This window comes from Candidatus Hecatella orcuttiae (assembly GCF_002009985.1).
Lineage (GTDB): Archaea > Thermoproteota > Bathyarchaeia > Hecatellales > Hecatellaceae > Hecatella > Hecatella orcuttiae.
Window position 1 is genome coordinate 387926 of sequence record NZ_MTLX02000005.1, and the last position, 57671, is coordinate 445596.

The following is a 57671-nucleotide window of genomic DNA, read 5'->3' on the forward strand; positions in this document are numbered from 1 at the left end:
GGTAGCCCTTAGACTTCATCTTCCTCACCGCCGATATCTATCACGGAAAGCCTCAGGCATTTAACCTTTTTTCCCAGCACCTCGGCGATGCTGGGAGTCGTTCTACCCTCATCCCCGTCCACCAGTTCTTTTACATAGAGGCCGCCTTGACATTTTAGGGTTACTTCAAACCTGCTGTCTGAAAGCTTTTCAGCTTTCAAACTGTAGACCCGCCGCTCTCGCTCCTTGTCTGCTCTCCGGTGGAGCACCCTCCTGGGTGTGAGCTGTCGGATAACCCTATCTGTGAAGGCTTTTTCCACAGCGTCCAGGTCTTCCTCCGTCAGCCTCTCTGTTGACTCTACTAGGAAGCGGTAGACTTTAGGGCTTGCCTCTGCCGCTTTGACCCTTCTGACAGCGTCTTTGCCTGCGAGCTTGAGGTCTAGAACCTCCACCCTGCCCCCTGCGTTCACCTCCCTCCTAACTCTTTCAAGGTCGATGAAGCGTCTTCGAGGGTTTTTCACCTCCACGACGAAGGGTCTTCCGCTGCCTAAAACCTGAGCGTCGATGTCTTCGCGGCCTCCTGCGTGGAATTCAGCGCCCTCTCCCTCCGTCAGCTTCAAGATGGGAGCTTCTAGGATTTCTTGAACTGATTCAGGGTATTTTTTACCTGTGCCCCCGCAGAAGCTACAGCCCTTGCCTCCGCATCTTCGGCAAAGCCAACGGGACTGAGGGATCCCCGTGACCAGTTTCCGGTATCGACCTTCAACGAAAAGGGGGTTAGCCTTCAAGGTGAACTCGTTTTTGAAGGGGGAGACTGTGACCACGAGCTCCGGGTTGGCGAAGTCCGCCTGTTTACCTGTGAGCTTCGACAGGGTCTTCCCGATTTCCCGGGTGAATTCGCTTTTCATGCTTTCCCCCCACTCCGCCCCGCACCGCGCCCTTACCGAGTCCTCCGCCTCCAGAAGCTGAGCGGGAATCTTGGCTCCCACCAGAAAGGTGTTGAATTCAAACTCCTTGGCTTTTTCAGCAATCTCCGCTGCGAGCTGGGGGATTTCTTGAATTTTTCCCCTGCAGAGCTGACATTTCTCTTTTTTCCCCTTTCCTGCTTCAACCCCCAGCCTCCGAAGGGTCTGCGCGGCGGCTTCAAACATGCCGTGAGCGGCCAGTTTTCTGAGAAGCCTCACCCCGGCTTTATCCTCTGCCTGAATCATGCTGTGGGCCTCTAGGAGGAGGGTGTTTTTCAGCGACCGGCCTCTCTCCGCATTGTCCATCCCATGGCCTAAGGTGGCGAACTGTCTTCCGAGGCAGTTGTCGCAGAGGCGGTATTCTTCCAGCAGTCTCTGAGCCGCGTCCAGTATTCCGCCCACTTCATGTCCCCCGTGAGGGTTTATCCTTCCAGTAGGTTTAGGTGGTGGAGAAATTTAAAGGGTAAAAGAGAAACCCCTCCACCAAGCCGGCTGGTTTGCTGTTTACTGGGAGAAGAGACCTCGAAGGTCCTCTATTTGGCTTAGGAATTCCGCCAAAGACTCCTTGTGAGACTTGTCCAGGTAGCTTCCATGCTTGCTGAGAGCGGCTCCGAGTTCGTAGAGAAGCCTGCTAAGCCTGCCGATGCCTATGCCGTTTAAGATTAAATCCTGCAGCCGTGCTCCCGTGTCTATATCCCCGCCCATCCAGCTTTTTTTCCACTTTTTTTCATACTTCTCCAAGGCCTCAGCCGAGCAGTCGCCTTCGCCTAAAGCCTCCGCCGCCACCTCCGCAGCCAGTTTACCGGAGAAGACAGCTGCCTCGTAGCCTGCTCCATCCATAGGGCAGACGAAACCCGCTGCGTCTCCGACGAGGAGCACGCCGTGAGCGTAGGTTTTCCCCTGAGGACCGTAAACGGGGACGGTGTGAACAGAGTGCTGGAACACGGTAGCGCCTTGGGTCAGCTTCCTTACTAGGGGGAAGTCCAAGAAGTTTGAAAGACGGTTTTCAATGCTTTCTTCGAGCACGTCGAGAGCGGAGCCTACTCCCACGCAGAAATCTTCTTTGGACGGGAAAATCCACCCGTAGCCTTTTGGTGAGATTTTCTCACTGAGGAATATCTTCAACTCTCCGCCATCGTTCTCGTCGCAAAACCTCCGAGTAATCTCCTCCTCAGACAGGAGGTAGGTGTGCTTGACGCAGAGGGCGAGGGCGTTAAGCGGCCACCTAGACCTGAGGCTTGCTTTCAATGCGACGGTGGAGTTGGAGCCGTCGGCTCCGATGACCACTGAGGAATAGAATTTCTCTCCCCCCTCAGCCGCCACGCCTACTACGTGGTTCTGTTTGTCGAAGAGCAGGTTCTCGACGAGGGTGGAGGTCTTCAGCGTAGCTCCTGCAGCCTCCGCAAAGCCTGAAGTCCACCTATCCCAGCTGGGTCTGTGCACGGTGAAGCCGTATTCCCCGTTTCGGCGGCTGAACTTGAGCTCAGTGAGCTTATCTTCGTGGAGAAAATGGAAGCCCCACTTGGTCATGGCTCTCTCCACCGGGCCTTCCTTCATCCAAGGGAACCTCTGGAATATGCTGATGGGGAGAAACTCGCCTCCCACGCTTTTGTCGCCGGGCTGCCTCCCCCGCTCTAGGAGGAGAACCTTCAACCCCTTTTCCGCGGCTGTTTTTGCCGCTAGGATTCCAGAAGGCCCGGCTCCCACCACCACAATGTCGTATTTTTCAGCCAAGGTTATGGCTCCGCGAAGGTGAAATTTTTTCGCTTAGAACTAGGATAAGTTTCGAATATTAAAACTTAACAGCAACCTCAAAATCTCTGCCTACCAATTAAGTATAGGCAGCCACAGCGGAGGAGCAGCTGCCTTCTAGGAGTTTGACCGACCTCGAAGGGAAGGCTGAAGGCGATGAAACTTGAGTTTCCCACCATGTGGGCGGAGGAAGGGAAAGCCAGATTCATGGTTCCCGCGTCCAAGCCTAAACCTCAAGGCCCGGGGTCCGCTGAGGCTCCTGTTTTCTACAACCCCGTCATGGAGTTGAACAGAGACTTCGCGGTGCTCTTCCTCCAAGCCTTCGGAACTTCAGCTTCCAGAGAGCTGGAAGTATGCGAGCCCTTAACTGGCTGCGGGGTGAGAGGCATCAGATTCGCCCTCGAAGTGGATAGGGTGAAAAAAGTGTGGGTGAACGACCTAAACCCCCAAGCCGCAGCCCTAGCTCAACTTAACGTAAGGGAGGCTGGAGTTGAAGCTAAGGTCGAAGTATCCCGAGAGGACGCCAATGTCTTCCTCAGCAGCCATGGGAAACCCGGCAGCCGTTTTGACTACATCGACGTGGACCCCTACGGTTCACCCGTACCCTACTTGGACTCGAGTTTGAGAGCCCTCAAGGCGGGAGGGGTTCTAGCCCTTACCGCCACCGATATGGCTCCCCTCTGCGGAGTTCACCCAAAAGCCTGCCTGAGGCGTTACGGGGCGAAACCCCTCCGAACCGAATACTGCCATGAGTTGGCGGCCAGAATCCTTGTGGGCTCCGCAGTCCTCACGGCAGCCAGGGTGGACATCGCGCTTAAGCCTTTGTTCACCCATTCCAGCGACCACTACGTCCGAGCCTACTTGGCGATGGAAAGAGGAGCCGGTAAAGCGGACCGGAGCCTCAGCCAGCTGGGCTATTTTCACCACTGCTTTCGATGTCTGAGCCGCCGGCAGGCTCCGGGTCTTTTCCCAAAGCTGGAGGCTCGATGCAAAAACTGCGGAAGCCCCCTAGACTACGCGGGGCCTCTGTGGATAGGGAAACTCTGGAGCCGAGAAATCTTGGAGACGATGTTCAAAGCTCTTGGAAAGATGAGGCTGAGGCAGATGCACCGTTTGAAGGGGGTTCTCCGAAAAATCGGAGAAGAAGCCGATAGGGGTCCCGGCTACTACGTGGTAAGCCGGCTCTGCGAGCTGTGGAAATGCCCTCCTCCTCCCTTCGCTAAACTGCTTCAGAGGCTCCGAACCCTAGGCTTCCCAGCTGCGGGAACCCATTTCCACCCCCTAGGCTTGAAAACGGAGGCCCCCCTAGACCTGCTGAGAAGAGTCCTCACGGAAGCCTAGGCCTAGGAAGTAGAGCTCAGAGCTTCTAGCCCGGCTGGCTTGGGGTTTGAAAACCCTCACCACCTCGAAGGCCTGCTTAAGCTCCCTTTGAAACTCTTTGGTCAGAGGGCCTTCGAAAACCTTGACCATGCAAACGCCCCCTTTCCGGAGGACTGCCTTAGCCAAGGTGAAGGCAGCCTGAGCCAGCTCTATCTGCCGGGCGTGGTCGACTTCCCAGACTCCTGAAATGTTGGGGGAAGCGTCGGATAGGACCACATCCACCTTGGTCTTGAAAGCTTCAAGAATCTTGGAGGGAAGACTCGGGTCTAAGACATCGCCCACCATAAACCGGATGTTAGTCGCCTTCAGGGGGGCGACGGGTTTCACGTCTACGCCCAGCACCTCGCCTTTATCTCCGACCAGCCGGCCGGCTGCCTGAAGCCAGCCGCCTGGGGCGCTACCGAGGTCTACAACCCTATCCCCCGGCTTGATGAACCTGTATTTTCCGTTGGCTTGAAGAAGCTTGTAGGCCGCTCGGCTACGGTAGCCTTCCGCTTTGGCTTTCTTGTAGTAAAAATCCCTCTTTCTCTCCTGCTTCCAGTTTCTACCCATCCTGTTTTCTCCCAGCCTCCCTTTCCACCCACTGGTTCAGCCTTGGACATGTGCAGGGGGAAAGGGGGTTTCCGGCGCCGCATTTTTCTTGGAGATAGCAGAAGCCGCAGGGCAGCTCTATGAGGGTGTCCACGGTGATGGCTTTCTTCTTGGCCACCAGCTTGTAGGTCCATTTGCCTTCGTGGAGGATGCGCTGCCTCTCAACAAGCCCCGCTCTCTCCAGTCTCATGGAAATCCGAGAGCCTTCCCTGCTGGTGGCCTTTATCAGCTTCCAAAGCTGGCTTTGGAGGATCCCCTCTTGGCCTTTCTCCTTGATCATCCGAAGGATCTCGTATTCGAGATTCTCATGCCTCTTGCCGGACAAGGGAAAGCTCCTGCTTCCAGCCGATGTTTCCCGAAATCCTAGGAAACATCACTCTTAAGATTTAATTGGAGGGCACGGTGTAAAAAGCTTTAGCCTAACAAACAGCAAACGCCACCCAACGCTTTAGACTTTTAGGAAAAAATCTCCCCTAACCCTCCCCTGGGGTTAAAATTCAGCTGAGCTTTGCTGTGGGAGGTAGGTCGAAGGCGATGGTGAGGAGGGATTTGAGTTTACCGAGAAGCTCGAAGACTTGAAGCCTATAAAGGTAGAGGTCTTTCTCCCCTTCATCCAAGTTTAAAAGTCTGCTGACCAAGGCTTTCTCAGCTCTGCCCCCTAGGATGAAGTATACGCCCTTCCCCAGTTCCAGTCTTCTCACAACCACGATGGGGAGAAAGAGGGAGCCGTGAAGCTCGGCAGGCATCACCTTAGCCACAGTTTCGATGTCCTGCCGTCGGAAGCAGATTTTGCTTCCGTCCACAGCCTCCACTGAGGGTTCCTCCTCCCGGAGAAGCTGACCTAAGGTTTTACGGGTCTTGGGCAGATGCTTGTTAAGCCTCTCCACCATGTGCTCCACTTGGGAGAGGTAGCGTTCATACCGTTGGTTCAGCCACACAGCTTCCACCCCCTTCCCAGGGGGGCGCAGTCAAGATCTCCGTCCCCTTGGGAAGCTAAAGGTTTTACCCCGCCGGCTTTCAGCTGGGAACTTCTCCATAAATGTTTATGAGCATCTGTGGATATGAAAACTCTTGGAGGCGGTTAACTTGTCGTGGGATGAGTTTTCTGAATGGTGGAAGCGCAGAAGGTTTCCCTTCCCAGGGTTCGGGCGATGGTTCTATGAAGGCTTCGAAGACATGATGAAGGAAATAGACCGCATGATGGAAGACCTGTTCAAAGGCTTCAAAAACATCCCCGAAGACATGATAAGGGAACGCAAGCTTCCCGATGGAAGAACCATCCGAGAAATAGGCCCCATGGTCTACGGGTACTCCGTAACCATAGGCCCGGATGGAAAGCCTGTGATCAGAGAGTTCGGCAACATCAAGCCGTCCGCAAGGCCTAAGCTGGGCGGTCTAGGCCCGGGGTTAGACATAAAGACTGAGCGAGAGCCCTTGGTCGACGTGATCTCCGACGACGGGAACATCAAGGTCATAGCCGAGCTTCCCGGAGTGGAGAAAACCGACATCAAGCTTCACGCAACCTCAAACACGCTGACAATCCACGTGGATAACCCTCAAAGGAAATACTTTAAGGAGCTGGAGTTGCCTGAGGAGGTAGATCCGAAAACAGCTAAAAGCACCTACAGAAACGGTGTGCTCGAGGTAACGTTGGCGAAGAAGGAGAAAAAGAAACCGAAAGGGGAGCCCATCGCCATCGAATAAACGGTCTCCGGGTAGAAGGCTCAAAGAACGGCTGCCAGCCAAAACCACAACAGCTTCTTTTCAACCCAGCGAAAAAGGTGGAAAGTTTGAATGCTGGAATAACCTCCACGGAGAAATATCTTGAAATGCTGGAAAAAGACTTGGGGAAGCTGGAATACGACCTCCGAACCCTCAGGAAATGGGTTTACTTGGATAAGAAAATCTTCTTCGACTGCGAAACCTCAGACTTGGAAGGTCAGCTTAAACAACTTCTTGAAAGACGAGACCTGAGCAGGCATGTGGTTTTGGCTGTGGTTAAAAACCAGGCTCAAAGTCTCTCCCTGAGGAGCATCACTTACACTAACATCGGCAACAAGACCATTGAAGACTTCATAAAACACTTCACTTTAATCCTCAAGACTCCCATGACCTTAGAGCTTCAGCTTGAGGGCTTGGAGCTTGTGGACTGCGTAGGCTACAGCTACGTAACATCGGAAGAAGCTGAATCCTTGGGAAGCTGAAAACCGGGTTTAACCCTACTGGGCAGCCTCTGCCAAGTAGGCTGTGGCTACACCCTTCCTGTCCTTGGTCACTCTGACCCTTATTTTTCTGGGAGGCTTTTCGATGCTTCGCCCCCAGATGAATTGGTTTAGCTTACCGTCAACCCGCACCCGGTCAACTTTCATGTGTTTTTTGATGAAGTCTTTCAAGGCCTTTACAGCTTTAGGAGTGCGGTAAGGTCGGGGGGCATTCCACACTCTGCCAAACGGCACCACGTAGAGCCTTTCTTCTTCAACCTCTTCTCCAGCTTCTTCCTCTTCCTCCTCCCGCTCCTCGGCTTCATCTTCGCTGGGTTTAGAAGAATCTTCAGCCATAGACAACGCCCGCTGATTAGATTTTTATCTTCGTCCTCCGCCAATGTCTTCGAGCAGGGCTTCTCCTGACTTTTCCTTTGGTTTTAGCCATAATCCAAGCTGGCACAGGCTTCGCTGCCTTCAACTCTTTGGACAGTCTCAGTTTTTTGGGGAAAACCTTGCGGCTTGTCAAAGGCTATTCAACCTTCTAGATTCTCCTGATGGTTATATCTTTTCGGGTGGAGGTAAGTCTTCTTAGAAGCTCCTTCAGCTGCTGGTCTGTCAAGGGAGCCGGAACCCGCCCGGACTGAGCCAGCTGAATCAGCTGCCTCTCCAGCTGCTCGGCGAATTCAGGCCTAACCATCTTAATGTTGCTGAGCCTCAGCCTCGCCTCAGGAGTTAATATAACCCTGAGGAGGGCTTGCTTTTCACTTTCAGCGCGAACCTTCGCCTCTTCAGCCGCTGCCTGTCTTCGCAGCTCCACCATCCTCTGCTGCTTCAATCTTTCAAGCTCCTCATCGTCGACGGACAAGACTTCCATCTCACCTCTCAGGACTTTTCATCTCCTCCTTAATCTCCGCAGCCAGCCTGTCCAGGAGGCTTCTCCCTTTCCCGCTTAGCGCTCTTCCCTTCGAAGACTCTTTTCTAACTAGGCCGGCTTTCTCCAGCTGCTGGAAGATTTTTCTCAGAATGTTTCCGCTTCCCTTCTTGAAATGCTCAGGCCTCCTTTTACCTGTTTTTCTTCCGCCATATTCCAGCCTAAGCCGGGAAACCCCTACAGGGCCTCTCACGTAAAGCTTTCGGAGAACAGAGGCGGAGCGAACGTACCACCAGTCATCCCTGTCCGGCGGCCTCTGTCTGGGGGCTCCAGTCTTTACGTATTCAGCCCAAGGGGGCGGACTGACTTCTTCCACATTCTCCATCAGATATTTGGAGAGCTTCTCTATCAAGAGCTCTGGAGGAACATCGTACACCGACGGCAAGCCTGACCCTTCCCGAGTATGTATGGATGTAAAGTATTACGGTAAACGTTTCAAGTTAAACTTTTTGTCTGCCCGCCGCCCCCCGCTTTTAAAGGGAAGACGTTTGATGCGGCCACATTGCAGGCAAGTTATGGTCAGATGAGGCTCCCTCCGCTCCTGAATTCGCACCCTAGAGGTCAGGCCTGGAATGAGCAGCCTGTTACACGTCCGGCAGACCATGGTTCTCCAACGGGCGGGCAGACGGACCTTGTGCTTCATGGCTATCTTCCGAGCTAGGTGAACATAACGCTGGGCTAGATTTGGATGTTGGCGGTGTGTCTCTAACGCCAAGTTTAGCAAGATGTTGACTCTTTCCCGGGCAATCTGCTTGGTTTCGCCTTTAGGAGTCTTCGTCAAGCCACCCCCTTGGAAGCCAGCGGAGTTATTTTATAGAAGAAAACATCTGTTCCATTATAGGTTATCTGCTTGTTAACTTTTCTGCTGGCTGAAGCAGCCTTGGAGGTTATCCCGCCGGAGATAAGGAGACATCGCCAAGTTGTTGCTCTTTCCCGTAGGCTGGGGAAAAAAGCCGAAGTCCAGCTGCTGGATAAATCCTACCACTACAGAGCCATGGGAAGCTTGAAGGATAAGGAAAAAAGAGGGCGCCCTGACATCGTGCACCTAACTCTCCTAGAAGCCTTGGGCTCCCCCCTCAACCTCGCAGGCCTTCTTCGAACCTACGTCCACACCTACGACGACCGCGTCATTTTCGTTAACCCTCAGCTGAGGCTTCCTAGGAACTACAATCGATTCCTAGGGCTGATGGAGCAACTCTTTCAGGCGGGGAGGGTTCCCCCCGAAGAAGATACCTTGCTAAAACTTGAAAACCTCTCCTTCCCGGAGCTTGTCGCCCACGTGAAGCCCACTCTCTTGGTTGCTTTAACCCGGAAAGGAAATCCGAAGACTCCCCTGGAGGTCGCGGAGGAACTCTCAGCCTCACCCCGCCCGGCTGTCGTGGTAGGTGGCTTCCCCCACGGCTGCTTCTCCAAGGCTGTTCTAGAAACAGCCGACTGGTCGGCTTGCATCGACCCGCAGAGTCTGGAGGCGTGGGTGGCTGCTTCGAGGATCATTTCCGCCTACGAAACAGCCATAGGGCTTCCGGAGAAAAGGCTGGAAACTTTGAGAAAATCGAAGACGCATAAGTAGGCTGAGGACGGCTGGGCAGCGTAGCTCTATCTTTCCCAGCCTCTCTACTTCTCAAGCATCTCCTGCCTAAGCATGTCCCATCGGCCGTCTAAGACAGCGGAGACAACCCAGCCTTTCTCCACGGTGATGTGCGCTGTGTGGGGAGTTACAACCGGAAGAAGCACTTGACCGGTTCGGTCCCCATAGCCGGCATGTCGGCTGTGGAAGGAGAACACAAACTCCCAACGGCCGGGGGCATCGGAGCGCACGATCTCTACAAGCTTGAGAGTCTCCTCCATGCCATCAAATCGAAAGGTGGGACTGTTCAGCAAAAACTCCCGGGCTATTTCCAGGCTTTGTTCTTCATCCACCGCTCCGCCAGTGTAGGATAGTGCTGCGTAGACGCCGAGTAGCAGGGCGACAGCTGCGAACGCTACGGTCAATGTGAGGCTTTTCAAGGGAAAGCTTCCCCCGGCATTCCGGCGGGGTTTCTGGTGTTCTTTTGACTCATACGGACGTGGGCCTAAAACTTTATGTATTTTTTAAAAAATATAAAGAGCCTGAAGGTGCGTCGGGTAATGCCTCCCTCCAAAACGGGAATAGACGTTCTGCTGAAAGAAGAGAGAATTTTTCACCCACCAAAAGACTTGGTGGAGCAGACCCATGTCAAAAAGTGGATGGACGCTCACGGCATAAAGACCTACGAGGAACTGCTGGAAAAGGCCAAAGACCTAGAGTGGTTTTGGGGTGAAATCTCAAAGGAGCTGGTAGGTTGGTCTAAGCCCTACACCAAGGTTTTGGAGTGGAACCCCCCCTGGGTTAAGTGGTTCTTGGGCGCAGAGTACAACATCGTCTGCGATGCTTTAGACAGGCATGTGAAGAGTTGGAGAAAGAACAAAGTCGCCTACATCTGGGAGGGCGAGCCTGGAGACAGGGAAAAGCTGACCTACGCTGAACTGCATGGGAAAGTCTGCCAGGCTGCTAACGCCCTGAAAAGCTTGGGGGTGAAGAAAGGCGACAGGGTGGGAATATATCTGCCCATGATCCCCGAGCTTCCCATAGCCATGCTGGCATGCGCGAAGATAGGAGCTTTGCACAGCGTTGTTTTCTCCGGTTTCAGCGCCCACGCCTTGAGAGACAGGGTTAACGACTCGGAGGCGAAGGTTGTCATCACCTGCGACGGCTTCTACAGGAGGGGGAAGACCGTTCCCTTGAAGAAGCAGACGGATGAGGCTCTTCAACAGGCGCCCAGCGTGGAGCATGTCATCGTCTACAAGCGGACAGGCGGCGAGGTTTCTTGGAATGAGAAAAGGGACCTCTGGTGGCATGAGGTGGTAGACGGCCAGAAGAAAACATGTGAGACGGAGATCTTGGACGCCAACGACTTCCTCTACATCCTCTATACTTCCGGAACCACGGGAAAGCCCAAGGGGGTGGTTCATGCCCACGGAGGCTACGCCGTGGGGACAGCCTTCACCCTCAAATGGGTTTTCGACTTGAAGGATGAGGATGTTTGGTGGTGTGCGGCGGACATCGGCTGGGTCACAGGGCACAGCTACATAGTCTACGCGCCTCTGATTTTGGGGGTTACCTCAGTGCTTTACGAGGGCGCGCCGGACTACCCGAAGCCTGACAGGTGGTGGTCCATCGTGGAGCGGTATGGGGTGACTGTGCTCTACACTTCGCCCACCAGCATCAGGCTTTTCATGCGCTATGGGGAAGAGTGGCCTGCGAAACATGACCTGAGCTCCCTGAGGTTGCTGGGCACGGTGGGGGAGCCCATCAACCCCGAGGCTTGGATGTGGTACTACAAGCACATCGGAGGGGAACGCTGCCCCATCATGGACACCTGGTGGCAGACGGAGACGGGTAGCTTCTGCATCTCACCTCTCCCCATCACCCCCCTGAAGCCCGGCTCGGCTACAAGGCCTCTGCCCGGGTGGACGGCTGATGTCTACGATGAGGAGGGAAAACCCTTGGTGAACCAAGGAGGCAACCTCGTCCTCCTCACCCCTTGGCCCGCTATGTTCCGCGGCCTCTACAAGGACCCTGAAAGATACAGGGAAGTCTACTGGAGCAAGTACCCCAACGTCTACCTGGCGGGGGATGTAGCCCGCATCGACAGGGACGGCTACTTCTGGATCCAAGGGCGAGCCGACGACGTCCTCAATGTGGCAGGCCACCGGATAGGCAACTCCGAGGTGGAGTCAGCCCTCGTCAGCCACGAGGCTGTGGCTGAGGCCGCTGTGATCGGGAAACCCCACGAGGTGAAGGGAGAAGCCATCGTCGCCTACGTGGTCTTGAAGAGAGGCGTGGAGCCCACGGAGAAGCTGCGGGAAGAGCTGAGGGGGCATGTGGCCCGGGAGATAGGGAAGCTGGCGAGGCCTGAGGAAGTGTGGTTCGTCTCCGACCTCCCCAAAACCCGAAGCGGCAAAATCATGCGGCGGGTGGTGAAGGCGGTGGTCTTGGGGAAGCCGGCGGGGGACATATCCACCCTCAGCAACCCCGAGGCTGTGGAGGAGATAGGCAAAGCCCGGTGAAGGCTGGGCCAAATCTTCAACAGTTTTAAATCAGGTTCCACCATAATCCTAGAAGGAGCCGGGCGGCCGTAGTCTAGCTTGGTTAGGACATCAGCCTGCCAACCTTGGGAGGCAGAACGCTGAGGACCCGGGTTCAAATCCCGGCGGCCGCACCATTCTAGAGCTGAATAGGTACTTTTTTCATCGGTCTACTAGCGGCACCCATTTTAACGTCTCCTTCAGGGCTTGGCTGAGGGCTTTCAGTTGGTGGTCTTCCAGTTCTTGAGGGTTGATGTATACTCTGGCCGGCTGGGATAGGGCTTCTCCCGCGAGGATTTTCTTCAGCAATCATGCTTCTCATAGGCTCGGAGCCATTAAGGTGGTTGAAGACTGATCATGTTCACTCTAAACCAACTGCCTACATTAGGTATCTGTGGACTCTGCGGACTTGAATTCATCGCAAGGTTAATACTATCATGTGGACTAACTTGTGCAGGTTCTTTACCATACCAAGTTAGCCGGGACGAACGAAACCGTTGCCGAATGGTGGATGGTTTTTTTAAATTCCAGCAGCTATTTTGGCTTCTGTCCATGCTTCAAAGTATTTGTCCCATATCGGTGGATCTGGGTGTTCCCAGTTGTAGAAGATTCCTTTCTCCAACAGGTCTTCAGGTTTATCCAATCCCAACAGTTTTATTATTTCGGGGTCCGCCAGTTCCCATCCTTTTACATTCGTGGATGCGTAATAGTAAACGTTGGTCAGAAATTGGCCTGTTCGAGGATCTAAGAAGGCATTTATGTAGTCATGGGCAAGCTCGTAGGTTCCTCTTTCTGGAGAGCCTTCTCCCACATTCATAGCGTAAGGCCAGATGAACAGAGCCTCTCCCGTCCTGTAATTGGCTCCAGGTGTAAGCCCCAGATAGACCACGTCCAAACCTTCAGCCAACCCTGCAGCGTACAATTCCGTCCACATGGTTGCAATGGCTACTTCGCCTTCTTTAAGACTTGCAAAAAGCTCATACTGGTCATCGTAGATAATTTTTGCTTGCTTAAACGCTTTCATCACCGCATCTTTCCAAGCTTCTATCTGGTCATCAGTAGGATTTTTGAACTCTTCCACTGTAAACAATGCGTCGAACATAGGCCCAGCAATTTCAGAAGGAGCATCGTACATGGCCGTTCCTACCTCTGCATATTTTGGATCCCACAAGCACGACCAACTGTCAGGCTCTGGTAATCCCGCATCCCGGATTAGGTCTCTTCTGTAAATAATCGAAGTCATTCCCATATCCGTCACCAGCATATAGAGTTGGCCGTTGTGTCTGCCGTATTTTTCAACTAGTGCTTTAAAGAAAGGATGTACATCTTGGTAGTTAGGTATCAAATCTAAGTCTATCGGCTCTAGCGCATCAAACTCCAAATATCTCTTGAAATGAGTCCAATAGCCGCCGAAGTTGGAGGCGTCAAACCTATCTCCAATCGCTATCCTTGCCAACGCTGAATCTTCATCAGGAAAAATGACGTGCGATACCTTTACATCCGGATGTTTTTCCCTAAACGCAAGCCACAGTTCTTCAACATCATACCCAGCCCACGTCCAAACTATTATCTCATTAGCTTTCGGTGGTGGTACTGGAGTTGGCGTAGGAGTTGGTGCGGGTGTCGGGGTTGGGGCTGGAGCGGGCCTTGTGGCCTGCCAAGCGGCGTAGCCGCCCACACCGGCCACCACCGCCGCAACCACGGCGGCGATGCCGTATTTCAGGGCCTTTCTTCGAGATTCATTACTCATTTTTATATATCTCTCCTAAAAGCGGCTGTTTATTATTCCGGTTCAGATTATATATAAATATTACGGTTTACTGAACGATGTTGCTAAGATTTTTTGTTGGGCCGGATTTGCAAGCGTAATTTGCGGACTGCAGGGGTCAAGCTGATTGCTTCATGATTTAGGATCCTATTTATAAGTCTCTCTGTCACTGTAGAAACCCGGAAAACTCTCGACTAGGTTTTTCTGATTTTTCTAACTAAAGTCAACTTCTCAAATGCCTAGCTTTGAGTTGGCGTCTTCAGGCTGATATTCTTTCGATCATCCTCATCAAAAACGCAAGTCCGATGGCAAAAGACAATATGATGGAGGACATAGCCGTTAAGATTGGCACGAATTTTGGCAGTTTCATCAGCAAAGAGTAAATATACACAGGCGCTGTTTGCTCTGTCCCGGCAAGGAAAACCGCGAGGGCAACATCTTCCCACGAGATGATAAAGGCTAAAATGGCGGCCACCGCCACTCCTGGCATTATAAGAGGCAACGTTACTTTCCGAAAAGTGGTGAATTTACCCGCGCCCAAATCCATGGCAGCCTCTTCAAGACTTATGTCAAGAGCTATGAATCTGGAGGTTAAGACCAAGGTAGTGTAGGGTATGGTGATTAGAATATGACCTATAATGATGACTATTAACGATGGGTTTACCCCCATTTTTAATAAAAAGGACATCAAACTGAAACCCATGATGATGTAAGGTGTCACCATGGGCATCAGCAAGAGCCCTGTGAAAATTTTTTTCCCAGCGAAGTTTGTGCGCGCTAGTGCATACCCTCCGCAGATTCCGAAGATTACAGCGGCTCCCGTGGTAACGGAAGCGACCATGAGGGAGTATTTAACGGCATTTATAGCGGCTGGAAATCGGAGAAGTTCGATGTACCATTTGAGGGTGGGGAAGTTTCTTAAGGGCAGAGTAGAAGTTTCGTTGAGGGATAGCAGTAACAGTATGGCGATGGGGAAAAATGTGAGTATCAACAAGAATCCAAGTACGACAATGAACATTATACTCGATTTCGTCATTTTAGAGACTCTCCATCAGCTTCCTGAAGCCGATTCTCCGATAAAGTAGGAAGACCGCTATGAAAGTTATAATCAGCAGATAAACAGTGAAAGCCGCGGCTACATCCCACCTAAACCCCTTGAGGAAGAAATCGTAGATCAGGTTTCCAAACAATATTCCGGTTCTGCCTCCCACTACTGCTGGAGCTATGAATTCTCCCATCGTCGGAATAAACACGAACAAAACTGCTACGAAAACTCCGGGTAGACTCAGGGGAAAAGTAACTTTTAGGAATGTTGTAATGGGCGAAGCGCCCAGATCGTCTGAAGCCTCCAGCAAAACTCTGTCTATTTTTTCCAGCGACACGAATATCGGCAGAATCAACCAGGGAAACCATGTGGCAGTTAAAACCAGCCAAACAGAAAATAGGTTGTACCCCAATAGTTTGATGGGCTCGCTTATTAAGCCGAAATATAGGAGCAATGAATTTATTACTCCTGTGCTGCCTAACATCAACCGCCAAGCCAGCAATATCAGCATATAGGTGGCAAAATAAGGCGCTTGAAACAGGAATAGAACAGTATACTTATTTTTTAAAACTCTAAAGGCTATAAAATAGGCTACAACATACGCGAACAAAACGGATGAAGCTGTAACGGTAACCGCTATAAAAAACGTTCGAAGTAGAAGTCTGGCATAATCCGTTCGGATGAATAGTTTTGCATAATTGCTGAGTACGGGAAAATTAACAACAGTTCTTGTCACAGGACTTAATTCAGCGAAGCTCAAGATTAACACTGAAAAAACAGGAATGAAAAATACGATGATAATCCATAAGTAAGTGGGTAGAACTAGCAAAAGATCTTTTAACCTTGAGTTGGTCTGTGCCGTGAAAAAATTCCGGAAAGATTTCTTTATACTCATATTACCACTTCCGTTCGACAATGGCCTCCAATGGATTTAGCCTAGGTTATCAACTTGGAGTCTTTCTTATTCCAACCGATTTTTACCTTCTCCCCAATTCCAAAAATGCCTTCCATGCCGGGACTGGGCGCTACAACTGAAATGGAGGAACCATTTTCCAGCAAAACTCTGTAGGTGACGACTCGGCCCTGATAATAGGCCTCTTTAACTTCTCCAGCGAATATATTATCCAACGCGTTTAACTTTCTTCCGATGAAAATTTTCTCCGGCTTGATGGAGACTAAGACTGATCCTTTGGATAGCTGACACTCAGGTGTGACGGTGATTTTCCCCAGATTATCGACTTCCACTGCCCCATTCTCATACCTCCCTTTGAAAACGTTAGTTCCCCCAATAAAATTAGCCACAAACTCAGAGTTAGGCTGTTCATAAATCTCGATAGGCGAGCCGATCTGCATGATCTTTCCGGCTTTCATTACGGCTATTTTGTCGGACATCGTTAGAGCTTCTCCTTGGTCGTGAGTGACGTAGATGAAGGTAGTGCCGACTTCACGTTTAATTCTCTTCAGCTCGACAATCATTTCCTCCCTAAGTTTTAGATCTAATGGTCCCAAAGGTTCGTCTAGAAGCAATACAGTTGGTTTATTAACCAAAGCCCTTACAATGGCAATTCTTTGTTTTTCGCCGCCGCTCAATTGGCTTATTTTCCTCTTTTCATAGCCTGGAAGTCTAACGAGGTCTAACATTTCTTTAACTCTTGCTTTGATTTCGTTTTCCGGTATTTTTTTTATTTTTAATCCGAATGCTATATTTTCATAAACGTTGAGGTGAGGGAATAGAGCTAAGCTCTGAAAGACTAGGTTTGTAGGCCTCTTAAAGGGGGGTACATCCGCCATAGGTTCTCCTTCGATGAGTATCTCCCCTTCGGTTGGCTTCTCAAAGCCGCTGATCATTCTGAGTATAGTAGTCTTTCCACATCCGGAGGGCCCTAAGAGAGAAAAAAATTGTCCCTTTTCCACTTGAAAGGAAACATCGCTAACTGCAACAACATCTCCGAATTTCTTAGTTACGTTTTTCAGTTCAACATCGATCTTCATCTTATCGGACCATTACTGATATATACAGGAAGAAGAATATAAAAATAATCGGTCAAGAAAAAGGCCAAAACATGGAAAGATTAAAACAAACTATGTTCCATTAGTGTTTATGAAAAGTGGAGGATACGCCTCATATGATTCTTTCGTTAGATGAAATTTATAGGAGGACTGAAGATGGTCCGATAGTGGAGGAGGAATATTTCGACAAAAAGCTTTTGCCCAGAAAACTTCGAGAACTAGCAAAGGAATATGATATTAATTACAATCCGGAAGAGCCCGTTCCAACTGACGACAAGTTAGCTGACGACGTTTTTGAGGCGGGGAAAAAGTTACTGTGTGATGTAGGTATTCTGTGTGTGGACACAGGTAGGTTGATAAAGTTCTCTGAGGATGAAATTAAAGAAGGACTTAAAGCAGCTCCAAATAAAATAACCATCGGGCAAGGTGAGAGATCCCGAGAAATAACTGAGAGAAAAGCAGAAGACAAAAAGATACCTTGGCTTGTTCCCGGCCCCAGCGGAATGCCTATATCAGAGGACTTGGCTAGCGTGATAGCTCAATCCATCGTTCAAGAACCGTTAGCAGAAGGTTACTGGACTCCAACTATTACGAAATATGGAGGGATGGAGGTAAAACTGCATTCTCCGTTGGAAGTTCTTGCATCAAGATATGAAATTATATCGGCCAAGGAGGGAGTCAGAAAGGCTGGTAAAGAAGGGCTTCCCATTGTTGGAGGAATGACAGGGTTAAGTCCAGCTGGATTCATCGCTTCTATATTTAATGGAGGATTTACGAGAGGGGACTGTCTTCTCGTAAGCTGCATGAACGAGTTGAAAATCAACTACGATATCATGACGAAAGTATGGTTCGTTTCAAAATGTAGCGACGTAAACCTGATGTATGATGCCACTCCTCTATTAGGCGGAATCGCAGGTGGACCGGAAGGCACTGCTTTAGTCTCAGTTGCTCAGGAAATAGAATGCCTGTTGCTGGGAGCAGACCTAAGCGGTGGTAACTCAATCGATATTTGGTCTGGAACAAGCTCAGGCAGGAAGACCATGTGGGCCTCTAATTTATTCTTGAACGCCATGAACCGGAACGTCAACGCAATAGAGTATTGCTACCACTTTGCCGCAGCAGGACCTTGCACAGAAATGCTTCTCTATGAGGGGGCAGCGAAAACCATAAGTGTGGTGGCTGCAGGATACGATTTTCACTGTGGTCCTTTGGCCTTGAGAGCTGGGAAGGAAGATTACATTTCTCCGTTAGAATTTAGGCTCAGCTGCGAAGTCGCCCATGCCATGGCTGGAATTAAAAGGGAAAATGCCAATTACTTGATAAAAGAATTATTAGCAAAGTTCGAAGATAAAATTCAAAAACCGCCTCTTGGTAAAAGCTTTACCGAGTGTATGGACTTAACTACGCTTCAGCCTTCCAAAGAATGGCAGGCTATCTACGAGAAAGTGAAAAAAGAATTAGAAGACTTGGGAATAAAATTCAAATGACCTTTGTATAAGGGGCGGTCAAAGAAAGTAGCAGGCTTGTCGCGATGCCGCTGTTTCTGGTTTACGAACCCCGTATATTTTTGAGAGTGTCATAAGTAGCCTGTATGGTCTTTTGTATATCTTCCGGCTCATGCATCGCCGAAACCATCCACTCCTCAAACCATGCTGAACCGCTCGGTATTATTCCTCTATTCAACATGTTGATCCAGTATTTATTCCACATCGCCGCGTCGCAAGCTGAAGCTTCTCTGTAGTTTTTTGGAACCTTGTCCAATCCGAAGAAGATGCATCCCATCATGGTGCATCTGCCCACAGCGGCTTTTATACCTGTATCTGCTATGGCGTCTACAACTCCCTTGTACAACTCCTCGCCAAGGTTGTTAATTTTCGCATAGGCATTAGAGGTTAATACCTTTTTCAGGCAGGCTAAGCCTGCAGCTGTTGAAAGAGGATTGGCGTTATAGGTTCCGTAGTGCACAACACCGCCCAAAGGAGTTATCATCTCCATGTATTCTCTCTTTCCGCCGAACGCGGCCAGAGGTGATCCGCCGCCGATGGCTTTGGCGAAAGTTACCAAGTCGGGTTCAATACCGTAGAGTTGGCTTCCGCCCCCCTCAGCTAGATTGCATCCTGTCTTAACTTCATCCAATATTAACAAAATGCCATATTCATCGCAAAGCCTTCTAACTTCCCTGAAATAGTCTTTTTCCGGGGTTATGATCCCGCTGTTGGTAAGCACAGGCTCGGTTACTATCGCCGCAACTTCGTTTTCATGCTTTTTCAACACTCTTTCCAAGCCGTCGGCATCGTTAAAGTGAACCACCAAGGTCTGTTCGACGTTCTCCTTCGGTGTGCCCAGCGAGTCGGGAGTGGATGCAGGGTTATGTATCGATCCTAACAGGATGCGTCTTCTGGGTTTATCGCTTATCAGCAGCACATCGTTTGCTCCATGATAGGAGCCCTCCATCTTAACCACCTTAGTCCTCCCTGTGATTCCTCTGGCAAGCCTAACGGCATAGAAAGTTGCTTCCATTCCCGTGTTCGCAAAGCGGAGCATCTCAACATACGGGTACCTTCTCATTATCTCTCTCGCCAATTCATCGGCCCCTTCCCCTTGAAATCCCAGCAACGTCCCCCGCTCCGCCTGCTCTTTTATCGCTTCAACTATGATGGGGTTAGCGTGACCAGCAGTCATGGCTCCGTAGGCCAGACAATGGTCTACATACTCTCTTCCGTCTAAGTCCCATAGCTTGCCGCCCTTTCCCCTTGCCATGTAAAGCGGATAGGGCTTAAAGAATTGGATAGCTGTATTTACTCCTCCAGGAATAATCTGAGATAGTTTTTCGAAAAACGCCTTTGAAGCTGGGGTGTTTTTAATATATATATCCTCTTCAGCCAATGCCACGTAAATTCACCGTTTTCATTTAACAATCGATGTTTATTTAACATTTTCGACAGGGGGTAGAGGCGGGTCTTTTATTTAATTTTTCAGTTAAAAGGCATCGTCTATGTGCCGCAATTAATTTATTTCTATTCATAACAAAAATAGGCTCTCTCTTTACCAATTTGCCTTTTATCTTGTCTATACCATCAATTTTCTACTTAGAACTGTGCAGCTTGATGCATATCTCGGCATAAGTCAATGGACAAACTCCCCTTAAACAACAAGCATTGAGAAAAATATCAAACCTAACTTCAAGATAGACAACAGACTCCGAATAATTTTTTGGTTAAATTTCTCTCAAAGAAGAAAGGGGGAGGTAATTTGTTAACCCTGCGCATTGCTGAGCTTCATTTCATTTGATCTGCCTGCGGTGTTGGCAGGATTTTTGATTTGTCGGAGACTGCTCAAACTTTCGAGAGTTTCTCGAGGCGTTCTACACAATTAATTTTGATGCCGAGCAGTTCAGCGATCCTAACTTTAGCTTCGAGTCCTTTCGCTGCACCCGGTAAACCAGTTATAACACCGATGTCAAGTTTTTCCCTAAGCTTTCTCATAGTAAACTCATCACAAAGCTCTATTGAGGAGACACCTAGCTTTTTAGCGACGTAATCCTTCGCTTCAGGTAGTCTCATTTTCTTTTGCAACTGCATCCTACCAATCAGGTCGCCTGATGTTCTGATGCTGCCTATGCCACCGGCTACCAGATGCCCAATGGGCATTCCAATGCAGTCTCCGACACCCACCTAAATGCCATCGACGCCGGCTATCTCGATCATAGCTTTGTTCGCTCTAGTTACTGTATCCAACGGTGGTGTTTCTAACATGGGCACGCCGCCTACACCCATTCCCATGTTGGGGTGAACAGGGATAGTCGCTTCTCTCACGCATGCCTTGGTAAACGTAACCGCCCTGGAGAGATTCCATGGGAAAGTGAGGTGGGGTTTTGTATTTATCACAGGTCCAAATATGTCGACACCCGCTTTTTCCGCTACTTTAAGTTGTTGATGCGGCCACATTCCAGCCAAACGTTCTCCTGCATATTTCAATTCCGTGTGAAATCCGTGTACAGCCTCGGTAGCCATACCCATCTGGACAGCTAGGTCGGGGTACACCTTTTTCAATGACTCTGTAGCCGTAAGGGCTGCATAAAAGTCAGGATCTCCCGCCGCTCCTACTGTATCGATATTTATTCCATCCACGCCTACTCTTCTGAGATGTTTAGCTACATATATTATGGCATCATGACATTCTCGAGCAGCGCCCTCCATAGATTTCCTCGCTTCGTCGTTCTTTCCTTCTCTGATCAGAGAGATCGGTTCAGGCCATTGACCATCAGGCTTATAGAAATAGCCTAAGTTGGGCATAGCCATGAATTCTAGAGGACTGATCGACGTGTGCAGAGTATTGTGGATAACATTCGCCAAATAGCTCACTATTACCTTTGCAGGCTTAAAGCTTCCATCCGATTCAGGAAATTGTAGTATATCAAGTCCAAGCACCCTTTCAGACAGCGCTCCTTGAGCAATGGAACGTTCAATCGGCATACCTAATCCACTAGTGCCAGAGTCAATCCAGAAAGTCGAGCCTCCTGCATCAGCGGACAGGACGACCTCGCATCCATGTTTTACAGCCACAACCTTATTGGCGTCGATGATAATTTCATATAATGTTTCCAGATCTTCGCCGGTTAATTCGGGTATTTTCGCCCTTTCTGCAGCGTCTTTTGAACCCAATTCTAGGTCGTCTTTGATCTGTTTACCCGTCATGGTGATCAGTCTACCATCGCCTCTTCTCGTCAAATGTTCTGGCATACGTTCTCACCTCCTTTCTATTTTTATTTGTGAGCATCATTTTTTTAGAAGGCAAGTGCGGGATGCAAGGAGTCTTTTAGCTTTAACTACAGCATCCATTGCGTCGGCACCCCATTCGTCGGCGCCGATCTCTTTTGCATGCAATTCGGTTGTTGCTCCTCCGCCCACCATTACTTTAACGTCATCACGAACTCCTGCTTCCTTCAGAGCATCAATTACCTCTCTTTGGGCGATGGCGGTTGTGGTCATGAGAGCGGAACAACCTACAAATGCGGGTTTGTGCTTTTTAACTGCCTCTACAAATTTTTCAGCAGCAACATCTCGACCTAGATCGATGACATCGAATCCTTGAGCTTCCAGCATCGTGGCCACTATACTCTTACCGATGTCATGAATGTCGCCTTCAACTGTACCGATTATGAACTTGGCTTTTTCACCTCTTTTCTTCCTAGGCACTTTTTTAAGCAAAACGTCCGCAACCTTCTTGATGGCCTCGGCAGAAAGAACTACTTGTGGAAGAAATATCTCTGACCTACCGTATAGATCTCCTACCTGCCTGATAGCCTCAGAGGCATGGTCCAACGCCCTTAAAGGTTCAATACCTGCTTTCAGACAAGCCTCAGCGATTTTAACAGCGCCCTCAACATCTTGATTTAAGATCGCATTATAGAGCTTATCTAGTTCCAAAATTATGCACCCCCTACTTTTTTATATTAAAGTTTTTTTTAAACATAATGTTTCACCCTCTTTTTGGATCTTTATTTCAAAATCACTAGCATCTGTCTTCACTTTACAACTTGTTATCGCGGATGTAGCAAATAATTCATTAGCCTACACCGCGGCCTGAAAATATCACTTCTACATACTTATCGATGTAGTCCCCTAATTTAGTGGTGTTCATCATAGTCTCGTTGAGTTTTCTCGATCAAAAAATAAGTGAAACGAGTTTTCGGTCTTCTCGAGGAAGTACGGATATGGTTAAGAATCATAATTCGGCGAGAAAAGGAGTTCCTGTCGGCAGTTTCGCTGGAGAAAAGCATGTCGCCTCAATAATAAGTGGCAAGGAACTTTTACTAATTATTATGCGCCCAGTTTTTTAACTGTTAATGCGCCTGTGGGGCACCATTCAACACATGCCGGAGAACCTTGACATAGGTCGCATATCAGCGGTTTTCGACGTGGTTCATTCATCCTTATCGCCGAGTATGGACATTCTTCAACGCACAATTTGCAGCCTGTGCACTTTTCCTCATCGAGTATAACAGCCCCGGTTTTCTCATCTTTTTGGAGTGCTTTCACAGGGCAGACTTGAATACAGGTGGCTTCTTCGCATTGAATGCACGCAACAGGATACACGAGAGTAGGCGGATAGCTTGTTGCAATGTGGATTCTGGATACTTTCGGATTAAACACTGAGGCTTTTTTGAATGAGCAGATAAGCTCGCATGTTTTACAGTCGGTGCATTTTTGGCCATCAATCAACAAGCGGATGGAGATAAGCATCACCTCCTTCACGTTACTAGGTCGGTAAGTTCCAATTCGATAAGCTTCTCCCTCGTAGGTTCGCCTTCTCGGTTCCACCCTCTCAGTTCATAGTACTCATCGAGCAGCTTAGTCATGTCGTCGGAGGTAACTTTGTGCCCCTTGGCCGGCCCTGAAGGCAGAGGTTCCCCGGTGAACCGCTTGGGTAAACAGTCGTCTTTCCGCGTAAAGCCTTCGCGAATGTTAAACATGCGGATCAAATTCCATACACGCTCACCTAGCTTCATAAATTCATCTGCACCTCCCTTCCACCCGGTGGCCAGCGACAACAACTCCGCATAGTGCTCAGGTTGAAGGCCTGTTCGGCTGAAATCGCAGCAGGGAAGCGTGCAAACAGCCGTAAGCCAATCCTGCTCCCACTTGACGATTTCAGCCTTACCCTTGAGCGAAAGCCGCTCCACGGTGCCGGAGGGTCCGGGGATTCCCTCAACCTCGTACGCGATCGGCCATCCCCGCTCATGGCAGCCGCCCCTGTCAGCTGTGGCTAGGGCCAGCGCCATTCCCGGGGCTCCCCTGGGAGGCCACGCCGGCGTCTCCAGCCCCTTGATGCTGACAGCTAAATCTAACGCTCGGCCGCCTATCTTTTCCGAAGCTTGCTTTACGCCTTCAGCCATCAGGTCGCCTATCCCTTCTCGGCGGGCTATTCTTTCAACAAGCTCAAGCACAGCTTTGGAGTTCCCAAACTTCGGGTTAACCCCTTGGAAATCCTCCGAGGTCAGAATTCCCTTTTCAAAAAGCTCCATGAAGAAACCTATGACGCCGCCGGTGGATATGGTATCTAACCCCAGTTCATCGCACAGGTAATTTGCGTAAGCCACAGCGTCCAGATCCGTGATGCCGCAGTTGGCTCCCAGCAGGCCGGTGGTTTCATATTCCACACCGTCCACCACGGTACCCGCGTAGGGGCCTTTCTTTATCATCAGAAGGTGGCCGCATCGAATGGGGCAGGAGAAGCAGGCAACCTTTCTAAAGCGGACGGCCTTGGACTGAATTCTGCCTGAAAGCTTTTCCGCCCCCCGGATGCTTCCGTCTTGAAAGTTTCTTGTCGGGAAGAAACCTTCAGAGTTGGCGAAATCCACAGACCCCGCGGTTCCGTATTCCGTCCACGTCGCTCGCACAGCTTCGCTTTCAACCAGAGCCTTGTGCAGCTTTCTCGCAGCTTTCACAAATTCCTTTGGATTGGCCACCTCCACAGGCTTTGTTCCTCGAACGGCCACAGCCTTCAGATTCTTTGAGCCCATCACGGCTCCTAGGCCTCCCCTCCCCGCCTGCCGGTAGTCACAGCCGACGCACGCAAACCTGACAAGTCTCTCTCCCGCCGGTCCGATGCACGCTGTTTTCACCTCGTTGTCGCCGAGCTCTTTTTTGACGGCAAGGGCGGTCTGGGTTATGGTAAGACCCTGAAGGTGGCTGGCGTTTTTGATTTCCACATGCTCATTGTCGATCCAGATGTAGCTGAGTTTTTCAGCCTTCCCCGTGAGCACCAAGGCATCGTAGCCGGCGTATTTTAGTTCCTGGCTGAAATAGCCCCCAACATAGCTGTCGCAAAAGGTTCTCGTGAGGGGGGACTTGGAGACCACGATGCCCTTCTGAGCTGGAGCCAGCGTACCTGTCAAAGGCCCTGTGCTGAATATGAATATGTTTTCAGGGCCAAGGGGATCAGCCTTGGGGGGTAGCTCCTTATACAATATCGCTGCTGCTTGCCCTTTTCCACCGACCAGTCTCCTAGCAACAGATAAATCCAATGGCTGCCGGAGTATTCGCCCTGTGGTTAAGTCTATGCAAAGAATATTCCCCTGATAACTATCCATATCTTATCATTACCAATTATCCGTTTAAAAAATTTAGTGGTAGAGAATCGGCGCCCCCCCTGCCTACACCATGGCCTGAATATCCCTTCTACATACCCATTGGTGTAGTCCTCTCTCTGATAGCATTCGTCGTAGTCTCCTTGATAACTCGTCCAATACCAGAAGAAAGGCTGCAGAGATTTTTCCCGACCAAAAAGTAGAAAATGAAAAGACTTTCCAACCCCCTCAAGAAAGTATACGTATGGCTGAGAATGATTGGTTCGACGAAAGAAAGAATCCCCTCAGCAACTTCGCCAGAGAAAAACAGCTACTCTAAATTTACCACGGACTACGGGGCTATGCAGGGTTTTTAAGAAACCTGTCAAGATTCCGAATGGCATCGGTGAAATCGATGAAGAATTATGTTAAATATGGGTAAGGCTGATAAACGCTTGATGAAGGTGTTTTATTAATTCAAAGCAGACTAATCTTAAGAATACGATTATATTTTTGACAACTCTTTTTCTCTCAGGATTAGTACGGCTCCAGTGAACTGGTTGTCTTGATTTTCGATGGGGGTAGTGTAAATGAACGTTCTCAGAGGGCTTCCTCCTTTCTTCAGGAACTCAAATTCATGAACTTCATCGAACCTATGTTTCCGCCTGTTTTTTATGCTATGGAGAATTTTTCCCCATCTCTGACTGCAGAACTCCTCAAGATTCTTGCCCACCATCTCCTTTGATGTGTATCCGAGCATCTCAGCAGTCCTTGGGCTGACATATGTAGTGTTGAACTCTGCGTCTACAAGCCATAAGCCTGTCTCTCCTTTCATGGCTGACGTCCTCTTTGGGGGAAGTTTTGTTTTTAACAGGGTATCCACAAGTTTAAAGGGGTCCGCTGAGCTCCACATTTCCTCGAAGAATCTTTGGTATAGCCTTGTCCAACCTTTGCTGTTCAGCCATATATCTCTACAGCAAGAGTTCGATGGCCATCTTTCCATGTCTATTGCTATTCCGACAATGGTCCATTTATCATCAATAATCATCGTGTGAAAGGGGATTCTGGAAATTTGTCTTAACTCTGCAAACTTATTGCAGATTTCAACCTCGCGGATGATTGTCTCGTCAACCTCCGTAAGTATCCTCACCGGCATCCTGTGAGAGCATTTTCTTAATATGTCAACGAGACCATGATACTCCGCCAGATAAAGACCTGCCCCTGGCACCATGTAGTCTATTTTGTTTTCCGCCGATTTACATAATGCGATCTTTTTACTATAGACTTGTTTCATTCCAGTCAAAATTTGTATGCCTTCTCTTTCTTCTCTCTCTTCTTCTTTCTCCTCACTTACTGCTTTCAGAGCGTCGACGAGCCTAGCTTTGTTAGATGCTATTCTGTTCACTCTTTCTCTTTCAGCCGCTAATAACCAATCTACAAGCATCTCAGGTTTAACGGCTTTAAATTTTTTAGGCCGTTCCAATAAAGACTGGATAAGTTCCCGTCCTTCAAGCTTCTTAAGTATGCGGTAGACTTCAGGCCGAGGGATTCCTGCCCGACGGGCTAACTGGTTTGCGGTTAGGTCTGAGCTATATTTTATTAGTGTAACCAGTACTTTAATGTCGTTTCCAGATAAGCCGAACTCGCTTAGGTTCTGTACAATTTCTTGTTCTTTACTCAAAATAATGTCCTTAACATTGTTATCGATGTTGTAACTTAAAAAGGTTACACTACTTTATGACAGATGACCGATTTAATACCCTTAATAAGAGAATGTTGGATTTGAAGATCGAGAAAATCGGAAAAACCACAACCGTAGCTGTGCTAATTTTGATATTCCAAGCCGGCTCCGTGAGGCATAGGGACATAGCTAAACATGTTCCAAGCAGAGGGGCTTTATCTTCAGCTCTGAACTCTCTGCTGGAAGAAAAACTCGTAACACGTCAAGTGAACACCGAATCCATGCCAGCTCAAACCTACTACACCATAACCGAGAAAGGCAGGGAAGTGGCGAGAAGATTTGATGAAATCATAGATATCTTAAAAGGCTGAAAAACATTCCCTTTCTTGTAACTATGATATCTGACAAACACAAGTTTTTGAGTATCCGACAATCATTAGATTATAGGTCTTAGAAATGAATAAAACCTCCATTATTCACAATATTCAAAGTAACGAGCAAATGAAGATGAAAAATTTAAGATACGAACAGGAGATCATCGAGTTTTTCTCACTTTTTAGAGAGAATAAAGCGATCAGCATACCTCTTGAGGCCTTCATGGATTTCAAGAAGGCTTTAAAGGACTGTTTTGGCTCCGGGGGAGTTGTAATCTTAAGTGAGATGGGAAAAGGCCATGGCATATATTCAACCAAGCGTTTACTGGATGAACATCCTAATAGACCCAGCTTGCTAGAAGTCATAACCAGCTACAAGCAAAAGGAGGGATGGGGGAACATGGAATTTAGAATGAAACCTTCCGAAGCGGAAGTTATTATAACTAAAAGCTTCGAGGCGGAGTATCATGAGAGGTCCAAAGAACCTGTTTGCCACTTCTTGAGAGGCTACCTAGAAGGGGTCATAAGCCAAATCGTCGGCAAAGAGATAAAAGTTTCGGAAATCCGCTGCAAAGCAACAGGGAACGAGACCTGCGTTTTCAAAATACAACCGCCATAGGGCGTATTGATAGTTCTATCATCATAGTTTTAGTAGTTTCCAGCAAACATCTATGACCTGTTAATCTAAGCCCAACAGCATTTAAAAGAGAAAATTATAAAGAATTTAATCTCCAGCCAGCACCCATAAGTAAAATGGGTGAGGAACCGAACCTGAAGTTTGGAGCCCCGGGCGGGGTTTGAACCCGCGACCTTAGCCTTACCAAGGCCACGCGCCACCAGGCTGCGCCTACCCGCCCTTGCTTCGTAAGGGAACCGGGGCATCTGCTCCGGGGCTTCAGGCTACGCTTTAAGTGTAGGATAAAATGAATATAAGAATTAAGTTCAACTCCCCAGGGGGATGGGTTCTCGGCTAGGCTAGGTGGACGGATATGTAGTGAAGCTCCACCACGCCTCCCTCCGATATCAGGATGCCGAAGTTCACCGTGGAGTCTTCAACCCACATCAGCACCTTATTCGCATCCCAGCCCCACTGCTGTATGAAGGATAAGATCATCCCCCTAGTTAGGCTCCATTGGTCTGAGGAGAGGTAGGAGGTTTCCCCTTCATGGAAGGTGACATCCGGGCTTATCGCCTCAGGCTTCACGACGGTCATGTTCTTCACCTCGTTGCTTTTGAACAGGTCTAATATGTCGCCTATTCTTTCTTCCAAGGTTTTCTCCTCCACCACAACGGGCTGCTCTGCTCCCGGCAGCTTGGCTAGGAAGGCTTTGAAGGCTTCTTCGCTGCTGTCTCCCAGCCCCACATAATATTCGGCTGTGAAGTAGGCTCCCACGCAGGCCACTTTGCCCAATGCGGTGATCACCGCTTCGCCGGCTGCCGGGGCGGTGTAGATGGGGATGAAATAGACGTCATGGTCGCCTACCCTGTAAAGGATGTTGTCTCCCACACGCGGGTCGCGCAGGAGGGTTCTTAGAACGCGGAAGTCAGGGTCTTTCTCCAGTGTTTCAATAGCCCCTGAGGGGCCCAGTAGCTTTATCGGCGCATCCTCAGCCACCCGGTAGTAGTGCATCTCACCCAAGTAAGGCCAATCGTTTCGCACTAGGATGTAGCCGACTAGGTTCTTCGTTATGGCGCCTCGACGTTCCAAGGAGAGGAGGCCGACAAATTCGGGTTCCTCGAAGTTCGGAGGCTGAGCTATGATGTAGTAGGTGTCCAGCCCTTCAGGCACTGCGAGGAATTCTTTGGCTTCGATGAAGGTTCTGGGGTCCGTGACATGGTAAGTATTGTACATGTCCACCCGCCACTCGAAAAGTTCCTTGGGATATCTTAACTGCTTTTCAAGCCACTCAGGCACCTCTGCGGTGACATGTTCTGAGTAAGTCCGCCGGAACAGGTCGCTGAAAAAGTCGTCTCCAAGGACTATCAGCCTAATGCTCCCCGTGTATATGTCGATGAGGGCATAGCCCACCAGCCTCATGAAAGGGTTTCGAACACTCCAAGGGACTTTTCCTGTGTCAAGGCTGACGATGAGGGGCATGAGGTAGTAAGTCCGCTCCCCGTCTGTCACCGGAAGCATGTCCACACGCTTCCCCATCCACTCGTATAAGACCACCCGTCTCGCTCCCCATTCATACACGAAATACGGGAAGAGCAGACTCATCCGGTCATAGACATCCCTATACCTGAGCACATGAATCGTTTTGTCACGGTAGGATAGGAAAAATATGAAATCGAAAAACCAGCTTAAAGGCGGCGGAACACTCAACCCCCCTAACTTTCCGCCCACATAGGCAGAGGGCTTGTCGCGGTCGTAGAAATGACCCCCTAACTCGTCGCTTTTCGAGCGTTCGAGAGGATAGGCTGCCCAAACCTCCTTGAAAAGGCCGCCTTCGCCATAGTAGATCTTCCGCTGTTTGAAGAACTGCGAAGTGTCCACGATCACGCCTTCATGGCCGTCTAAAAGCAGGAAGCCGATGGGGGCGTGGGTGTAAACAAGATGCTCATTGTACCATCTGTCCTCTGGAAGCACTGTGGGAGGCAGGACGAGTTTCATGGAAGCGCTCCAATAGAGATTTCCGTGAAAGCGGATGATGTCTGAATCCTCATAGTCCAGGTAGGGTATCGGCCCGATTTCAGGCTTCAACTTTGCGAAGGCAGCGTCCCGGTCCCAAAGGCGTATTTTGCTCAGCAAGTTTCTGTGCTCTGAGACATAGGCGTCCATCTGGTCGCTGGCAACCGTTACGATGCTGACGTTATAAGGTATCTCCCTTACTCCCCGTTGAGGATGAGCCAGCTCCGCGAGTTCGCGGTTCACCGTAATCTGCTGGAGGGTGTAGGGGCCCCGCCACTCAACCTTTCGAGCGTCGGCGATGCTGTGGTTAACGGCCATGATGGAACTTACAACCAGCAGTATTATGATGATGGCTAGAAAGCGGGTAAGAATAGGGCGCGGCGCTATCACTCTCAAGCCTCTGCCTTTAGCGCGGTCCATGTAGGCTAAAAGAGTGAACGCCACACCGGTTGCTCCAAGGCCTCCGACTGCATACTTGGTATTGTAGTCGATGTAGGCTGAGAAAAACACGTTGACCATGGACCAGAAAAGCGCTATGGCAATCAACGCTTCGATGGTTGAAACCCGCCAGCGAAACTGCAGCCGCTCCCCGCCCAACTCTCTCACGGAAGGCGTAGCAACCCTAATAATCTCTGTTACGCCTACCAAGATGATCAGCCGGGCTCCCACTGCCCAAAGAACCGGCCTAACCACAAGGGTCAGAGCGGGTAGGAGAGGAATAACCGTCATCTGGGCGGCTGCGCTGTCCAAGCTGCCCGGGGAAACTACGAAGGGCAGCGTGAAAATTTCCCAGATTCGGCCTAGATTAGGATTCCAACCTTGTGTCATTCCAGCCACGGCCATGCCGAGAAACAGGTTTCTGAGCATCAGCATTCCGATTACAACTTTGGTAGCCTGCCAGGCAGCGAATTTAAACTTCGGCATCTGGAAAACTTTGAAGTCTATGTAGTGGGCTGGTACAGCCTCCATGGCGCCGCGTTCCCGGATCGCCCTTAGGGCTAGCCGAACCGCCCACCAAGTGACGGATCTCCTATGTTTGAAGTCCACTCGGAAGAGGACGATGGGGGCGAGGATCAGTCCTCCTAGAAGGGAGAAGTAGATGGGGCGTATGTAGAGTTCTCCGAACTCCATGATGTTCAAAGCAAACCATACAACTTCATCTTGAACCGTCCATGCCACCAGCACGATCGCTAAGCCTGTGATTATTCGAATTAGACGCTGCTGGGCACGTTTGGAAATCCATCTGGACAGGCCGTATCTTTCGGACATTTTAAAACCTGTTCAGCTATTCCGCATAGATATACCTCCACGTTTATACTTAACCGTTTAGGGAGGCGAAAGTTTGAAGGGAATGAAAAGTTAAGCCGTAAGGAGGCTGCCCTCCATCCGTGGAGTCGCAGCCAGTCTCAAGCCTTCCCTAATTGTTTAAATTCTCTGACAGGGAACCTATGGTGGAGGTTAGACCCATGAGAGCCTACGTCCTGATCACCGCCAAGCCCGGGACCTCTGAGGAGGTTCTGAAGGCTGTTAAGGCCATGAGGAAAGTTAAAGGAGTGAAGGTGGCAGATTCCGTCTACGGCAGATTTGACGCCGTCATCGTCATCGAAGCCAAAGACCTGAAGGAACTTACCAAGGTTATCTACCAAGTCATCGAGAAGAATCCCAACGTAACCCACACTGAGACCCTCATAACCCTCTTCTAGCCTTCACCGCCCACCGGCAGAAAGGCTGTGAGTAGGGAGGGGGTCTCTCACCCTATTTTTCAGCCTGAGCCTCGGGAGTTCGGGGTTTTCTTTCCCTCGCCATATGTTCAGCAGTTGGCGGTTATGTTGTTAAAATACACTTAATTATCTTTTTAATAATAAGTAGACCGAAGCTTGCTGCCGGTTGATGGAGACAGTTAAGAAACGGGAGGATATGGATGGGAAGCGTAAAGGATCTGGAAATTGTAAAGAAGCCGACGAGAGAGGAGATGGGTATAGGGCGTTTCCATTTCTCCGATCGGTACTCGGTCTTCGACTGGGGGGAGATGCCGGATTTAATCGAAATGAAGGGTGCAGCTCTCTGCGTGATGGGCGCCTACTGCTTTGAGAAGCTGAAGGAAGACGGGATAAGAACGCATTACAGGGGACTGGTAACAACCGAGGGAAAGCTCGTCGAAACCTGCGAGCTGGAAAAACCTGTCAATGTCATGGAAATCGACCTCGTAAACGTGCTTCGCCCTCGCTCCTACAAAGAGGAGGGGAAACTCAAATACGATTACAGCATGTTCACCCCAAGCTTAACCAATTTCCTTCTGCCCTTGGAAATAATATACCGAAACGGGCTGCCGGAAGGGTCGTCGGTTTTCAGGAGGTTGAAGCAGGGGCTTAAGCCGGAAGACCTTGGGTTAGATCACTATCCCCAGCCGGGGGAAAAACTGGAAAAACCCATCTTCGATGTGAGCACGAAGTTGGAGGAAAAAGACAGATACGTCACCTGGCCGGAGGCCGAGGAAATAGCTGGCTTAACCGACGAGGAGATGGAGGAGGTCAAAAACAAGCTGCTCCGCATAGACAGCCTAATCAGCGAGATCGCTGCAAAAGCTAACCTAAACAACGAGGATGGAAAAATCGAGTTCGCATTCGACAACCGCAGGAGACTAATGGTTGTGGACGTGGTCGGCACCTTGGACGAGTGCAGATTCACCTACAAAGGTTTGCACGTGAGCAAGGAGATTGCAAGGCAGTTTTACAAAAAAACGAAATGGTACAGAGACGTAGAGGAAGCGAAAAAAGAAGCCGACGCCAAAGGGATTAAAAACTGGAAAAGCATATGCAAATCCAAGCCGCCGAAGTTGAACCCTAAATTGAAGAGGATCATACGCAACCTCTACATGGCAACGGCGAACGAATGCACGGGACTCGACTTGTTTGATGCGCCTCGTCTCGCGGACACGGTGAAGGAATACCGAGAATATCTGGGTGAGAATGATGGACCGTAAACTCATCCAAAAACTCGTAGCAGACTACAACCCCGAAGAGATCAGAGTAGGAGTGTTAGGTTCGCATTCTGCATTGGAGATCGGCTACGGAGCCAAACAGGAAGGGCTTGAGACGGTTGTCGTTTGTCAAGAAGGAAGAGACCGAACCTACACGAAATACTACAAAAACCTGTTTGACCATATGTTGCTTTTAGACAAATTCTCCGACGTCGTCAACGGAGAAAACCAAGACAGGCTGAGGGAATTGAACACCATCTTCGTGCCGAACAGGTCTTTCTCGGTCTATGTAGGATATGATAACATAGAAGAACAGTTTTCCGTTCCGATTCTGGGGAACAGGTACATTCTGAGAAGCGAAGAAAGAAACGTTGCGAAAAATCAGTATTATCTGCTGGAAAAAGCAGGTATACGCACACCCAAAACATTCCGATCCCCCCAAGAGATAGATCGGCTGGTGATAGTGAAGGTTCCTGAAAAGAAAAGGAGAATGGAGAGAGCTTTCTTCTACGCTTCAACCCCCGAAGAATTTGAAAGAAAAGCTGAGGAGAGGATTGAAAAAGGAATAATCGACAGAGAAGACTTGGATGAGGCTGTGATAGAAGAGTACGTGATAGGGGCGAAGTTCAACGCCAACTATTTCTGGTCACCGATAACCGGCGAAATCGACTTTCTCGGATTCGACAGAAGGATTCAAACCAACTTGGACGGAGTCCTAGACCTACCTGCCGAGGAACAGTTGGAGGCGAGAATACCGTCGCAAAACATAGAGATAGGGCATATGGGAGCTACTATGAGGGAATCGCAGCTGGAGAAAATATTTGAAGCTGGGGAAAAATTCGTCGAAGTATGCAAAAAAGAATACCCCCCCGGCATAATAGGGCTTTTCGCTCTGCAGGGAGCTATAACCAAAGACCTAGAATTCTGCGTCTTCGATGTGAGCCCCAGGATACCGGGATGCCCATGCGTAGAGCCTACTTCCCCGTACATGAAGTACAAATACGGAAAAGAAATAGGCCCGGGGAGAAGAGTTGCAATGGAGATTAAGCAGGCGGTTAAAAAAAGTCGGCTTGAAGACATCGTTACCTAAGACATTTTTGCGGCTGGGGTTTAAATTTCACCAAAAGGCGTAAACAGCGGAAAAGAGAAGATATGGGTGAAAGCTTCCCGCTTTTAAACTGGGTGGTGGTGGAATGATTTCTAAAGATGAGATAGACGAGGTTTTGAGAAGCTATGATAAAGGTAAAATCTCCATAGGCACTCTCGGCTCTCACTCTGCGCTTAACATTTTCAAGGGCGCTCAAGAGGAAGGTTTTCGAACAGTTTGCATCTGCCGAAAGGGCGATGAGATTGTTTATCAGAGATTTCCTGTGGCAGATGATATCCTCGTGGTGGAGGGCTTTAGAGATCTGTTAAACGATGATGTCCAAGAAAAGTTAAGACGGCTGAACACCATTCTAGTTCCCCACGGCTCCTTCACCGCCTACATCAGCACCGGCGACCTGATGAACGAGTTACGTTTACCCCTGTTTGGAAACAGGCAGCTACTCCTATGGGAGGCTGACAGGGAAAAGCAAAGGGAATGGCTTGGGAGAGCTGGGTTGAATCTGCCTAAAATATTCAAAGACCCCGAGGACATAGAGGGTTTAGTCATCGTAAAATTTCCCGGCGCCAAAGGTGGAAGAGGCTATTTCCTCGCAAGCTCCCCTCAATCTTTTCACCAGAAGGCGAGAGACATGGTTGAAAAAGGGCTTTTAAAGGAAGAGGACTTGGCCAGGATTCATCTGCAGGAGTATTTTGTCGGTGTAAACGTCTACCCTCTGTACTTTCGCTCCCTAGTGGTAGGGGAGGTTGAGCTGCTGGGCATAGACAGGCGGTATGAGTCTGCGATAGACGGTATTGGAAGAATACCTGCGAGGGAGCAGCTTGAAGTTGGACTGAATCCCACCTACACCGTGGTTGGCAACATCCCTTTGACTGTGAGGGAATCGCTACTTTCGGAAATCCTCAGGATGGGCGACAGCGTAGTAAAGGTGTCTGAGGAAATAGCCCCGCCGGGGATCATAGGGCCGTTTTGCTTGGAGACGGTTGTCACTGATGCCTTACGCATAGTCACGTTCGAAATATCCGCCAGAATAGTCGCAGGAGCAAACGTAGGCATTGGCATCTCCCCCTATTCGTATCTGAAACATGGGGAAAAAATGTACATGGGAAAGAGGATCGCCCGAGAAATAAGAGCTGGAATCGAAGGCGATAATCTGGAAAAAATCGTTTCCTAATGTCTTTCAACTCTTCACTGTCAGTTTAGCCGGACGGTTTTTCTTTTTGAAAAGGTGAGAAATTTTTTATAATGAATGGTCCCCGCGTTTTTATGAGATTGTGAAAACAAGGTCGTTGCAAGGCTGGGAATGTGGATGGGAAAAGAGGTTAAGAAAGCTGAGCGGAAAAAGACGCTGCGCAGGCTCATGGTCACCAAGTATGTTGCCTTATCCCAAGATCTGACCGTGGAGGAAGGAATAGGAAAATGGCGTGAAACAGTGCATGAGGCAAGAATCGCCTACAATATTTATGTTGTCGACTCAGAGGGCAGGCTTGAAGGTTTGCTGACCATGAGGGAACTGCTGGCCGCCAGCCCCCAGACTAAGCTGAAGGATATCATGAGGAAAAATTTCGCCTACGCATACGTGGACAGCTCTGTGGAGCAGGTGGCCTCCGTCATCATCAAAAATGACCTCTGCGCGGTGCCTCTCCTAAGTCGTAATCATAAGCTTTTGGGCATCGTGTCAGCCGACGACATTCTGGACGCTATGAGGGTGGAAAGCGACGAAGACATCTACCGGCTGGCCGGCATACTCGGATTGGAGTTTAGGTTTCCAGCAGCGGGTTTAGAAGATCTTTCAATGATGGTGAAGTCGAGAATCCCTTGGCTGATCATCTGCGTGATCATCGGTGTGCTCGTTTCCGGAAGTGTGATAAAAAAGTATGAAGACGCCATCGCAGCGTTGCCTTTGATCGCTGTTTTCATCCCGGTCTTGATGGATTCAGGGGGTAACATAGGCACGCAAAGCTCTACCATAATCGTCAGGGCGTTGGCTTTGGGGCAGATGAGAACTAGCCGCGTCGCCGCGCATTTTCTCCTAGCCGACTTAGGAGCAGGCGCGATCATAGGGTTCATCCTCGCCGTGTTTGTGGCAGCGCTGGCCGCCTTGTTGGGGGTCTACGACCTCATGCTGCTTTTCACGTTGTCCGCGAGTATGTTTCTCATCCCCATAACAGCCATAGGCATCGGCTTCGTCATACCCTATTTGAGCTACATCTTCAAAGTTGACCCTGCAGTGACCTCAGGGCCTCTGGTCACGCTGATCGCAGACGTCACAGCGCTGCTCATATACTTCCTGATGGTGATAACCCTCTACCTTCCCCGCATCGGCTGAAGGTCTTCGACGCACTTCATGAGGTCATTCCGGCGGATAGAACATGGTCAGCAGGGTTTCCGTGTGGACTACGTTGGGAGTTTTTTCCACCATCTCGTAGATTATCCTCGACAGCTCCTGCAAGTCTTTAGCTTCGATGACCACCACAGCGTCAAACCTGCCGAAGACGGAGTTCGCCATTTTCACACCTCGAATATGTCGGGCTTTGACGATTTCCTCCGAGGTGCCCGGTTTGGTGGTAACTAGGACGAAGGCTCTTATGGGCATATGTTCTCCCTCAGGTTAAGTTTGGGGGCTTCCTCCCTAATACTCTTTCTAAAGAGCTCTCTCCCCCAAGATAATCTTCAAATTCAACTTTCACGCTTCAAGAGAAGAGGGTAGCCGGGTAGTGGCCTCCGCGAAGCGGCTTATGTGGATTTTGAGGGTTCAAGTGTTCGTCAGCGGAGCCATGGTGATGGCTCTGGAGCTGCTGGGAAGCCGATTTCTCATCCCCCATTTCGGTAGCACCCTCTACGTTTGGGGAAGCCTCATAGGCGTCGTCCTCGCCGCCCTAAGCCTCGGCTACTACCACGGCGGCAGGATCGCTGACAGAAGGCCGAGCTTCCAGGCTTTCGCCTTTATCATCTTCTCCGCAGGGGTCTACATTCTCTTCATCAATACCCTTGCCCCTATGGTTTTCGAGTTCGCCCTTTCCCTGAGGATGGGTGAAAGATTCAGCCCTCTAGCGGCCACGGTTCTTCTCCTCGCCTTACCCAGCTGGTTGCTGGGGATGGTTTCCCCCTACGCCATAAGGCTGGGGGCTAAAACTCTCAAGGAGATTGGAAGCTTAGCCGGGAACCTTTACTCTCTCTCCACCGCGGGCAGTATAGTTGGGACTTTTCTTACGGCTTTCGTCCTCATCCCGGAGCTGGGGGTTGCCAAGACTCTCTACGGTGTGAGCATCGGGCTTATGGCAGTCTCAACGTTAAGTCTTACCAACCGAGGCAAGTCTCTCGCTGTGGTGGTGATCTCGTTGGCTTTGGCCATGGCTTTCACCGCTCCGGTGAAAGCCAGCGGAGTGGTCTTCGAGGGGGAGTCCGCCTACCATCACATCGTGGTTATGGACAACAACGTTACTGGAGTTAGAACTCTTCTCTTAGACAACAATTTTCACAGCGCCATGGACTTAAGGGAGCCCAGCCGTATAGTATACACTTACACCGGGTTTTTCCACTTGGGCTTTCTCTTCAACCCCGAGGTTGAGAATGTGCTCTTCATCGGGGGAGGTGGATTTTCAGGGCCCAAGCGCTTCCTAGAAGACTATGACTGGGTGAAAGTGGATGTAGTGGAAATAGACCCTCAAGTTGTCAGGGTTGCTGAAGAGTACTTCGGATTGAAACCGGACCCTAGGTTGAAGGTTTACATTCAAGACGGCCGAGTTTACTTGGCGAGCTCCGAGAAGAAATACGACTTGGTGGTCATGGATACCTACGATAAGAGCTTCATTCCCTTCCACCTCATGACTCTTGAATTCTGGAGGGAGATGGAACGCGACCTGAAGCCTCAAGGGGTTGTGGTTTTAAACTTCATTTCATCCCTAGAGGGAGATGCCTCCCGCATCTTGAAGGCTGAACTGGCCACCATGTCTGAGGTTTTCCCTGAAATCTACCTGTTTCCTCTATCCCCCGGGATGCCCAGCCTCGTTCAGAACATCATCATCGTAGCCGTGAAGGCGGAGAAGAATTTCAGCCAAGAAACCCTAGTGGAAAGAGCGGAAGAGCTTCATTTCGTCAGAGTCCCCATCCAAAGCTATGCTAACCACCTTTGGGAACCCAGCTTCAAACTGGAAGGGGGAAGGGTCCTCACCGACGACAAAGCTCCTGTGGAGAATCTTCTAAACCCCCTTACAGGAAAGCCCCTGGTAAGGGAGGAAGGAGAGGCCACCGTCTTGAGGGAAAACGCGGAGGTTCCCCTCTCCACTAAACCCGTTGGCACCCCCACGGTCCTCAGCTTCCTTGCAGTCGGCTTAGGGATTCTCCTGGCCTTGGAAATTTTCCTATTCGGCAGACAGCGTTCTACTGCAACATAATTATTCGACGGCTTTTAATTCAGCTTCAACCGAAGGGCTCAGAAAACTCAGGCGAACAGCCTCCTTCGCATCAGCTATCCCTAACAGGAAAGAAAACCGTAATTAACCCGCTGGCTTCTCTAATAAACAGGGGTGCTACTGGTGAGGGTATATTTAGTTCAGCATGCCGAGGCCCTGCGGGAGGAGGAAGACCCGTCGAGGCCCCTGTCCCCAAAGGGCTTGGAAGACATCAGAAAGGTGGCGAAATACGCAGAGAAACACCTGCACATCACCGTAGGGCAGATACTCCACAGCGGAAAACTGCGAGCTAAGCAGACGGCTGAAATCCTGGCCGAACATCTTCGTCCCCCGAAAGGGGTGGAGGCGGCTGAAGGCTTTGAGCCCTCAGCTGACCCTCAGGTATGGGGAAACCGCCTCTCCGAAGCCGTGGAGAACCTTATGCTGGTGGGGCACCTCCCCCACCTAGGTAAGCTTGCAGGTCTACTGCTCTGCGGAGACGAGGGCCGAGGGGCTGTGGCCTTCAAGACGGGCTGCATCCTATGTCTGGAGAAGGATGAGCGCGGCTGCTGGTCTATCCAGTGGCTGGTCACCCCTGAAATACTGCCCTAAAAGGCTGAGTGAAATCAGAGAATTTCAAACTTGACAGGTTCACCGTCCCGGTTGAAGACGGCTACATCCTCGAAACGGTAAGGGTATCCCACGATGACCATGATTCTCCCGTAGAAATTGTTCAAGTCTTCAGGCGACGGCTTCAGATGCCCGGAGGGGTGAGAATGGGCTACCCCTACGATGGAAGCGTCCATGGGAAGCGTGAAGAGGGGAAAACTTGAAAAGGCTCTTCCACGGCTGGCGAAGGGGGGTATGACGATCTCCTCAACCATAATCCTATCCTTGGAGAGCTTTCCCCTCAGCAAGAGAATCCCCTCCTCTGGGTGTAAGTGGCGAGCGTAGTCCACAAGGCCTTGAACAACATCCCGGGCGATGAAAACAGCCTTACCCATCTTCAAGTTTCCCAGAGTTAAACATACATCATTCGAATTAGATTCTTAAAAATCTATGGCAGAAGGCTCTTGGTAGCAATAGCTATATTAAAGGTTAAGACAAGCCTTTACAGCTTATTTTAGGTTTCGAGGATTATCACCGCTTTTATACGAAAAGTTTATATATTAGAAGTATAGATTATGACTTAAGGAATAAGTCGAGGCTCCTTCTATATAAGCTCCTCCTATTTCTCGATGGGAACGGAGTTTTAAGGACCGATGACGACGGAGGTGAAACGTGCAGATGGAAACATCGTCAAGAGAAGTAGGCGCCGGTAGGGAATCCCGCTGCCCCGAATGCGGCAGCACCCTGATAGTGGAGAGTGGCGAAACCGGCGAGGTTGTCTGCGGCAACTGCGGCTTGGTGTTGAATGAGGTATCCTACGACAGGGGGCCTGAGTGGAGAGCCTTCACCCCGGAGGAGAAAGCTGGGAAAAGCCGGGTGGGTGGACCCGTTTCCATCCTTCAAGCTGATAAAGGTTTACCTACGGTGATAGACAAGGTTGGCAAGGATGCCTTCGGAAGGAAGGTTGACCTGCCAACCCGGAGGCAGATGCTCCGTCTCAGAAAATGGCAGACCAGAACCCAGTACCAGTCTCCTGTGGAGAGAAATCTCCTCCAAGCTTTAGCCGAACTGGACAGGCTTGCGGATAAACTTCACATCCCCGAAGATCTCCAAGAAGAGGCGGCTGAAATCTACCGAAAAGCCTTAGATAAAGGGCTGGTGCGAGGGCGCTCCATATCAGCCATCGTAGCTGCAGCCCTCTACGCAGCCTGCCGAGCGTACTCAAAGCCGCGTTCGTTGAAGGAAATAGCCTCGGTGAGCAGGGTTAAAAAGAAGGACATAGCTCGCTGCTACCGTCTTCTTCTGCAGGAGATAGACTTGAAGATGCCCATTCCTGACCCGAGGAACTACATTTCCAAGATAGCCACGAAGGCCAACATTCCGGAGAAAACGCGAACCAAGGCCATTCAGCTTCTCAGCGAAGCTGAAGAGAAAAATGCCATCGTAGGCAAAGACCCCGTAGGCTTGGCGGCTGCAGCCCTCTACATCGCCTGCGTCCTCACAGGGGAGAAAGAAACCCAAAAGGATATAGCTGAAGCCGCGGGTGTCACGGAGGTTACGGTGAGAAACCGTTACAAAGGGCTGAAGGAAGCCTTCAACCTCAACGTCTGACCGAAGAGACGACAACGCGGCCGGAAGCCTTCAAGGCAACTTTTTCTTAAGGTTAATGACTCTATCGGCTAGTTTAGCCATTTTTCTTCTATGCGTTGTGGCCAGTAGGGTTTTTCCTTTCAGGATTTTTCCCTTGAAAGAGGCTACCATCATATCCTCGGTGAGGGGATCGAGGAAGTCCGTGGGTTCATCTAAAAGCAGAATCTCAGGATCGGAAATCATCGCCCTAGCGTAGGATACCATGCGGTTTTCTCCAACGCTGAGAGTTGCAACCTTCCGGTGGACGTAGTTAGAAATCCAGAAGCTCTCCAAAACCTCCTCCACGCGTCTTCTCCGTTCATCCCGGCTCATCCCCAAAAATACTAGGGGAAGTTCCAGGTTTTCGTAAACCGTTAAAGAAGGGATGAGGTTAGATACTTGGAAGACAACCCCCAGCTTTCTCCGCCTTAACTTTGAAACAACGTCCTCAGGAAGCTTCGTTATGTTCACTCCGTCGACGTAGATGTTTCCAGCTTGAGGCCTGTCCAAACCTGCAACCAAGTTTATCAAGGTCGTTTTCCCGCATCCGGTGGGGCCTACGACGGCGAGAAATTCGCCTTTTTTCACCTCGAAGGATACGTCCTCAAACACTGGGAAAGATTTCCCATGCCCGTCGTAGACTTTCCTCACATGCTCCACACGGATGGCGGAGTTACTCGACATGGGCAAATATCTCCGCAGTCATTCGGTGAGATTTTTTCCACACAGAATATGCTCCGAGAGCGGCTCCCGTAAAAATCCCCAGCAGGCTGAAGAGGAGAGCGAACCCCAAGGCTTCTGCCAGCGTCAGGAGGCTCCAGCCTTTCAAAGGCAGCAAAGCCGGCAACAGAACTAGGAGGCTTACCCCCACCAGCAGCCCTAGAAGGGCTCCTAAAAGCCCTGTGAGGAAGAGTTCGATCATGAAAGAGAGGGTAATGGTCTCCCTAGTGGCGCCCAACGCCTTGTACACGCCTAGGTCGTAGTCAACCCGGTCGGCTAGGTGGAGCATGGTAGCTGAGAGGGCTACGATGGTCAAGATGAGGATGGAAGCCGCTGTAATGACGGCGCCCCACCCTTGAACCAGCATGGACAGAACCATGAAATCCGCTACAACGACGGCTAGAATTCCGATTATGAGTTTAACCTTAACCCACGTGGTTTGGAAACGTTTTAAAGCTAACCAAAGAGACATGGAGTTCCCCCGACTTCCGCGGGGATACTAGGAAAGCCTAAAAAATGGATGTTTGGTTTGCGCGAACATCTGCAACATATTCAAGACGGAATGTTTCACTCTTCGTCAGTTTGGAGACGTACGACGAGGGGTTCCGCGGGGCTTCTCTCCTCTTTTACCTCAAGTTTCGGATATTCTTGGTTTTGGGGGACGGTTAAAGAGTTTAAGGTGGCTTCTATGTCTCTCTTCTCGTTTATCGTGCTGTTGATCACCGATATCAAGTAGTCGCTGGCAAGCTTGTAGGTTTCGTCGCCCAGCTCTCCGGTTTTATGCTGAACCTTGAGGTGGCCTAGAAATCTTTCCAAGTTTTTAACATGGTGTTCCAAGTCGGAGATTTTTCTGTTCAGAGACTCTATCAGGTTTTTATGGGCTTCTTCAAGCTTGGTCAAAGAGTCTTTATATTGCTGGCAAAGTTCTTCGTAGACATGGCTTGGGATCTCCTGGCTCTTCAAAAGCTCATCCAACGCTCGAAAACGACGCTGGGTTAAGTCGTTGTCTTTTTTGAAGTTTTCCGCTTCAATCTTCCATGAAGGCACTAGAATCAACGTATCGCCTTCGACTATTATCTGCGCTCTGGAGAACTCTTCAAAGCTTCCTCCTCGGTCAACTCCCACCGAATGAAGCTGCCCATCTGGGTCTAATGTCACACCTACCACGTAGCCTATGTACCGTCTGTAGGTGTCCCTCGCCGGTTTCCCTATGAACCTTTGAAGGGCTTCATATTGAAGACTCAACTGTCATCTCTCCCAGATTTTCTGAGATTTAAAACAGTCTTCTCAGCTTATCGAAGAAGGACTCCTTCTTAGGCGCGTCGTTGGACTGTGGGGAGATGGCTGTTTCGCCGGTGGTTGCTACTTCCACCATCGGTGATGGTTCTGAAACAGCGGGTGTCTCTTCTAGTTTTACGGCTTTCCTGAATTTATGTCCGCAGCTTCGGCAAGCGTATAGGGTGACTCGCATGGCTCTGCCTTTCCCGGATTTGGGCTTTACATCCCACGACTTGTTGATGTTCAACTCTTCTCCTTTACATCGAGGACATACGGTCAACGATTTCACCGCAAGTGTCTTCAGTGAAATAAAAATTAAGATTTACGTGTTGGATAAACTTCTAAATGGGCTTGAAAAGACCTTCGGGGAGCGTTAAACTTTGAAATGATATACATATTAGACTAAATGAAGCGCTGATTAAGCTTGTTGAATAAAAGAAACGTGTAAAAAAGAACGCTGGCAAAAGCCTTTATCGACGTTTTCAACGGGATTTTACCCGAAATATCGAGTAAAAAAGCGGTTTTTCCTTAAACATCCCCTTCAAGAGAAGATTGAATGAGGTTTACTATAAGATTCTGGATCAAAGTGTTTATTTTCCTCGCGAAAAGAAGGGCTTATTAAGGTTTCATGGAAATAGAAAACCGTTCAGCCTTCGCGGGGAAGTTTCCTTGAAAAGAGTGTATCTGGACTACGCTGCATCCTCACCGGTAGATCCTCGAGTTGTTGAGGAAATGCAACCCTACTTCGGTAAAACCTTCGGCAACCCCTCCTCAGTTCACAGTTTCGGCTTAGAATCCAAGGAAGCCTTAGAACAAGCTAGGTCTAGGGTTGCCCAGTTGATAAGAGCGGAAAGCGCTGAGGAAATCATCTTTACCTCCGGGGGGACAGAGTCGAACAACCTAGCTGTACTGGGAGTGGCCTATCGAAACAGAAACCGGGGAAACCATATCATCACCTCTACCGCCGAGCATATTTCCATCATGAACTTGGCTAAGCATCTTCAAAAGCTGGGTTTCCAGGTTACCTACGTCCCCGTGGACAGGTATGGGGTGGTGGACGTGGGGAAGCTGGGAGAAGCGATCACCGACAAGACCATTCTCATTTCTCTGGCCTACGCCAACGGGGAGATAGGCACTATTCAGCCTGTCAGGGAGATAGGGAAAATCGCCAGAGACCGCGGAGTATACTTTCACGCGGACGCCGTGGCAGCCAACGGGAAAATACCCATCGACGTAGTCGAAGACCAAGTTGACCTTCTATCCCTTTCTTCCAACGACCTTTACGGCCCTAAAGGAGTGGGAGCGCTGTATGTGCGCAAAGGGGTGAGAATCGAACCTATCATCTTCGGAGGAGGCCAAGAGAGAGGGTTAAGGTCCGGAACGGAGAACATTCCCAACATCGTGGGAATGGGTAAGGCTGCGGAAATCGCCGGGCAGGAGATGGGGTCTGAAGGAAAACGGCTCAGCGGGCTTCGAGACAGGCTTATCAAAAGCATCCTTGAGCAGGTAAAGGAGTCCTATCTGAACGGTCACCCTACTCGGAGGCTGCCTAACAATGTCCACCTCAGATTCAGCTACATTGAGGGAGAAGCCATGCTTCTAAGCTTGGACATGGAAGGCATAGCGGCCTCCACAGGCTCCGCCTGCACCTCCAAAACCCTTGAACCCTCCCATGTCCTGAAGGCCATAGGTCTGGCTCACGAGGAAGCCCACGGCTCTTTGCTGCTTACCTTGGGGAGGTGGACGGTGGAGGAGGATGTGGACTACGCCGTCCAAGTCATACCCGGCGTGGTGGAGAGACTGAGGCGGATGTCCCCTCTGACCCCGAAGGACTTTTGGTCCGATTAGGCTAGAAGATTTTCCAAAGCCTCTTCAGACAGCCTGTTCAGTCGAACTACCTTATCTGGAGCTTTTTTTCTCACGATGAATCCAGCTAGGTCCAGCACCTTCCACGCCTTCTGGATGATGACTGAATCGCTGCTAGCCGCCAGTCTAGACCAAGCCAGTACGGAGGTGTCCCCTCTTCTAACAGCCGTCGCGTCGCCCTCGAGTCCCCATGCCGCGAGAACCCTCCGGGTGAGGGCGGCTAATTCTCCGCTGCGGCTCAGCTGGGAGTCGTAGAACACTTTAACCGCTCCGATTCGGAGGCTTTTCAGGGTTTCCGCCATCAGGTTTAAAGCCTTCTCGGTCGCTGGGTTGATCCTGTATCTCCGGTGGACTTCCGAAAGGTCTCGGATAAACCCGTCATCGCAGTAAACCAGAAGCTTGCCTTGGAGGAAGCTCTCCAAGGTTATCAGGTTGTTGTAGCCGTCCACAGCCAACCTTCGACCTTTCACAGCTTTAACGTCGGCCTGTTTTCTCCTCCGCGCAGCCGCTTCCTTTTTTCCGTAAACGCAGCGGTGGAGAAGAAGTCTTTCTTTCCCTGTCAGCTGATACCTGTCTCCGACGAATCTGAGAATGCTATCCCTCCGGTAGCCTCGGTCTGAGAACAGCCTAAAATCTTCGATGGCGCTTTTGATCCTTTTCTCCAATCTTCAACCACAAACTATTTCACGTAGATTCCCGGCCTGTAGGGCTCTGAAAGCGCGGCTTTCCGCTGGGGGTCGTAGGCTTCGGGGTCATCTGCCCTGTAAACAGCCACGGGGCAGCGGAACTCCTTTTCCAGAAAGGGCTTAGCCTCCTCCAAGTACGCCTTTTCATCCAGTTTACCGAGGAGAAGCCTCTTCTTCCGCATCTCCTCCGGCAGCTTAACCACCGCCTCTAAGGTCTTGTTTACAAACTTGGCGGCGGAGGCTCCTTTCTCTCGGAGGCTAGGCCTCGCCATCAACTCCCTGATTAGTGTTCCTCTTTCTTTCAGGTTTCCCCTCTTCAAGGCTTCTAGGTAGATTTCCCACTTCCACGGCTCCGCGGTGTAGTAGCAGATTTTTTTAGGTTTGATTTCCGTGACTTTGAGGATGTGCCGCGTGTCCTCCACCATAATCTTGATGGTGTTTTCCACCTCCTCAGCCTCCGCGTCTATCTTCTCCTCCCTGCAGGTAGGCCAGGGAAGGGTCGCTGCGAAGGGTTTCTTCCCCATGGTTTCCCATACTTCCTCGCAGGTGTGAGGTATAAAAGGCGTCAGCAGCCTAATCCAAACTTCCACGGCCTCCCTCAGAGTAGGCTGATGGAAAAGGCTGTTCCTCCTCATGTACCAGCGGAGGTCGTTCCACACCTCGTAAAAGGCTGTTTCCAAGGCAGTTCTGGTCTTCAGGGCTTCCAAAGCCTTGGTAACCTTTTCCACCCGCCTGTTGAGGGTGCTTATCAGCCACCTCTCAACCCGCCCCGGAGTTTCTTTCCCCCTCAGCGCTCGGGCGGCGAGGACGAACTTGTGGAAGGCTTGAAGGTGGGCTTTCACTTCCTTGAGGCTGCTGGCCCGCCAGTCCGGGTCGTCCATGCCTTCAGCGGCCAAAAGCACAGCGCACCGAGTCGCGTCAGCTCCATGCTCCTCCACAGCCTTCCGCAGGGGGATGAAGTTTCCTTTGGACTTGTGCATCTCCTCCCCCTCTACCCGCATGAACCCGTTGACCCCGATGGCCTTAGGCCAGTGCTCCGGGGGAAACAACGCCGCGTGGTGGAAAATGTAGAAAGTGAGATGATTGGGAACGAGGTCCTTCCCCGAATTTCTCAGGTCCACAGGATACCAGTAGAGGAATTCCCTTCTCATGGCATCCAGAGTCTCAGGGCGTAGTCCTACCTTTCCAGCCGTCTCAAGGAGTTTCCCTTTTCCGTAGAAGATGTAGTCGAAAACTTCCTCGGTTAACTGTTCGGGGGCGATGTTCTCCTGTTGGATATACTTGTTCACTGTGTAGAAGGCTGGGTAGACCGTGGAGTCGCTTAGGGTTTCCACAATCCAGTCGGAAGCCCAAGGCAGTGGGGTGCCCAGCCCTGTCTTCCTGGCGCAAGCCCAGTCGTGAAGCCATTCGATGACAGCTTCAAACCAGCGTCTTGCATCCTCAGGGTAGACTTGCAGCTTGGACAAAAGCTCTCGGGCTTTTTTCTTCCATTCGGGGTTGGAGTAGTTTAGGAACCATTGGTCACGGAGAATCTTAATGGTGCAGGGAGTGGTGCAGCGGCAGACCACAGGCTGGGGTAGGTCGTACATGGCGTCGGCTATCTGTTTTTCCTTAAATTCTTGGGTAAGTCTCTCTTTCACCTCCGCGACGCTTCGACCCGCATAGGAGCCGCAGTTTTCCTTCAAAACTCCCTTGTGAAACTCTCTCTTGTAGACGAGTTGGGTGGCTTCCTCGGCCTTAGGGTCCTTTTGGTCTTTCACCCCCAACCGGTCTACGGCTTCTAAAGCTGGGTATTCTCCGAAGCCTTCCACCTTTATGATGGAAATGGGTTTAATCCTCTTCACATTTTCAGCCTTCATTCCAAACCTTTCCAGCATGGCTGGGTTTTCTTGCAGGTCTTTCAAAGCCAGCCAGTCGTAGGGGGCGTGGGCTGGAACGCTGTAAACAACTCCGGAAGCGTCCTCCGGGTTTACAAACCAGCCGGGAAGGAGGGGAAGCTCTCTCCCCATCAGAGGGTCGAGGCATTTTTTGCCGAGAAGCTGGGCGCCCTTAAACTCTTTCAGGATTTCAACTTCTCTCAACTGTTCCCGCAGTTTTTCCGCTGCTCTTTTGCTGATGATCCAGTGTTCCCCGTTTACAGAGGCTTCCACGTAGTCGGCTTCCGGGTTCAGCCAGAGGTTCGTCGCCCCGAAGATGGTCTCAGGCCTAAAGGTAGCAGCGGGAAGGTAGGCTCCGTTCATCTTGAATTTTATCAGCACGTATTCTTCGGGGGTTACACCGCTTCCCTCCAGCCTGTCTGCTTCCCCGGTAGGGCTTTGACATTTGGGACACCAAACAACCGGATGGGTGCCTTTGACCACGTAGTTGCCTTCTTTCAACTTCCTGTACTGCCAGTCCACGAAGCGGCTGAAGAAAGGGTGGAAGGAGGTGGTGTGAAACTCCCTCCTCCAGTCGATGGACAAGCCCAGTTTCTTCACCGCTTCCCTGTTGTATTCGGTATAATACTTGGCCATGTAAACCGGGTCGGCGAACTTTTTCAGCTCCTCCTCAGGAACCCGGTCTACAACCTTCAAGGCTTGGATGAACTTCTCATCTCCAAGTTTGATTCGCTCAGAGGCTCCGGCCACAGTTTCACCAGTCCAGTGCCACGCCCAGGGGAAAAGCACGTTGAAGCCTTGCATTCGCTTGAAGCGGGCTATCACATCCACCCTGGAGCCGGTGTAGCCGTGACCTACGTGAAGCGGACCGCTCATGTAGGGGTAGGGGAAAGTTATAAAAAACTTGGGCTTTGAAGGGTCAGGGTCAGCCTCGAAAATCTTAGCTTCCCTCCACCGGCTCTGCCATTTTTCCTCCACAGCCTTCCACACTTTCTCCCAGCTCATCCGTGTCTGACCTCCAGTTGCTTGCGGATGATGCTCTCCAACTTCTCCAAAACATGGGGGATGAGCTCAGGCTTCGAGCTTCCTCCCTGTCCGAGGTAGGGTTTTCCCCCACCGCTTCCCTCAGCCTCCAAACCTAAGGCTGCTGCTGTTTTACCTGCATCAACTCCAGCTTCGACGGCTTTACTTCCGGCCATGACCACGAACCGCGCCGCTTTGTTCTGAACCGAGGCAAGAGCTGCCACCAGTGTGGGTTCGGTTTTAACCAATTCTGAGCTTGTTTTAATCATCTCTTCTACGGTCATTTCCGGGGCGAAAAAGTGAACAGCCTTGATTTTTCCAACATCTACAGCTTTGGGGAGAAGCAGAGAAGCCGTCAGTTTCGCCAGCCGCCCTTGGAGCTTTTCTATCTCCTTTCGGCTTTCTTTTCCCGCAGTCAGGAGGTTTCCCACGGCTTTTTCTAAACCCTCCACAGGGCTCTCTGTCAGTTCGGCTATTCTTCTCACCATGGAGGCTTCTCTTTGAACCTGTTGAAGGGCTGGGATTCCGGCTGCGAAGATGATTCTCTCCACCCCGTCTTGGATTCTCTCGGTTTTAAGTATCTTTATGAGGCCGATTTCCCCTGTGGTTTTACAGTGGGTCCCCGCGCAGGCCTCAGCGTCCAAGTTACCCACTTTCAGTATTCTTATTTCCTTCCCAGGGACGACTCCTCCTTGGTAGATTTTGAACCCGTATCGGGCTTCAGCTTTCTCCCTCGGAAGCCAAGCTGTTTCAACCTTCAGGTTATCCATAACCGCCCGGTTAGCCAGCTTCTCCAAGCAGTCCACCTGCTGGGCGGTGAGCCCTGCGTAGTGGGATATGTCCAGCCTAGCTTTGTCCACGTCCTTCATAGCCCCAGACTGCCAGATATGCTCCCCCAAGATTTTTCGGGCTGTGCCCAAGATGATATGGGTGGCGGTGTGATGCCTCATCAAGTTAACCCGTCTATCCCAGTCTATCTCCCCCCGAACCACGGTCTTGGGAGGGGGAGTGTTCCCTTTCACTTGGTGGAGGATCACACCGCCGATTTTCTGAACGTTCACCACCTCCACCTCGCCGCCTTTCCACCGTAGGTTTCCACGGTCGGCCAGCTGGCCTCCGCCTTCAGGATAAAAGGCTGTCTTATCCAAAATGACGTATTGCCGGTTGAAGACAGCCAAAACCCGGGCTTCAAACTCTCGAAGATACGAATTCTGGTAGTAGAGGGGAAGGGTTTCCGGAAGAGTTTTAACTTCCTCCTCCATCTTTTCCGGCCACTTTTTCTCAGCTTGAACCTTAGGAGCGCTCTCGTGGAGGCGGGCTATCTGTCCATAGAAGTCCTTGGGAATGAACACTTGAACACCTGCCTTCTCAGCGATCTGAGCCACATAATCAGGGGTCAGCCCGTGGGAGTCGTAGAGTTTCAAAAGAGCGTCTCCTGAGAGGCGGGCGGCTTTTTTAGCTTTCTCCTCAGCCACCAATCTTCTAACCAAGACTTCTCCCCGCTTCAAGGTTTCCCTGTACTTGGCTTCTTCAACTCTCGCCATGTCGTAAATTACCTCCGCTCTCTCGCGGTATTCGCGGTAGTCTTGAGCTATCTCCTCCAGCTGAAGCCTCAGAACCTCCTCTAAGGAAACTGTCATCTCAAGGTTCGCCAAAATCCTCAGGATTTTTCTGATGAGCAAGCGGGCGAGGTAGCCGGCTTGAACGTTGGAGGGAACGATTCCGTCTCCCAGCATGAAAACTAAAGTTTTGGCGAAATCGGCTATAGCGTAGAAAGCCCCCGCCAAGTTTAATGTTCTTTCAAACTCCTCCAGCGTTATGCCGAATTTTTCCGCCGTTTGAGCTTTCAGGGAGCTGAGGTTTGTTTCTTCAAAGTTAAGCGTCCCTCTCAGTTTAAAAAACTCCGCCAAGATGGCTTTTTCAGGCGGCTTCAAGCCTCCCAACGTGTAGAGCTTCTGGATGACGGTGGGGAAGGCGGCGTCGTACACTGTGGGAGCTCCTAGGCTCAGCCAGACGATTCTCTCCAGCCCGTAGCCTGTGTCCACGGTCTGGTTTGGAGAAGGAATAAGCTGGCTGTCCGAGGTTTTGTAGTGCATGAAGACGAGGGTAGCCACCTCTATTCCGTCCACGACTACCTCCAAGTCTTCACCTGCATTGCCTCCTCCCGTCCACATGTCTTCGACAAAGTTGATCTTCTCCGTGTTGATCCCCATCTCCCGGGTGAAGAACTCGTAGCAGTACCGGGCTGTTTCATCATTCCAGTAGATTCGTCTTTCCGGGGTGTTGAAAGCGTGGTGGGCCATCATCTCGAAGCTGGTCAGATGCCTCCCCGACTTACCCACGAGGTCCATGTCCGTGAACCTCACGCAAGGCTGGGATATGACCAAGGGGTTGGCGGGCGGAGGCATCAAACCTTCGGTAACCCAAGGTTGAAAATCGTAGATGGAGGCGCCTACAAAGTAGACATCGTCCCTCCACCTAGCCACCACAGGATACTTGGACACCCTCCGGTGGCCGCGGTGTTCGAAGAAGGATAGAAATTTCTCCCTAGCCTCAGTTAGGCTGTAGCTTTTCTTGGTGGCAGGCCTTCCTATGAAGGCGTAGCTGACGCAAGGTTGGTCTCCGCAGTAGGCTCCTTCAGGGTCTAGGGTCCAAAAATGCCGGCCGCAGGAACGGCATTTCCTCCTAACATGACCTTCCTCCCTGAAGAGGTCAACCTCGTAAATGGTGGGAAAGATTTGCAACCTCCCAGTTGACGGTGTTTTCTCTCGCTTTTAATAAACTCCTCTCAGGTTTTTAGAAATATGGTGGAAGCCGTTAGATAAATGTTAGCCGCCTCAACTACCGAGGGAAGTTCAACATACTCGTTGGCTCCATGTTCGTTTCCCCCTCTTGGTCCTAGGGTCACGGTCGGAATCCCCGCTCTGCCTACTAAGTAGTTTTCGTCGCCAACAGAAAGACCTATTCTCTTCCGGGGAATCTTGCCTCTGACCCTCAAACAGGCTTGCTCCACAGCTTGAAGGATGGGTTCGTTTTCCCCTATCCTGTAAGGTTTCATGTAGGGAGTCGGCCTCTTGAACAGTTTAACTTGAAACCTCGCTCGAAGGTGAAGGTTTTCGATGAAGGTTCTCACCTGGCTTAAAGCTTCTTCCACCTTCTCATCCACTCCTAGATGGCGGTCTAAAACCAACTTGCAAGAGTCAGGAACAGTCAAAAAATCAGTTCCGCCGTTTACGGATAAAACGGAAACCGACCCCCCCGCATCTAAAGGCAGCTTATCTAGAGCGAGGATAAGCTTCGCCGCCTCCCTCACAGCGTTAGACGCATGTCTTTTATCCAACAGAGCTGCGTGAGCCGAGGAACCTTGAATTGAAATGTCGTAAACAACTCGGCCTCTCCGAGCGATGTCCATGAAGTCAAGCCCTGTAGGCTCAGCGGAAACAGCGGCCTGAACGCCTTTAAGTTTTCGAAGGCGAATGAGAGTGTCGCATCCTCTGGAGTAAAGCTCCTCATCGCTGACGAGGGCGACGGTTAGGTTTCCCTTGAAATCAGCCTCAGCCAAGCGGCCGGCTGCCAAAAGGATGGCCGCGACTCCCGCCTTCATGTCGCAGGCTCCCAGCCCATAGACCCGGCTTCCCTCAACCACAGGTTTGAAAGGGGAACACCGCCAACCTTTCGTAGGCTCCACGGTGTCCAAGTGGCCGTAGAGCAGCAGCCCGCCTTCTCGGAAGCCTCCTCTAAAGGAGGCTAGAATGCTGGGGCCGCAGCCTGGGACCTCCACGGTTTCTATTTTGAGGCCGTAGTCGGAGAGAAAATCCGAGACATACGCAGCTATCTCATGCTCGTTACCGGTTACACTGGGGATTGAAATGAGTTTCCCGAGAAGAGGCTTAACTTGGCTTAGTTTCACAGGGGTAGGAGTCCGCGTAGCTGTAAACCTCGGAAACAGGCTACTTTAACTCAACAGCCTCCTCTTTCATACCCTCGCCGGTGATGATAAGGAAGTCAGCTCCGTCGCCGCTTTGAATATCCCGCGCCGTCGCCACTTTGATGCTTCGGATGACAAGTTCCTTAGCTTCCTCGAGGGTCATGTCCTCCCGGTAACTGGACTCTAAAACACCTGTGGCGATTTCCGCCCCGGAGCCCACGCAAGCATATTTGTCTGGAATGAGGGAGCCCAAGGGGTCGAGGACGACGATTCGACGGCCTTCGTCGTCAACACCGCCGATGATAGTCTGGGTCAGCAAGGGGAAAAGCCTCCTTTCAAAAAGAATATTGGCCATGACTTTAGCCACAGCATTAACTGAGGCCGCCCGCCGGGTTTCCATGGTATGGAGGGACGCGTAGGCGGCGACTTCCTTGGCTAACATCTGCATGTCAGCCACCATCCCAGCGCAGGCTGCGCCTATCTTGTCGGTTAGCTTGAAGACCTTCTTCCCAGCCTTACTCAGGACTAGGTAGCCGTAGGCAACCCTCTTCTCCGCCGCGAGGATGACACCTTCCTTACAGACCACTCCCACGGTGGTTGCCCCGGGGATGAAGGGATATTCATGGGCCAAAGAGTACACCTCAAAACTGTTTGAGTTATTAACCGCTCTCTTATAAATGTATAACGAAAAATAACCTTCTCCCCTCCTTGAATTCCAACGGTGGGGCAGGAGGATGCAAGCTTCAGGGCAGTTCCCCTTTTGAAGCGAAAGCTTCCTAGCCGGCCTTCCATGTCCTCGCTCAGGGCGAGAGGCTTTAGGTTTGAGGGAAAGGCATATACGTAGAAAATCGGGATAATCCCTTCACACAGCCACGGGAACAGGGATGAGAATCGTTCAGGTTAGGCAGAAGTTTCCGTTGGACGGTGGTGTGGAGGTTCACGTTTACCATCTATGCAAAAAGCTGGTGGAGAGAGGGCATGACGTAACGGTTTTCGCCTCCGACCGGGACCTATTCTGGAGGCGGTCGTACAGCTGCGGCCTTCAACACATAGACGGCATCAAAGTTCGTAGATTCAGAGCTTGGGGAAAAGTCTTCAGAAACCTCCTCATCCCATCCATGTTCCGGGCTCTGATGAATGGGGACTTTGACATCGTCCACGCTCACGGGCACTTCTACAACACCACGGAGATGGCGGCCCTCGCCAGCAAACTAAGCGGTAAACCCCTAGTTATCACCCCCCATTTTCAGCCCTACTGGGCCTACTTGGACAGGAAAGAGCGTCTAGCCCGCATGCTTTACGAGAGGTCCGTGGCACGGCCGGTGTTTCAGGCTGCCAAGAAAATCGTAGCGGTCTCTCCCTACACGAAAACCTATCTGGTCGAAAACTTCGGTGTCAAAGAGGAAAAAGTCCACGTGGTCCCTAACGGCCTTGACCTTTCAAGATTCACGAACCTACCTGATGGCTGGGAGTTTAGGGAAAGATTCGGAATAAGCGGTCTGATGGTGCTGTTTGTGGGGCATCTTTCCCAGAGGAAAGGAGTCCGATATCTGGTTCAGGCTATACCTCAGGTGCTGAAATCCATCCCCGACGCTGTGTTCGTCTTCGTCGGAGTTGACCGCGGAGAAAAGAGTCTTCTAGAATCTCTGATCAAACAGTTTGGAGTCGACTCGCATGTGGTTTTCACAGGCTACATGCCCGACGAGGAGCTTACCTCAGCTTACGCCGCCGCCGACCTGTTTGTTCTTCCCTCCCTCTTCGAAGCCTTCGGCATCACTCTTTTGGAGGCCATGGCCTGCGGTTTACCCATCGTGGCGACGAAGGTCGGAGGTATCCCTCACGTCGTCCTTGACGGGCAGACGGGGCTTCTTGTCGAAGCTGGGGACGCCTCCCAGCTTGCAGACGCTTTGGTCACTCTGCTTTCGGACAGGGCGTTGGCCAAAAAGATGGGAGAGCTGGGTAGGAAGGTTGCGCAGGAATACGGCTGGAACACTGTTTGTGATAAAATCTTGAAGGTCTATGATAAGGCTCTATCAGCTTAATCGCCAAAAAAAGGAGTTCGGTTAGATAGCTTTAATGTTCGTGGGGAACCAGTTCCTGCCGCTCTTCCTGCGTTATGAAGTAGATGTGCACGTCGTAATGGGGTTCTTCGAAACCGGGGTGGCCTTGGGGCAGAAACTCCACTGTTACATGGTCCACGTAGGTTTTCAACTCAGGCAAACCGAGCGCCAAGAAAGTCTCTTCCCCCTCGGGGCTTGGGATAGTTAGCTCTTGCATCATTTCTTGGGTGAACATGAACTCAACCCCTATGACTTCCTCATCGTGGACAAGGTAGATGGGTCCTAAGGGTAAGTCTTGAGGCCTAGCCCAATGCTCCCCCATCATAGGTACGAGTTCTGATAACTTCACAGCATCCTCAGGCAGTTTAGGAGCCGCTGTTTTCGCCAGCAAATCTTCCAGTTGCTGTTGAGCTCTTGCCAGGTCGTCTTGAGCCACATTCAGCTCTGACTGTAAGCCGGTAACTTGCGGTAAAGTAATCAGATACCCAGCAGCGATGCCGACAATTAGGCCTACGACCAATAAGACTGCTGATATTTTTCCGGTAGTCATTTTTTTCACCGAGTTGCTGCCCTTTGTTGATGTATAAATTTATTATAAATCTATTATATATTATATTTAAACTTTTAAAAATGAACCTACAGTCCACTTCCCCGATTATAGCGATTAGGTCTTCCGCCCTCAATCCTAATCCCACGATGTCAATAAATAAGTTGCAGAGAGTAGTTTCTTCAAGGTTTGAGTGGGTGAAGTTGGAGGCAGCGCGGCCATGACCTATCACGGTGAGCCTTCAAAGGAGAGAATCCTCGAAGTCTTGGAAAAGGTCCTAGATCCCGAGCTGGGTGTAAGCATTGTCAAGATGAACATGGTCAAGGATGTGAAAATTGAAAACGGCTTGGTGGAAATAACCCTCGCTCTCACCGTCTCTGGATGCCCCATGGTGGCCACCATCCGAACCAGCGTGGAAGAAGCCGTGCGGAAGGTGGAGGGAGTAAAAGCCGTTCGAGTTAACTTTGTGACCATGACCGAGGAGGAACGTAGAAAAGTTCTGCCCCCCGGATTCATCCCCGACCGAAGGCTGAAGCTTTTGAAACTGCCAAAAGGGGAGATCCGCCGCATGGTAGCCATAGCCTCGGGGAAAGGCGGCGTTGGAAAATCTTCACTCACAGCTCTTTTAGCTGTGGAGCTGAAAAGAGCAGGCTTGGAGGTAGGCATCCTAGACGGAGACCTCACAGGCCCCAGCATAGCTAAGGTCTTCGGCGTCGCAAGAGCGGAGGTCAATCCTTCGGGCATTCGCCCCGCCCTCACCAGGTCTGGGATAAAGATCATTTCCATGAATCTTCTCTTGGGGGACGAGGAATTGCCTGTGATCTGGAGGGGGCCCCTCATCCACAATGCCCTCCGCCAGCTCTACACCAACGTCCTGTGGGGAAGCTTGGACTACTTGTTGGTGGACCTTCCCCCGGGCACCAGCGACGCCCCCCTCACCGTGTTCCAGTCGCTTCCCCTCGACGGTGTGGTGGTGATTACAACCCCCCAAGACCTAGCTAGGATGGTGGTCATGAAGGCTGTCAACATGGCTAGGGGGCTGAGAGTTCCTCTTCTAGGAGTAGTGGAAAACATGGGCTACCTTCGCTGCCCTAAATGCGGAGAGAAAATCGAACTCTACGGGCCTTCTCACGCCCAAGACTTCGCCCGCACTGCCGCCGTGCCTTTCCTGGGAGCCCTGCCCTTGGACCCTGAGCTTTCCCTCCTCTGCGACCAAGGCCGAATAGAGGACTACCGAAACCCCGCCCTCATAGAAATAGTCAAGGCTATGACTTCGAGGATTAACCGGTATGTGGCAGGCTGAACCTGAGACTAGTGAGGGCAGTTGTCGGTGGGGCATCCGCCTGCAAACTCCGACTCCACCGTGACAGGTTCTTCAAGGTAAGGTTTCACTTCCAAGGGGCGAAGGCTGAGAACCTGCTCCCTTTTGCTCCCGTAACGGTAGACGGTGATGCCCTTGCATTTCAGCCTATAGGCCAGCAGAAAGGCTTTTCTCACCTCTTCCACGGAGGCCTCCGCGGGGAGGTTGATGGTTTTGGAGACGGCGTTGTCCACGTGCTTCTGGAAGGCGGCCTGCATGCGCACATGCCACTCGGGGTCGATGTCCAAAGCCGTCACAAAAAGCCTCCGCACATCCTCCGGAACCTCCCCCAACCCCCTCAAAGAACCTTTCTTGGCTAGGTTCATCATCAGTTCTCGGCTGTAGAATCCTCTGCGACGAGCTGTCTCCTCGAAGAGGCGGTTCACCTCCAAAAGCTTGGTTCCGCTCATGACGTTGCGGACGTAGGATATGGCGAAGAGAGGTTCGATGCCGCTGGACACCCCGGCGATGATGCTGATGGTTCCCGTGGGGGCGATGGTGGTGAGGGTGGCGTTGCGGAGGGCTTTAAATCCCCTCCCAGCCCAAAGGCTTCCTTCGAAATTTGGGAAAGAACCTCTCTCCTCCGCCAACTCCACCGACTTCTGACGGGCTTCTCGGGATATAAAACTCATGAGCCTTTCCCCCAGCCTCAAAGCTTCCTCGGAGTCGTAGGCAACCCCCAGTCTGATGAGCGCCTCAGCCCAGCCCATGATACCTAAGCCGATTTTCCTGTTGCCCTTGGTTATCTCTTCAATTTGGGGTAGAGGATACTTATTCACGTCGATGACATCGTCCAAAAATTGTACGGCAAGCCTCACAGTCTCCCTCAGCCTATCCCAGTCGAAGTCACCGTTTTCCACCATCCTGTCCACGTTGATGGACCCTAGGTTGCAAGACTCGAAAGGCAGCAAAGGCTGCTCGCCGCAGGGATTGGTGCTTTCAATGGGTCCCAGCTGAGGTGTGGGATTATGCCTGTTGATCTCGTCGATGAAGACCAAGCCTGGGTCTCCGGTTTTCCAAGCCATGTCTCCCATGAGGTCGAAGACAGCCTTAGCCCTCACCCTTTTCGTTTCTTCCCCGTTCCGGGGGTTGATGAGGCTGTAGTCTTCATCCTTCTCCACAGCCTCCATGAACCTGTCGTCCACGGCCACGGAGATGTTGAAGTTCTCCAGAAAACCCTCTCGGCTTTTGGCGGTGATAAACTCCAAGATGTCAGGGTGGCTGACGTGGAGAATGCCCATGTTGGCCCCTCTCCGCCGTCCCCCCTGCTTGATGACATCGGTGGACACGTCGAAAATCCGCATGAAGGACAGAGGCCCGGAGGCTATCCCCATGGTGGACTGAACCACGTCGCCCGCAGGCCTCAGCTTGGAAAAGGAGAAACCTGTGCCTCCCCCTGACTTGTGGATTAACGCCATGTACTTGACAGCGTTGAAGATGCCCTCCATGGAGTCTTCCACGGGGATGACGAAGCATGCTGAAAGCTGACCCACCTCTGTGCCGGCGTTCATCAGCGTGGGAGAGTTGGGGAGAAACTCCAACCCCGCCATCATCTTGTAGAAGCTGTTCTCAAGCTTCTCCATTTCTTCAGCGGTTTTTTTGTAGCCTAGCTCCGCGGAGGCTATGGCCTTGGCCACTCTTCTGAACATCTGACTGGGGGTTTCAGCCACGTTTCCTCTCCTGTCTTTGAGAAGATACCTCCTTCTCAAGACAGCGACAGCGTTGACGCTGAGCTTCAAATCGTCGGTGACGCCCAGAAACTTCTTGCTCTCCCTAACCTCCGCTCTCTTCTGCCGGTATAGAATGTAGGCTTTAGCCACCTCGGTCAAGCCTTCTTTCATCAGAGCTGACTCCACCAAGTCTTGGATGTCCTCCACGGAGGGTATGTGTCCCTCGTCGAAGCGGGATTCCGCATCGGTTAAAACTCGCTGTGTTATCCTTTCCACAGCAGCCTCGTCGCCTTTGCCCGTGGCGGCCATGGCCCTGTAAATGGCGCGGGTTATCTTGGCCGGGTTAAAGTCTTCCAAACGGCCGTCCCTTTTCCGGATGAACCTCACCTTCATGAAAAACAACCTCAAGGAGGCTTAACTTTGGGGCTCTCCCCCTATAGTTAAATTTG

55 protein-coding genes, 2 tRNA genes and 1 pseudogene (1 of these 58 cut by a window edge) are annotated in these 57671 nt (G+C 50.8%); 20 read left to right on the forward strand and 38 right to left on the reverse strand.

The window, feature by feature from the left end; translation table 11 throughout:
• The 3 genes from BWM17_RS05085 to BWM17_RS05095 form a co-directional block, all read right to left on the reverse strand.
• Positions 1–19, reverse strand: the 5' portion of a protein-coding gene (locus tag BWM17_RS05085) for a 50S ribosomal protein L21e (RefSeq protein WP_309492860.1). The gene continues 278 nt to the left of window position 1, outside the view; the window shows 19 of its 297 coding nt (coding positions 1–19); the start codon lies at positions 17–19; its stop codon lies beyond the left edge, outside the window.
• Positions 9–1346 (reverse strand): tRNA pseudouridine(54/55) synthase Pus10, encoded by a 1338-nt coding sequence (locus BWM17_RS05090; RefSeq protein ID WP_309492862.1) that lies wholly within the window; start codon positions 1344–1346, stop codon positions 9–11. The genes BWM17_RS05085 and BWM17_RS05090 overlap by 11 nt, the downstream gene beginning before the upstream one ends.
• 102 nt (positions 1347–1448) lie before the next feature.
• Positions 1449–2678 (reverse strand): NAD(P)/FAD-dependent oxidoreductase, encoded by a 1230-nt coding sequence (locus BWM17_RS05095; protein ID WP_309492863.1) that lies wholly within the window; start codon positions 2676–2678, stop codon positions 1449–1451.
• 174 nt (positions 2679–2852) lie between these two features.
• On the opposite strand from BWM17_RS05095, the gene BWM17_RS05100 reads away from it, so the two are divergent.
• The gene (locus BWM17_RS05100; protein WP_309492864.1) at positions 2853–4037 is read left to right on the forward strand and encodes a tRNA (guanine(10)-N(2))-dimethyltransferase; all 1185 of its coding nucleotides are present in this window, start codon (positions 2853–2855) and stop codon (positions 4035–4037) included.
• Here BWM17_RS05100 and BWM17_RS05105 read toward each other — a convergent pair.
• From BWM17_RS05105 to BWM17_RS05115, 3 genes are all read right to left on the reverse strand, one after another.
• The gene (locus BWM17_RS05105) at positions 4002–4628 is read right to left on the reverse strand and encodes an RlmE family RNA methyltransferase (protein ID WP_309492865.1); all 627 of its coding nucleotides are present in this window, start codon (positions 4626–4628) and stop codon (positions 4002–4004) included. The genes BWM17_RS05100 and BWM17_RS05105 overlap by 36 nt on opposite strands.
• Complete coding sequence (locus BWM17_RS05110) at positions 4621–4992, reverse strand: hypothetical protein (RefSeq protein WP_309492867.1); 372 nt, start codon at positions 4990–4992, stop codon at positions 4621–4623. Before BWM17_RS05110 ends, BWM17_RS05105 begins: the two co-directional genes overlap by 8 nt.
• Before the next feature lie 172 nt (positions 4993–5164).
• Positions 5165–5614, reverse strand: a complete 450-nt coding sequence (locus BWM17_RS05115) for a DUF61 family protein (RefSeq protein ID WP_309492868.1) — start codon at positions 5612–5614, stop codon at positions 5165–5167.
• A gap of 124 nt (positions 5615–5738) precedes the next feature.
• On the opposite strand from BWM17_RS05115, the gene hsp20 reads away from it, so the two are divergent.
• Together hsp20 and BWM17_RS05125 are read left to right on the forward strand one after the other, a co-directional pair.
• Positions 5739–6371, forward strand: a complete 633-nt coding sequence (gene hsp20 / locus BWM17_RS05120) for an archaeal heat shock protein Hsp20 (protein ID WP_309492869.1) — start codon at positions 5739–5741, stop codon at positions 6369–6371.
• A gap of 86 nt (positions 6372–6457) precedes the next feature.
• On the forward strand, positions 6458–6871 hold the full coding sequence (locus BWM17_RS05125; RefSeq protein WP_309492870.1) for a hypothetical protein: 414 nt from the start codon (positions 6458–6460) through the stop codon (positions 6869–6871).
• Positions 6872–6886: 15 nt separating this feature from the next.
• Here BWM17_RS05125 and BWM17_RS05130 read toward each other — a convergent pair whose 3' ends face one another.
• Genes BWM17_RS05130 through BWM17_RS05150 form a run of 5 tightly spaced genes read right to left on the reverse strand, consistent with a single transcriptional unit; the run spans position 6887 to position 8583 of the window.
• Positions 6887–7225, reverse strand: a complete 339-nt coding sequence (locus BWM17_RS05130) for a 50S ribosomal protein L31e (RefSeq protein WP_309492871.1) — start codon at positions 7223–7225, stop codon at positions 6887–6889.
• 16 nt (positions 7226–7241) lie between these two features.
• The gene (locus tag BWM17_RS05135) at positions 7242–7397 is read right to left on the reverse strand and encodes a 50S ribosomal protein L39e (RefSeq protein ID WP_309492872.1); all 156 of its coding nucleotides are present in this window, start codon (positions 7395–7397) and stop codon (positions 7242–7244) included.
• Between the two features lie 15 nt (positions 7398–7412).
• Positions 7413–7745: a DNA-binding protein gene (locus BWM17_RS05140; RefSeq protein ID WP_309492873.1), complete on the reverse strand. Its 333-nt coding sequence runs from the start codon at positions 7743–7745 to the stop codon at positions 7413–7415.
• A 1-nt stretch (position 7746) separates the two neighbouring features.
• On the reverse strand, positions 7747–8187 hold the full coding sequence (locus tag BWM17_RS05145; RefSeq protein ID WP_342766493.1) for a 30S ribosomal protein S19e: 441 nt from the start codon (positions 8185–8187) through the stop codon (positions 7747–7749).
• Between the two features lie 36 nt (positions 8188–8223).
• On the reverse strand, positions 8224–8583 hold the full coding sequence (locus BWM17_RS05150; protein ID WP_309492874.1) for a hypothetical protein: 360 nt from the start codon (positions 8581–8583) through the stop codon (positions 8224–8226).
• 69 nt (positions 8584–8652) lie between these two features.
• Between BWM17_RS05150 and BWM17_RS05155 the strand changes: the two genes are divergently transcribed.
• On the forward strand, positions 8653–9372 hold the full coding sequence (locus BWM17_RS05155; protein WP_309492875.1) for a hypothetical protein: 720 nt from the start codon (positions 8653–8655) through the stop codon (positions 9370–9372).
• 44 nt (positions 9373–9416) lie between these two features.
• Here BWM17_RS05155 and BWM17_RS05160 read toward each other — a convergent pair whose 3' ends face one another.
• Positions 9417–9809, reverse strand: coding sequence for a hypothetical protein (locus BWM17_RS05160; RefSeq protein ID WP_309492876.1), 393 nt, complete (start codon positions 9807–9809; stop codon positions 9417–9419).
• 120 nt (positions 9810–9929) lie between these two features.
• Here BWM17_RS05160 and acs point away from each other — a divergent pair, with 120 nt between their 5' ends.
• Together acs and BWM17_RS05170 are read left to right on the forward strand one after the other, a co-directional pair.
• Complete coding sequence (acs, locus tag BWM17_RS05165; protein WP_309492877.1) at positions 9930–11891, forward strand: acetate--CoA ligase; 1962 nt, start codon at positions 9930–9932, stop codon at positions 11889–11891.
• Positions 11892–11953: 62 nt separating this feature from the next.
• A tRNA-Gly gene (locus tag BWM17_RS05170) sits at positions 11954–12046 on the forward strand.
• Positions 12047–12071: 25 nt separating this feature from the next.
• On the opposite strand, the gene BWM17_RS05175 is transcribed toward BWM17_RS05170, so the two are convergent.
• The 5 genes from BWM17_RS05175 to BWM17_RS05195 form a co-directional block, all read right to left on the reverse strand.
• Positions 12072–12218 (reverse strand): hypothetical protein, encoded by a 147-nt coding sequence (locus BWM17_RS05175; RefSeq protein WP_309492878.1) that lies wholly within the window; start codon positions 12216–12218, stop codon positions 12072–12074.
• 211 nt (positions 12219–12429) lie between these two features.
• A complete protein-coding gene (locus BWM17_RS05180) occupies positions 12430–13659 on the reverse strand; it encodes a PotD/PotF family extracellular solute-binding protein (protein WP_309492880.1) in 1230 nt (409 codons plus the stop codon).
• 277 nt (positions 13660–13936) lie between these two features.
• Positions 13937–14668: an ABC transporter permease gene (locus tag BWM17_RS05185; protein ID WP_309492881.1), complete on the reverse strand. Its 732-nt coding sequence runs from the start codon at positions 14666–14668 to the stop codon at positions 13937–13939.
• A gap of 46 nt (positions 14669–14714) precedes the next feature.
• Positions 14715–15077: an ABC transporter permease gene (locus tag BWM17_RS05190; RefSeq protein WP_309492882.1), complete on the reverse strand. Its 363-nt coding sequence runs from the start codon at positions 15075–15077 to the stop codon at positions 14715–14717.
• A gap of 581 nt (positions 15078–15658) precedes the next feature.
• The gene (locus BWM17_RS05195) at positions 15659–16714 is read right to left on the reverse strand and encodes an ABC transporter ATP-binding protein (RefSeq protein WP_309492883.1); all 1056 of its coding nucleotides are present in this window, start codon (positions 16712–16714) and stop codon (positions 15659–15661) included.
• A gap of 116 nt (positions 16715–16830) precedes the next feature.
• On the opposite strand from BWM17_RS05195, the gene BWM17_RS05200 reads away from it, so the two are divergent.
• Entirely contained in the window at positions 16831–18219 is a 1389-nt protein-coding gene (locus BWM17_RS05200) for a monomethylamine:corrinoid methyltransferase (RefSeq protein WP_309492884.1), read from the forward strand.
• A 61-nt stretch (positions 18220–18280) separates the two neighbouring features.
• Here BWM17_RS05200 and BWM17_RS05205 read toward each other — a convergent pair whose 3' ends face one another.
• From BWM17_RS05205 to BWM17_RS05230, 6 genes and pseudogenes are all read right to left on the reverse strand, one after another.
• A complete protein-coding gene (locus BWM17_RS05205) occupies positions 18281–19624 on the reverse strand; it encodes a glutamate-1-semialdehyde 2,1-aminomutase (RefSeq protein WP_309492885.1) in 1344 nt (447 codons plus the stop codon).
• Positions 19625–20067: 443 nt separating this feature from the next.
• Positions 20068–21474: pseudogene (mtbB, locus tag BWM17_RS05210) on the reverse strand ([dimethylamine--corrinoid protein] Co-methyltransferase).
• A 36-nt stretch (positions 21475–21510) separates the two neighbouring features.
• Positions 21511–22161 (reverse strand): corrinoid protein, encoded by a 651-nt coding sequence (locus BWM17_RS05215; protein ID WP_309492886.1) that lies wholly within the window; start codon positions 22159–22161, stop codon positions 21511–21513.
• A 393-nt stretch (positions 22162–22554) separates the two neighbouring features.
• Positions 22555–22989, reverse strand: coding sequence for a 4Fe-4S dicluster domain-containing protein (locus tag BWM17_RS05220; RefSeq protein WP_309492887.1), 435 nt, complete (start codon positions 22987–22989; stop codon positions 22555–22557).
• Positions 22986–24827: an aldehyde ferredoxin oxidoreductase family protein gene (locus tag BWM17_RS05225; RefSeq protein ID WP_309492888.1), complete on the reverse strand. Its 1842-nt coding sequence runs from the start codon at positions 24825–24827 to the stop codon at positions 22986–22988. Before BWM17_RS05225 ends, BWM17_RS05220 begins: the two co-directional genes overlap by 4 nt.
• Before the next feature lie 481 nt (positions 24828–25308).
• Positions 25309–26484 (reverse strand): helix-turn-helix domain-containing protein, encoded by a 1176-nt coding sequence (locus tag BWM17_RS05230; RefSeq protein ID WP_309492889.1) that lies wholly within the window; start codon positions 26482–26484, stop codon positions 25309–25311.
• A gap of 95 nt (positions 26485–26579) precedes the next feature.
• On the opposite strand from BWM17_RS05230, the gene BWM17_RS05235 reads away from it, so the two are divergent.
• Together BWM17_RS05235 and BWM17_RS05240 are read left to right on the forward strand one after the other, a co-directional pair.
• The gene (locus tag BWM17_RS05235) at positions 26580–26855 is read left to right on the forward strand and encodes a winged helix-turn-helix transcriptional regulator (RefSeq protein WP_309492890.1); all 276 of its coding nucleotides are present in this window, start codon (positions 26580–26582) and stop codon (positions 26853–26855) included.
• Between the two features lie 130 nt (positions 26856–26985).
• On the forward strand, positions 26986–27477 hold the full coding sequence (locus BWM17_RS05240) for a V4R domain-containing protein (RefSeq protein WP_309492891.1): 492 nt from the start codon (positions 26986–26988) through the stop codon (positions 27475–27477).
• Between the two features lie 160 nt (positions 27478–27637).
• On the opposite strand, the gene BWM17_RS05245 is transcribed toward BWM17_RS05240, so the two are convergent.
• Together BWM17_RS05245 and BWM17_RS05250 are read right to left on the reverse strand one after the other, a co-directional pair.
• Positions 27638–27738 (reverse strand) — tRNA-Thr (locus BWM17_RS05245).
• 90 nt (positions 27739–27828) lie between these two features.
• Positions 27829–30759, reverse strand: a complete 2931-nt coding sequence (locus BWM17_RS05250) for a UPF0182 family protein (RefSeq protein ID WP_309492892.1) — start codon at positions 30757–30759, stop codon at positions 27829–27831.
• 152 nt (positions 30760–30911) lie between these two features.
• On the opposite strand from BWM17_RS05250, the gene BWM17_RS05255 reads away from it, so the two are divergent.
• The 5 genes from BWM17_RS05255 (at position 30912) to mgtE (ending at position 35904) form a co-directional block, all read left to right on the forward strand.
• Positions 30912–31193 (forward strand): Lrp/AsnC ligand binding domain-containing protein, encoded by a 282-nt coding sequence (locus tag BWM17_RS05255; RefSeq protein ID WP_309492893.1) that lies wholly within the window; start codon positions 30912–30914, stop codon positions 31191–31193.
• A 218-nt stretch (positions 31194–31411) separates the two neighbouring features.
• Positions 31412–32473: a phosphoribosylaminoimidazolesuccinocarboxamide synthase gene (purC, locus tag BWM17_RS05260; protein ID WP_309492895.1), complete on the forward strand. Its 1062-nt coding sequence runs from the start codon at positions 31412–31414 to the stop codon at positions 32471–32473.
• The gene (locus BWM17_RS05265) at positions 32463–33560 is read left to right on the forward strand and encodes a formate--phosphoribosylaminoimidazolecarboxamide ligase family protein (RefSeq protein WP_309492896.1); all 1098 of its coding nucleotides are present in this window, start codon (positions 32463–32465) and stop codon (positions 33558–33560) included. The genes purC and BWM17_RS05265 overlap by 11 nt, the downstream gene beginning before the upstream one ends.
• Positions 33561–33663: 103 nt before the next feature.
• Complete coding sequence (locus BWM17_RS05270; RefSeq protein WP_309492897.1) at positions 33664–34749, forward strand: formate--phosphoribosylaminoimidazolecarboxamide ligase; 1086 nt, start codon at positions 33664–33666, stop codon at positions 34747–34749.
• Between the two features lie 135 nt (positions 34750–34884).
• On the forward strand, positions 34885–35904 hold the full coding sequence (gene mgtE, locus BWM17_RS05275; protein ID WP_309492898.1) for a magnesium transporter: 1020 nt from the start codon (positions 34885–34887) through the stop codon (positions 35902–35904).
• A 24-nt stretch (positions 35905–35928) separates the two neighbouring features.
• Here the strand turns inward: mgtE and BWM17_RS05280 are convergent, their stop codons facing one another.
• Complete coding sequence (locus BWM17_RS05280) at positions 35929–36171, reverse strand: Lrp/AsnC ligand binding domain-containing protein (protein WP_309492899.1); 243 nt, start codon at positions 36169–36171, stop codon at positions 35929–35931.
• A 121-nt stretch (positions 36172–36292) separates the two neighbouring features.
• On the opposite strand from BWM17_RS05280, the gene BWM17_RS05285 reads away from it, so the two are divergent.
• The gene (locus BWM17_RS05285) at positions 36293–37972 is read left to right on the forward strand and encodes a fused MFS/spermidine synthase (protein WP_309492900.1); all 1680 of its coding nucleotides are present in this window, start codon (positions 36293–36295) and stop codon (positions 37970–37972) included.
• A 141-nt stretch (positions 37973–38113) separates the two neighbouring features.
• Entirely contained in the window at positions 38114–38581 is a 468-nt protein-coding gene (gene sixA, locus BWM17_RS05290) for a phosphohistidine phosphatase SixA (protein WP_309492901.1), read from the forward strand.
• A 14-nt stretch (positions 38582–38595) separates the two neighbouring features.
• Here the strand turns inward: sixA and BWM17_RS05295 are convergent, their stop codons facing one another.
• Entirely contained in the window at positions 38596–38973 is a 378-nt protein-coding gene (locus tag BWM17_RS05295) for a Mov34/MPN/PAD-1 family protein (RefSeq protein ID WP_309492902.1), read from the reverse strand.
• A gap of 283 nt (positions 38974–39256) precedes the next feature.
• On the opposite strand from BWM17_RS05295, the gene BWM17_RS05300 reads away from it, so the two are divergent.
• Entirely contained in the window at positions 39257–40189 is a 933-nt protein-coding gene (locus BWM17_RS05300) for a transcription initiation factor IIB (RefSeq protein ID WP_309492903.1), read from the forward strand.
• 30 nt (positions 40190–40219) lie between these two features.
• On the opposite strand, the gene BWM17_RS05305 is transcribed toward BWM17_RS05300, so the two are convergent.
• From BWM17_RS05305 to BWM17_RS05320, 4 genes are all read right to left on the reverse strand, one after another.
• Positions 40220–40891 carry an ABC transporter ATP-binding protein gene (locus tag BWM17_RS05305; RefSeq protein ID WP_309492904.1) on the reverse strand — a complete coding sequence of 224 codons (672 nt, stop codon included), beginning with the start codon at positions 40889–40891 and terminating at the stop codon, positions 40220–40222.
• Positions 40881–41399 (reverse strand): FtsX-like permease family protein, encoded by a 519-nt coding sequence (locus BWM17_RS05310; RefSeq protein WP_309492905.1) that lies wholly within the window; start codon positions 41397–41399, stop codon positions 40881–40883. The genes BWM17_RS05305 and BWM17_RS05310 overlap by 11 nt, the downstream gene beginning before the upstream one ends.
• A gap of 95 nt (positions 41400–41494) precedes the next feature.
• On the reverse strand, positions 41495–42172 hold the full coding sequence (locus BWM17_RS05315; RefSeq protein WP_309492906.1) for a CdvA-like protein: 678 nt from the start codon (positions 42170–42172) through the stop codon (positions 41495–41497).
• A 28-nt stretch (positions 42173–42200) separates the two neighbouring features.
• A complete protein-coding gene (locus tag BWM17_RS05320) occupies positions 42201–42494 on the reverse strand; it encodes a hypothetical protein (RefSeq protein ID WP_309492907.1) in 294 nt (97 codons plus the stop codon).
• A 380-nt stretch (positions 42495–42874) separates the two neighbouring features.
• Between BWM17_RS05320 and nifS the strand changes: the two genes are divergently transcribed.
• On the forward strand, positions 42875–44053 hold the full coding sequence (gene nifS, locus BWM17_RS05325) for a cysteine desulfurase NifS (protein ID WP_342766494.1): 1179 nt from the start codon (positions 42875–42877) through the stop codon (positions 44051–44053).
• On the opposite strand, the gene BWM17_RS05330 is transcribed toward nifS, so the two are convergent.
• From BWM17_RS05330 to BWM17_RS05350, 5 genes are read right to left on the reverse strand one after another with little or no spacing between them, the layout of a single operon-like run.
• Positions 44050–44736, reverse strand: coding sequence for a DUF434 domain-containing protein (locus BWM17_RS05330; protein ID WP_309492908.1), 687 nt, complete (start codon positions 44734–44736; stop codon positions 44050–44052). The two genes, nifS and BWM17_RS05330, sit on opposite strands and share 4 nt — an antisense overlap.
• Positions 44737–44750: 14 nt before the next feature.
• Positions 44751–47639, reverse strand: a complete 2889-nt coding sequence (leuS, locus tag BWM17_RS05335) for a leucine--tRNA ligase (RefSeq protein ID WP_309492909.1) — start codon at positions 47637–47639, stop codon at positions 44751–44753.
• Positions 47636–50401 (reverse strand): alanine--tRNA ligase, encoded by a 2766-nt coding sequence (gene alaS, locus BWM17_RS05340; protein ID WP_309492910.1) that lies wholly within the window; start codon positions 50399–50401, stop codon positions 47636–47638. Before alaS ends, leuS begins: the two co-directional genes overlap by 4 nt.
• Before the next feature lie 44 nt (positions 50402–50445).
• Positions 50446–51567 carry a M20 family metallopeptidase gene (locus BWM17_RS05345; protein WP_309492911.1) on the reverse strand — a complete coding sequence of 374 codons (1122 nt, stop codon included), beginning with the start codon at positions 51565–51567 and terminating at the stop codon, positions 50446–50448.
• Positions 51568–51607: 40 nt separating this feature from the next.
• On the reverse strand, positions 51608–52216 hold the full coding sequence (locus BWM17_RS05350; RefSeq protein ID WP_309492912.1) for a hypothetical protein: 609 nt from the start codon (positions 52214–52216) through the stop codon (positions 51608–51610).
• A 253-nt stretch (positions 52217–52469) separates the two neighbouring features.
• On the opposite strand from BWM17_RS05350, the gene BWM17_RS05355 reads away from it, so the two are divergent.
• The gene (locus BWM17_RS05355) at positions 52470–53627 is read left to right on the forward strand and encodes a glycosyltransferase family 4 protein (protein ID WP_309492913.1); all 1158 of its coding nucleotides are present in this window, start codon (positions 52470–52472) and stop codon (positions 53625–53627) included.
• A 31-nt stretch (positions 53628–53658) separates the two neighbouring features.
• Here the strand turns inward: BWM17_RS05355 and BWM17_RS05360 are convergent, their stop codons facing one another.
• Complete coding sequence (locus tag BWM17_RS05360) at positions 53659–54204, reverse strand: hypothetical protein (RefSeq protein ID WP_309492914.1); 546 nt, start codon at positions 54202–54204, stop codon at positions 53659–53661.
• A 181-nt stretch (positions 54205–54385) separates the two neighbouring features.
• On the opposite strand from BWM17_RS05360, the gene BWM17_RS05365 reads away from it, so the two are divergent.
• Positions 54386–55495, forward strand: coding sequence for an Mrp/NBP35 family ATP-binding protein (locus BWM17_RS05365; RefSeq protein ID WP_309492915.1), 1110 nt, complete (start codon positions 54386–54388; stop codon positions 55493–55495).
• An 8-nt stretch (positions 55496–55503) separates the two neighbouring features.
• On the opposite strand, the gene BWM17_RS05370 is transcribed toward BWM17_RS05365, so the two are convergent.
• Entirely contained in the window at positions 55504–57615 is a 2112-nt protein-coding gene (locus BWM17_RS05370) for a vitamin B12-dependent ribonucleotide reductase (protein WP_309492916.1), read from the reverse strand.
• Positions 57616–57671 lie beyond the last annotated feature (56 nt).

Coding starts and splice junctions, on each gene's coding strand:
- BWM17_RS05295 (WP_309492902.1), bottom strand. CDS start 38,973: ATGGGTAAGGCTGTTTTCATCGCCCGGGATGTTGTTCAAGGCCTTGTG.
- BWM17_RS05105 (WP_309492865.1), bottom strand. CDS start 4,628: ATGGGTAGAAACTGGAAGCAGGAGAGAAAGAGGGATTTTTACTACAAG.
- BWM17_RS05355 (WP_309492913.1), top strand. CDS start 52,470: ATGAGAATCGTTCAGGTTAGGCAGAAGTTTCCGTTGGACGGTGGTGTG.
- BWM17_RS05100 (WP_309492864.1), top strand. CDS start 2,853: ATGAAACTTGAGTTTCCCACCATGTGGGCGGAGGAAGGGAAAGCCAGA.
- BWM17_RS05280 (WP_309492899.1), bottom strand. CDS start 36,171: ATGCCCATAAGAGCCTTCGTCCTAGTTACCACCAAACCGGGCACCTCG.
- BWM17_RS05240 (WP_309492891.1), top strand. CDS start 26,986: ATGAAGATGAAAAATTTAAGATACGAACAGGAGATCATCGAGTTTTTC.
- leuS (WP_309492909.1), bottom strand. CDS start 47,639: ATGAGCTGGGAGAAAGTGTGGAAGGCTGTGGAGGAAAAATGGCAGAGC.
- mgtE (WP_309492898.1), top strand. CDS start 34,885: ATGGGAAAAGAGGTTAAGAAAGCTGAGCGGAAAAAGACGCTGCGCAGG.
- acs (WP_309492877.1), top strand. CDS start 9,930: ATGCCTCCCTCCAAAACGGGAATAGACGTTCTGCTGAAAGAAGAGAGA.
- BWM17_RS05250 (WP_309492892.1), bottom strand. CDS start 30,759: ATGTCCGAAAGATACGGCCTGTCCAGATGGATTTCCAAACGTGCCCAG.
- BWM17_RS05140 (WP_309492873.1), bottom strand. CDS start 7,745: ATGGAAGTCTTGTCCGTCGACGATGAGGAGCTTGAAAGATTGAAGCAG.
- BWM17_RS05370 (WP_309492916.1), bottom strand. CDS start 57,615: ATGAAGGTGAGGTTCATCCGGAAAAGGGACGGCCGTTTGGAAGACTTT.
- BWM17_RS05310 (WP_309492905.1), bottom strand. CDS start 41,399: ATGTCTCTTTGGTTAGCTTTAAAACGTTTCCAAACCACGTGGGTTAAG.
- BWM17_RS05300 (WP_309492903.1), top strand. CDS start 39,257: ATGGAAACATCGTCAAGAGAAGTAGGCGCCGGTAGGGAATCCCGCTGC.
- BWM17_RS05195 (WP_309492883.1), bottom strand. CDS start 16,714: ATGAAGATCGATGTTGAACTGAAAAACGTAACTAAGAAATTCGGAGAT.
- BWM17_RS05305 (WP_309492904.1), bottom strand. CDS start 40,891: ATGTCGAGTAACTCCGCCATCCGTGTGGAGCATGTGAGGAAAGTCTAC.
- BWM17_RS05180 (WP_309492880.1), bottom strand. CDS start 13,659: ATGAGTAATGAATCTCGAAGAAAGGCCCTGAAATACGGCATCGCCGCC.
- BWM17_RS05265 (WP_309492896.1), top strand. CDS start 32,463: ATGGACCGTAAACTCATCCAAAAACTCGTAGCAGACTACAACCCCGAA.
- purC (WP_309492895.1), top strand. CDS start 31,412: ATGGGAAGCGTAAAGGATCTGGAAATTGTAAAGAAGCCGACGAGAGAG.
- BWM17_RS05130 (WP_309492871.1), bottom strand. CDS start 7,225: ATGGCTGAAGATTCTTCTAAACCCAGCGAAGATGAAGCCGAGGAGCGG.
- BWM17_RS05225 (WP_309492888.1), bottom strand. CDS start 24,827: ATGGATAGTTATCAGGGGAATATTCTTTGCATAGACTTAACCACAGGG.
- BWM17_RS05270 (WP_309492897.1), top strand. CDS start 33,664: ATGATTTCTAAAGATGAGATAGACGAGGTTTTGAGAAGCTATGATAAA.